This window comes from Blattabacterium cuenoti (assembly GCF_014252295.1).
In the GTDB taxonomy this organism is placed as follows: Bacteria; Bacteroidota; Bacteroidia; order Flavobacteriales; family Blattabacteriaceae; genus Blattabacterium; species Blattabacterium cuenoti_V.
In genome coordinates, this window is the sequence record NZ_CP059215.1 from 560051 (window position 1) to 617721 (window position 57671).

Here is a 57671-nt window from a genome sequence, read left to right on the forward strand (position 1 = left end):
TCCTGCAAAAGCATATTCTGGAACATCATCAGTAAACATATTGATTTTTTTTGAACTCCCTTTAAATTTTGCAGAAAAAATCTTCATGATTAAAATTAAATTTAGAAAGCCATTTATCTAATATTTCTATAAACTTTTTAGGATGTTCCATCATTGGAACATGTCCACATTTATCAATCCAATATAATTCAGAGTCAGGCAATAATCTATGAAATTCCTCTGCTACCTCTGGTGGAGTTATATGATCTTGTTTCCCCCAAATTAAGCAAATCGGTTTTTGAATAAAAGATAAATCTTTAGACATATTATATTTCATAGCACTTTTTGCGATATATAAAGTTTTAATTCCTTTTTTTTTATCATTAACAATATGAAAAACTTCATCCACTAATTCTTTAGTAGCTATTTTTGGATCATAAAAAACTTCTTGTGATTTTTTTTTAATAAATTCATAATTCTCTCTTTTAGGGAAAGCATATCCGAAAGCTTTTTCAAACAATCCTGAACTTCCCGTAAGAACGATAGAATGAACTAAATCCATTCTTTTTTTTGCTATAATCAAAGCAATATGTCCTCCAAGCGAATTTCCCACTAAAGTAGCTTTTTTAATTTCTATCTCCATCAAAAATTTAATAATATATCTAGATAAATTGAAAATATTTGTCATAAATAATGGCATATTATAAATAGGCAATGAAGGAACAATGACTTTATAACCTTTTTTTGGAAAAAAATTTAATAAAGCTTCGAAATTACTTAATCCTCCCATTAATCCATGAAGCAAAATTAAAGGATGTCCATCTCCTTTTTTTATATGAGGAAACTTTTTTTTTCTATTTAAAATATTTAAAATTTGCATTAATTATACCATTTAAGTATTTTTACTACATTTGTTCTTAACAAAAAAATAAGCTTCCTTTGCTGACATTTCTTCCGATTTTTTCTTAGAAGATCCTCTACCTTCGGTTTGAATTCCACATCCTAATATAGTTAACTCCGACAAATAAATAATTATGTTTTTATCTTTGTCTTCTTTCTCTCTAAAAGTTTTAAAATTTATTATAAATTTATTCTTTTGAGACCATTCTATTATCCATACTTTATAACTAAAAATTTCATTTTGTAATTTCACAATATTTATATGATTTTGCAAAATCTTCTGATGTACAAAATTTTTACAACCTTTATATCCTATTTCTAAATAAATAAATCCTATTAAAGCTTCAAGTATATTCCCTAATATATTATCAGATATGATGGGTTGATTTAAAAAAATACCTGTAATAGTTAATTTTCTAGAAATTTCATTTAAATTTCTTCTACATACTATTTTAGATCGTATTTGAGTTAACTCTCCCTCTTTCTTATCAGGAAATTTTTCGCATAAAAAATGTGATATTATAGTATTTAATACAGAATCTCCTAAAAATTCTAATCTTTGAAAATGCACAGAATAATTTTGATTCAAATTTTTTCTTTTTGTAGAAAAATTATAAATAAATACTTTCTTTAAAAATTCTGTATTTTTTGGACAAAATCCTAATATTTTTATTAATCTTTCGACTATAATAGAATCTTCATGTTTTTTAGTATTAGATGACATCTGTTTTTTTAAATAAAATACAAACATTATGCCCTCCAAAACCGAAAGTATTGCATAAACTAACTTTTACTTCTTTTTTTATAGCCTTATTTGGAGTAAAGTTCATTTTTGGATTTATTTCTTTATCTATTTGAAACAAATTTATAGTTGGAGGGATTATTCCTTTTGTTAAAGGAAGTATAGAAGCAATTGCTTCTATGGCACCTGCTGCTCCTAATAAATGTCCTGTCATAGATTTTGTAGAATTAATATCTATATTACATATATTTTTATGAAAAACTTCTTGAATTGCTCTTACTTCAGCCAAATCTCCTAATTTAGTAGAAGTTCCATGAGAATTAATATGATCAATTTCTTCATATTTAACACCTGCTTCTCGAATTGCCGTTTTCATAGCTAAAATTATTCCTTTCCCTTTTGGATGAGGAGCTGTAATATGATAAGCGTCTCCAGACATTCCTATCCCTCCTATTTCTGCATATATCTTAGCTCCTCTTTCTTGAGCATGTTTATATTCTTCCAGAATCAGACATCCTGCACCTTCCCCTAAAACAAAACCATCTCTATCTTCATCAAATGGTCGTGATGCAGTTTCATAATCATCGTTTCTAGTGGATAAAGCATGAAGAGCATTAAATCCTCCTACTCCACTTTGTGTAATAGCAGCTTCAGAACCACCTGTAATCATTATATCGGCTTTTCCTAAGCATATTAAATGATAAGCATCTACAATTGCGTTAGAAGAAGATGCACAAGCAGAAACAGTCGCATAATTTGGTCCATGAAGTCCATAATTCATAGAAATAAAACCAGCAGTGATATCTATTAACATTTTAGGAATAAAAAATGGACTAAATCTAGGATATCTCCCTCCATTTACATAATCAGAAATGGATTCTTCTAAATTTAGAAGACCTCCAATTCCTGAAGACCAAATTACTCCAACTCTTTCTCTTTTTTCTTTGAAAAAATTAATTCCGCTATTTTTTATCGCTTCTTCAGAAGCAATAATTCCATATTGTGCACAAGGATCTAATTTTCGTCTTTCCTTTTTGCTAAAAAAAATATTTGGATCATAATTTTTTAATTCACAAGCAAATTTAGTCTTGTATTTTTTAGTATCAAAATAAGTGATAGGAGCGCATCCACTTTTCCCGTTAACAAGAGAAAACCAATATTCTCCTACATTATTTCCTATCGGAGTAATAGAACCAATACCAGTTATTACTACTTTTTTTAATTCCTCCATATCCATACATAAAAACACTAATCAGATTTTTTGTTAAAATCATTATTTTTATTCTTATCGATCAAAAGATCTTCTATAGCCTGTATGGCTTCTCCTACTGTTGTTATCTTTTCCGCTTTTTCATCAGAAATACTAATATTAAATTCTTTTTCAAATTCCATAATAAGTTCTACTATATCTAAGGAATCTGCTCCTAAATCATTAGTAAAACTAGCAGTAGGAACAATTTCACTTTCATCTAAACTTAATTTATCTACAATAAGAGCATTGACTCTGGATGCAATATCAGACATAGGATCATAATTTTTTTTCTTGCACAAAATTAGCAAACTTTTGTAAATCATATATAAATTTGCTTTATAAGTACGCAAATACAGAAGAATTTTAAAAAATATATGATGCTTTTTTCCCTGGAAAATTACGGAATATTTAATTCTCAAAACAATTATCAATTGACTCCTTATGAATTGCAAAATATAATTGTTCGAAATAAAATGGGAATTGAAACTAAATCAGGAGTATTAGCAATACATACTGGTTCATTCACTGGAAGATCTCCTGAAGATAGATTTATTGTAAAGGATAACATTACAGAAAAAAAAATATTATGGGATGAAAAATTTAATCAATCTTTTGACCCAAATAAATTTAATTTTTTATATCAAAAAGTAGTTCGATATTTATCTGGAAAAACATTATATATCAGAGATGGATATCTTTGTTCTGATAAACGATGTCAGTTAAATGTTCGTTCTATTAGTGAATATCCATGGTCTGATTTATTTATTCATAATCTTTTCTTACGATTTTCAAAAATCGAAAATATTTTTCCAGATTGGTTATTATTTTGTGCTCCAGGATTTCAGTCTGATCCGATTCATGATGGAACACGTAATAAAAATTTTTCTATATTAAATTTCTCTAAAAGAATAGTCTTAATTGGAGGATCAGGATACACAGGAGAAATAAAAAAATCTATTTTTTCTGTTCTAAATTTTATACTTCCCGTATATAAAAATGTTTTTCCTATGCATTGTGCAGCAAATGTTGGTAAATACAAAAAAGATACTGCTCTTTTTTTTGGATTATCTGGAACAGGAAAAACGACTATTTCCAATGATATCAATAGAAATTTAGTAGGGGATGATGAACATGGATGGACCTTTGATAACATCGTTTTTAATTTTGAAGGAGGATGTTATGCAAAAATATTTGGAATTTCTAGGGAAAAAGAACCTATGATTTATCATGCTATCAAAAAAGGAGCAATGTTGGAAAATGTTATTATGAAAAACAAAAATAAAGAAGTAAATTTTTTAGATGATTCTATTACTCAAAATATGAGAATTAGCTATCCTATTTATTTCGTAAATAATATAGAAAAAAAATTATTTTCTTCTAATATCAAAAACATTTTTTTTCTTACATACGATGCTTTTGGAGTTTTACCTCCCATAGCAAAGTTAAATAAAGCTCAATCTTCCTATTATTTTTTATTAGGTTACACATCAAAAGTTGCTGGAACTGAGTTGAATATAAAAAAACCTGAAACTACATTTTCATATTGTTTTGGGGCTCCATTTATGCCTTTACATCCTGTCCAATACACGAATATGTTAAGAAACAAATTAGATAACACTGAAATAAATGTTTGGATGCTTAACACGGGATTAACATCAGGAGGAAATCGTATTAAATTAAACGATACTAGAAAAATTGTAAAAAGCGCTCTAGATGGTTTCTTATCAAAAGTACCTTACGAAATATATCCAGTATTTAACTTTCAAATACCAAAACATTGTCCAGGAATATCTTCTCATTTGTTAAATCCAAAAAATTCATGGGAAAATGAAAAAAATTATCAAAATCAAGTAAAAATACTTGCAAAAAAATTTATTAATCATTTTAATTTGTATAGAAAATACACGGACAAAAATATCTCATCTGGAGAACCTATTTTAAAATAGTCCTCTTTATAAAGGAATCATAATATTTAAGATATTTACTGATATATTTTCCAAATATGTCGAATTCTACATTGACAATATCACCTACCTTTAGTAGGTGTAAATTTGTTTTGTTATAAGTATAAGGAATAATAGAAACACTAAATATGTATTTAGTATGGGTTATAATAGTAAGACTTATACCATTGATAGCAATAGATCCTTTTTCTATAATTGTGTAATCTAATTTTTTTCTATTCTTAAAATAAAATAACCAACTTCCATTTCTATTTTCTATTTTAATAATTTGAGCAGTTGTATCTACATGTCCTTGTACTAGATGCCCATTTAATCTTCCAAAAATCATTAATGCTCTTTCCAGATTCACTTCATCTTTAATTTTTAAAAAATTTAAATTAGTACGAAACAAAGTTTCTTCAGAAGCTATAACTGAATAAGTTTTTTCATAAATATTAATATTAATAACGGTAAAACATATTCCATTGTGACAAATACTTTGATTTATTTTAATTTCATCTAAAAATGGATTAATGAAAGTGATAAAAAGATTTTTTTTATCATGATTGAGTTTACATACTTTTGTTGTACATTCTATAATACCAGTAAACATATATATAAATAATTTTCATAAAATTAAATATTTATTAAATGAGTTATAGAGAAAAAAAAATCATAGTTGGGTTTACGACAGGTGATATTAACGGAATAGGCATAGAAGTTTTTTTAAAAGTATGTCGTAAAAAAAGACTTTTAGATTTTTTTACACCAATATTATTTGGCTCTACTAAATTATGTTTTTATTATAAAAAAATTTTAGAGATGGAAATGAATAATGTTCAAGAAATAAAAAATTTTAAAGAAGTAATGGATCATAAAATAAATGTATTCAATGTATGGAAAGAAGATATTAAATTCGAATCTATAAAAATAAATCATACAGATTCAGGAAGGTATTCTATTGCTTCCTTAAAAAAAGCTGTTCAAGCTTTAAAAGAAGGAAAAATAGATGTACTTGTGACTTCTCCAGTAAATAAAAAGTATATGAATTTTAAAGGATTTTCATTTTTTGGACATACTGAATATTTACAAAATATTTTGGAAGGAGAATCTTTAATGGTTATGATTCATGATACTTTAAAAGTAGCTTTAGTAACTAATCATATTCCTTTAAAACAAGTGACTTTGGAATTGAGTGTAAAAAAAATAATAGAATCAATAAAAATTTTACATCGATCTCTTATTATTGATTTCTCTATAGAAAAGCCAAAAATAGCTGTTTTAGGATGCAATCCACATTCAAGTGATAATGGATTAATAGGATATGAGGAAAAAATAAAAATAAAACCTGCTATTGATCATTTTTTTCAAGAACGAGGATGGCTAGTTTTTGGACCCTACTCTTCAGATAGTTTTTTTGGAAATCAAAAATACCGTAATTTTGACGCTGTTTTAGCTATGTATCATGATCAAGGATTAATTCCTTTTAAAACATTAACTTTTCATCATGGAGTAAATTTTACAGCAGGTCTTTCTCACATACGAACTTCCCCAGATCATGGAGTTGCCTATGATATAGCAAGAAAAGGAATTGCTAATGAAAATTCTTTTGAAGAAGCTATTTTTAGCGCCATAAAAATATTTAATAATAGAAAAGAAAATAGAAAATTTATTTCTTCTAAATTTTTACAAAAAAACAACAATTGAATTTTTTTTTACTTGAAAAATACCACCTTCTATTTTTATTTTTTTTCTTTTTTCTGTTTTCAAATATAATTTTATAAATCCGTTTTTTAATATAGATATAAAATAATCATGGTTTTCTAAAATTTGAAAACATCCACATACTCCAGGAGCTATAACGGACATTATATTTCCTTGGTATAATATTTCATTACAATTGATAATTTTTATTTTCATAATACAATCACATTTTTTTCCCAGTATTTATAACATCTTCAATAGTTCCTTTTAAATTAAAAGCTATTTCCGGAATATGATCCAATTCTCCATTTATTATCATATTGAATCCTTTGATAGTATCTTCAATTTTAACGAATTCTCCTTCAATCCCTGTAAACTGTTTAGCTACATGAAATGGTTGAGATAAAAAACGCTGAACACGTCTAGCTCTAGAAACTATTAATTGGTCCTCTTCACTCAATTCTTCTATTCCTAGAATAGCTATAATATCTTGTAAAGAATTATATTTTTGTAAAATTTCTTTAACTCTCTGTGCACAATTATAATGATTTTTATCTATTATATCTGGAGATAAAATACGAGAAGTAGAATCTAAAGGATCTACGGCTGGGTAAATTCCTAAAGATGCTATTTTTCTGGAAAGAACAGTTGTTGCATCTAAATGAGAAAATGTAATAGCAGGAGCAGGATCCGTTAAATCATCTGCAGGAACATAAACAGCTTGTACTGAAGTTATGGATCCTCTTTTTGTGGAAGTGATCCTTTCCTGCATAGATCCCATTTCTGATGATAAAGTAGGCTGATACCCCACAGATGAAGGGATTCTTCCTAATAATGCTGAAACTTCTGATCCAGCTTGAGTAAATCTAAATATGTTATCTATAAAAAATAGGACATCTTGTCCTTCTTTTCCCTCTACATATTGATCCCTATAATATTCAGCTAATGTTAATCCAGATAAAGCTACTCTAGCTCTAGCTCCTGGCGGTTCATTCATTTGACCAAATACAAAAGAAGCCTTAGACTCCTTGAGTGCTTCTTTATCAACTTTAGAAATATCCCAATATCCTTTTTTCATGGATTTCATAAAAGAATCCCCATATTTTATAATTCCAGATTCTAACATTTCTCTTAACAAGTCGTTTCCTTCTCTAGATCTTTCACCAACTCCTGCAAAAACAGATCGTCCTCCATGTCCTTTTGCTACATTGTTTATTAATTCTTGTATTAATACAGTTTTTCCTACTCCTGCTCCTCCAAATAATCCAATTTTACCTCCTTTTGGATAAGGTTCTATTAAATCTATAACTTTTATTCCTGTATATAATATTTCTGTTTCTGTTGATAAATCTTTAAATTCTGGAGGTTCATTGTGAATAGGTTTAGTTATAGATCTATTTAAATCCCCTAATCCATCTATACAATTTCCCAAAACATTAAAAACTCTTCCATTTATGTATTCTCCTATAGGAATACTAATTGGTCCCCCCAAAGATTCCACTTTTTGACCTCTTTGTAATCCATCCGTTACTTCCATAGAAATGCAACGAACATTTTTATCTCCAATATGTTGTTGCACTTCTAAGACTATTTTACTTTTTTTGGATAAATTAACTTCCAACGCATCATAAATTTTAGGGAGGGAATCTCCTTCTTTAAAAGAAACGTCAATTACAGGACCTATAATTTGAGTAATTATTCCTTTTAATTTCTTTTTATGCATTATGCAATCTCTTTTTAAATCATCTAGAAAAATAGATAAATTAAGTATCTTTATCTTTGTAAATGTAAGAGAAAAAATATAAAATTTTGAAAATTTATTCATTGATTGATGAATTTTCTTCTCTTTCTCCATGTATATTAACTCTTGGAATTTTTGACGGAGTACATATGGGTCATCAGAAAATTATTCAAAACCTAATTTTTAGATCTGAAAAAAAATATTGTTCCGTTTTGCTTACTTTTTATCCACATCCGAAAGAAATATTGGATCCTGATAGAAAATTTTTCTATTTAAATACTCTTTCTGAAAGAATATATAATTTGAAAAAAACAGGAATAAAAAATTTAATTGTTCATCCTTTTACTAAAAATTTCTCTAAATTAAATACAAAAAACTTTTTTCAAAAAATTTTACATTCTAAGTTTAGAATGAAACGAATTATTACCGGATACGATTTTCGTATTGGAAAAAATAGGAAAGGTTCTCATGAAGAATTAAAGAAATTTTCCCGTATTTATGGATTCCAAATTGATAGGGTTAGTCCTTATAAGGTAAAGAATAGAATAGTTAGTTCTACTAAAATCCGTGAATATCTTTTATTAGGAAAAATAAAATGGGCTAATCAAGCTTTAGGATACTTTTATACATTATCAGGAAATGTTATTAAAGGAAAAGGAATAGGAAAAACTATCAGTTTTCCAACTGCAAATATACAGGTAGATTCAAAAAAATTAATCCCAAAAAATGGAGTCTATGCTGTTAAGATTAATTATTTGGATAAAATTTATAGAGGAATGTTAAATATAGGAATTAATCCTACTATTGATCAAAAAAATCAAAAAATTAATATAGAAGTGCATATTTTTAATTTTTTTGAAAACATTTATGGAAAAAGAATAGATGTTTTAATAATTGATATGATTCGAGAAGAAAAAAAGTTTAGTACACTTCAAGAGTTAAAAACACAAATTGGAGAAGACGAAATAAACATTAAAAAATTTTTTTCTTGTGAAAAAAAAAATTGATCAAATAATTCAACACTTATCATTGTCACAGAATTTTAATCAAAAAAACATACTTATATCAAAAGAATATTCGATTATAGAATATATAAAAAATAAACACAGGTTAAAATTTAACCAAGGAATTGAATTTTTCACAGTGGAAAAATTCTTAGAAAGAATTTCTGGATTGAAAATTTTAGATAATCATTTCATTCTCCTATATTTTTTTCAATTCTTGAAAAAAGATGATTCTTTTTTCAAGAATTTTTTTGATTGGGGACCTAAAGTGCTAAACGATTTTCAAAATATCGATATTAATATAATTGATGTAGAACATTTTTTTTATTCTATTATTTCTGTAGAAAGGATAAAAAGTTGGAATTTCAATATTTCAGAAAATAAAGAAAATTTCTTTTGGGAAAAAATTCGTGAATATTACTATATTCTGCAATCTCAATTTTTAAAAAAAGGAATAACTTATCAAGGAATGCTTTTCAAAATAGCTCTTTCTCGTTTGGACTTTTTTTTATCTGAAAATTCAAATACCAATATTATATTAGTCATAAATTTTGTATTAAATAAATGTGAGAAAGTTTTTGTCCAAAAAATTATTAAGTGTGGTCATGGATTAGTTTATAATTTGCATGACAAAAACATTTTTACATCTACAGTTCAAAATAGATACATAATTTCGAAAGAACATAAAAAAAAGTTGAGAAATCTAAAAATAATTGAAGTCCCTAAAGAACTAGAACAAGTTAAAACTGTAGAAAATATATTAAAAAAATTAATTAAAAAAGGGACACCACCTTGCAAAATACTAATAGTACCTGGAGATAATCGTTTATTAATTCCATTGTTACACCCTATAAAAAAATTAGGAATAAAATTGTCGATAAACATAGATTATTCCTGTAAAGATATTCCAATTTATTATACATTTTATTATATATTTCAATTTTTATTAAGGAAAAATAAATTTAGAAAATTACGTAAAAAAGATATCATAAAAGTATTATCTAATGGATATATTAGAAAATTTTTTCTAAAAAAAAATTCTTTGTTAAAAGAATTAATAATTGAAAATGATTCTGATTTTATTTCCGAAGATATCATAAAAAAATATTTATTAAAAAATGACTTATGGATCATTTTTCAAATTCCAATTAATAACATAAAAATTATACTTCTAAGTTTTATTAGTTTTATTAGAAAATTGAAAAAACTTCTTTCTGAAAATGTAAATAAACATTTTCTAGAATTAGAATTTCTTTTTAAGCTAGAATCTTATATGCAAAAATTAAGAATGATAGTTAGAAAAAAAAAAACTTATTTTTCGTAATTCATGACATATTTAACATATATGAACAATTTGTTAGTACAGAAAGAATAAGATTTGTACACAAAAATAGAGAAGGATTATACATAACAGGTATTACAGATCTTTTTTTTAAAAATTTCGATACGGCTATAATAACTTCTTTTAATGAAGGAATAATCCCTCCTATAAATAACGAAGAAAATTATTCTTTTATTCCTTCTGATCTTCGTCAAATATTAAAAATGAAAGATTTTAAAAATGATATTTATTTTTCTCATTTTATGAGAATTTTTGAATCTTCTAAAAGAACATATTTAGTATATAAAAATCAACAAGATGAAATTAATTCCGGAGAAAAAAGTCGTTTTATTCATCAAATAGAAATGAATTATAAAATATCAATAGAAAAAATAAACAATCCATTTATTCCTAGAAATTTTATAAAAACTCCAATTATAATTGAAAAAACAAAATCTATTATTCATCGCTTAAACGAACTAATTACTCATGGATTATCTCCTTCTTCTATTCATTTATACAATTATAATCCTCTTTTATTTTATTATAAAAAAATACTTGGTATAGATAATCCATATGATCCAGACAAAATTTCTTTTAATAAGAAAAAAGTAGGAAAAGTTATTCATAAAATATTAAAGATTTTATATTATCCTATAAAAAAAGAGTTTATAACTCCTAACTATATTCATAAAATGAAAAGAATTTCTGATTCTATTGTAAAAAAAGTTCTTTTAGAAAAAGAAAAAATTATTGAGGGAGAAAATATGTTATTTTATTACATAATAAAAACTTATATAGAAAATTTTATTTCATGGGATGAAAAATGCATTCAAAATGGACACAATATTTTCATCAAAGAAATAGAATGCAAAGTTTCTACAAACTTAAATATTGGACCAAAAAAAATAAATTTACATGGTATCATAGATCGTATAGATGAATATGACGGAATAACTCGTATTCTAGATTACAAAATAGGATTTTCAAAAATTAAAGAAATAAATATTTCGTTAAAAAATATTGAAACTATTTTTCAAGATCCAAATTATTCGAATACTATGCAATTACTTATTTATGTTTATTTATGGTTTAAATCTTCTATGTTTTTTGGAAAAGAAAAAACACCTCCTATAATAGGAATTATATCTCCTGAAAAAAATGGAAAAATATTGCAAATACCTATAAATTTTTTTCATCAAAAAAAAAAAAATATTACATACGAAGATTATAGAAAAAATTTTCTACCATTTCTTCTTAAAAGAATTTCAGAAATATTAGATCCAAAAATTCCAATTATAGAAAAAATTTATTGATTTTGAATATATTTCTCTATAAAACTACCTACTTCTTCTGTTGTTGAAGAAAACTTGGAGTCGATAATATCTGATGTACACACTTGATCTTCTATAGATTTTTTAACAGCTTTTTCTAAAATACTTTTTTCTTCATGCATTTCAAAATGTTCTAACATCATAGATGCTGAAAGAATACATCCTAAAGGATTTGCTATATTTTTTCCTTTTGCTTGAGGGTAAGATCCATGTACAGGCTCAAACATAGATTTTTTGTTTCCTATAGAAGCTGAAGGCAATAAACCTAGAGAACTTGTAATCACACTCGCCTCATCTGAAAGAATATCTCCAAACATATTATCTGTTAATATAATATCAAATATTTTAGGATTCATAATAATTTGCATAGCTGCATTATCTATATATAAAAAGTCCAGATTGACATCTGGATAATCCAATGCTATTTTTTGAATAACTTCTCTCCATAATCTAGAAGTCTCCAACACATTTGCTTTATCCACTAGCGTTACTTTATTTTTTCGTAATAGAGCCGATTGAAAAGCCATTCTTCCAATTTTTTCAATTTCTTTTTTTGAATAAACACAATAGTCATAAGCTTTTTCTCCATTTTTAGAACGACCTTTTTCTCCAAAATAAATTCCTCCTGTTAATTCACGATATATTATAAAATTAACTCCGTTTAATAATTCTTTTTTTATAGGTGATTTATCAATTTGTGAATAAACTATTATAGGACGAATATTACAATACAAATTCATTTTTTTTCTTAATTTCAATAATCCATCTTCAGGTCTCATTCCTATTGAATTGTGATCATATTTAGGATCTCCCACGCAACCAAATAAAACAGCATCTGATTTTAAACAAATATCTATAGTTTCTTCTGGCATAGGATCACCAACCTTTTCTATAGCTAAAGATCCAGCTAAAACATTTTGATAATGAAAATCATGATTATATTTTCTAGTTATAGAATTTAAAACTTTTATTGTTTGTTTCATGATTTCAGGACCTATTCCATCTCCTTCTATAACAGCAATATTTTTCTTCATAACTTTTAATTCATTCAAAAAATAGAAAATTTTTTCTTGTTTTTTCAAAAATTTCTACATCTTTTTTCATAGAAACTAAAAAATCTATATCGTCATATCCATTCAAAAAGCATTTTTTTTTATATGGATGTATATAAAATTTTTCAAATTCTCCTGTATCTACTATCATAACTTTTTGATTTATTAAATCTACTTTTATTTTCATCAAAGGATTTTTATTAACTATATCAAATAATTTATCCAAAAAATATTCGGAAACTTCTACAGTTAGCAATCCATTATTTAAAGCATTTTCTTTAAAGATATCGGCAAAAAAACTAGATATTACAACTTTAAATCCATAATCATAAATAGACCATGCAGCATGTTCTCTACTAGAACCACATCCAAAGTTTCTTCCTGATAAAAGAATTTTTCCACTAAAATTAGGATTATTTAATATAAAATCTTCATTTAAAGATCCGTCTTTTTTATATCTCCAGTCCATAAAAAGATTTTTTCCACATCCTTTACGTTTAATTTCTTTTAAAAAACGAGCTGGAATAATTTGATCTGTATCTACATTTTCTATAGGCAATGAAATTACTTTGCTAATCAATATTGTAAATTTTTTCATGAATATATTTATTTATATCTACAATTTTTCCTTCAATAGCTATAATAGCAGCAGTCAAAGGACTTGCTAGTAAAGTCCTAGATCCAGGACCTTGTCTACCTTCAAAATTTCTATTAGATGTAGAAACACAATATTCTCCTAAAGGGATTTTATCTTCATTCATTCCCAAACAAGCAGAACATCCAGGTTGACGAAATTCAAATCCACAATTTCGAAAAATCGTATCTAATCCTTCTTTCCGAGCTTCTCGGACTACTTTATTAGATCCAGGAACTACCATTACACGCGTATGTCTCGCTTTATTTTTCCCTTTAACTAAAGTAGCTACTAATCTCAAGTCTTCTATTCTAGAGTTAGTACAACTTCCTATAAAAACATAATTAATTTTTTTTCCTATTAGAGATTCTCCTGGAGAAAATCCCATATAATTTAAAGATTTTTGATCAAAATCAAATTTTGGAATTGATTCAGAAATTTTTATTGCCATTCCAGGATTTGTTCCATAAGTTATCATGGGCTCAATTTTTTTAGCATCAAAAATATATTCTTTATCAAAAAAAGTATTTTTGTCTGTTGTTAAAGACTTCCAATATTCTATTTTATTTTTTAAATCGTTAAATTTTATATTCTTACATTTCTTGATATAATCGAAAGTAATTTGATCTGGGGAAATTAATCCACCTTTTGCCCCCATTTCAATACTCATATTGCAAATCGTCATTCTTCCTTCCATGCTCATTTGTTTAATAACAGAACCTGTATATTCTATAAAATATCCAATTCCTGCATATACACCTAATTTTGAAATAATATATAAAATAACATCTTTTGGTGTCACTCCTCTTTTTAAATTTCCATTTAATTGAATCCTCATTTGTTTTGGTTTGGAGAACAACAAACATTGACTAGCCATAACCATTGTTACTTGACTAGTTCCAATTCCAAAAGCTATACAACCAAAAGCACCATGAGTTGAAGTATGACTATCTCCACATACTATTGTCATACCAGGTAAAGTGTAGCCTAACTCAGGCCCTATTACATGAACTATTCCATTATTTTTATGACCTAATTCGTATAGTTTTATTCCAAATTTATGACAATTATCTGATAATAAATTTATTTGTTTTCTAGATAAAGGATCTGGAACAGGTAAATGTTGATTTTCCGTAGGAACATTATGATCCGCAGTTGCTATAATTTTTTTTGGTCTGAAAATAGAAAAATTTCTTTTTTTTAATTCTAGGAAAGCTTGAGGACTTGTTACTTCATGTATATAATGTCTATCAATATAAATAACATACATCTCATTCTCTAGTTCTTTAACTATATGGGATTCCCAAATTTTATCAAATAATGATTTTGACATCTTTACACAACATTTATTCTTCTGTTAGTATTCGTGCTATTGTTAGCATGCAATATCTTTGTATTCAAATTAGCTATTTTTAAGATTTTTTTTAATTCTGTATCGGTAATTTCTTTTTTTTCATCTGCATATTTTAAAAAAATAGAATAAACCAAATCTAAAGAACTTTTTCTCAAAACAAATCCCAGTTTTTTATAACGATAAGATAAAGCTGCTCTTCCACTTCTAGCCGTTAGTATAATGGATGAATGATTTATTCCAACATCTTCTGGATTAATACTTTCATAAGTTTCTCTTCTTTTTATCACTCCATCTTGATGAATTCCTGATGAATGAGAGAATGCGTTTACCCCCACAATAGCTTTATTAGCTTGTACTTTCATTCCAGTACATTCAGATACTAAATGACTTGTAGAAGAAATAAGTTTTGTATTAATATTAGTAAAAAGGTTTAAATGAGAATTTTGTTTAATAATCATAACTATTTCTTCTAAAGAAGTATTTCCAGCCCTTTCTCCAATTCCATTAATAGTGCATTCCACTTGTTGTGCTCCATTCATAATTCCAGATAAAGAATTAGCTGTTGCTAATCCCAAATCGTTATGACAATGAGTAGATAACGTAATTTTATGAATTCCTTTAACATTTTCTTTTAAAAATCGTATTTTTTCTCCATATTCTTCCGGAAGACAATATCCTGTAGTATCTGGTATATTAATAACAGTAGCTCCATATTTAATTACATTTTCACAAACTTTCGCTAGAAAATCATTTTCTGTCCGTCCAGCATCTTCTGCATAAAATTCGACATCTTCTACGAATTTTTTAGCATATTTTACTGCATTAATAGATCTTTCTATAATTTTATCCGGGGTACTTTTAAATTTATAAACTATATGAAAATAGGAAGTTCCTATTCCTGTATGTATTCTCGGTTTTTTTGCATACTTTAATGCTTCCCCTGCTATTTCTATATCTTTTTCTACTGCTCTAGATAACGCACAAACTACAGTTTTTGAAACTGATTTGCATATTTTCTGAACAGATTGATAATCTCCTGGACTAGAAGTAGGAAATCCTGCTTCAATGACATCTACGCCTAAATCTTCTAATTTTTTAGCTATTCTTATTTTTTCTTTAGTATTTAATTTACACCCAGGAACTTGTTCTCCATCCCGTAATGTTGTATCAAAAATTTGTATTCTTTTATTTTCCATACTATTGGATTATTTTAATAATTTCAAAACTATTTTTTCTCGGAAAAAATAGAAATAAATTATTTTAATACTTACAATATCTAATTATATAGATTATTTTATATTTCTCTATTTATCATAATAAATATTATTATATAATTACAATGTCTAACTACAATAATAAATTAGATAATCTTCTCTTGCTAATTAAAACTTTATCAAAATCAGAAAAGAGAAATTTTAAACTTTATGCCAATCGTATCAAACGAAACAAGTATGCTAAGTTTATGAAACTATTTGAAATAATGAGTCAAATAAATTATTACGATGAAAAAAGGATATTAAAATATACAGATATAAAAAAAGTGCAATTGTCTAATATGAAAGCTCATTTGTATCAACAAATTTTGATTAGTCTTAAATTGCAACATACTGAAGAAAATCATGATATACAAATACGTGAATATTTAGATTTTTCTAAAATTTTATATAATAAAGGATTATATATACAAAGCTTAAAATTTTTAAAAAAGGCAAAGATTATTGCTAGATATTATGAATATAATACTATTCTTTTAGAATTAGTTGAGTTTGAAAAAATGATAGAATCCCAACACATAACTAGAAGTCTTTATTCTAGATCTGGAGAATTATCAACAGAATCTAAAGAATTAATTGAAAGAATACAATGTAGAAATGCTCTATCCAGTCTTTCTCTAGAATTATATGGTTTATATTTAAAAGTAGGATATGTAAGAAATAAAAAAGATAAAGTATTTATAGAAACATATTTTCGTACAAATTTACCTAAATTTGATATTGATAAACTTAGTTTTTACGAAAAATTGCTCTTATATCAGGCTCAAGTATGGTATCATTATATAAGACAAGATTTTATCATGTGTTATAGATCATCTTATAAATGGGTTGAATTGTTTCAAAATAATAAAAAAGAAAAAAAAATAGCTCCTGTTAGCTACTTAAAAGGATATCATTATTTATTAGATACTCTGTTTTATTTGAATCATTATTCAAAATTTACTGATGTATTAAAAAAATTGGAAAAAGAAGTTAAAAATGGAGAAATACTTATTAATGGAAATACAAAGATATTAATTTTCATGTATACATACACTAATCGTATTAACAAGCATTATATGGAAGGAAGTTTTTCAGAAGGTGTAAAAAAAATAATTCCATCATTATTTATAGATTTTCAAAAAATTTCTAATCATATGGACTATCATTACATTATGGTTCTTTACTATAAAATTGCTTGTTTATATTTTGGAAGTGGAGATAATGAAAATGCCATTTTTTATTTATCAAAAATAATGGTAAATAAGAAAAAAAATCTCCGACAAGATTTACAATGCTTTGCAAGACTTCTTCATTTAATTGCTTGTTATGAAAGTGGGTTAGATGAAAATATGGACCAAAAAATTCAATCTGCATACAGATTTTTTATTCAAATGAATGATTGGTTTTTTGTGCAAAAAGAAATAATACATTTTTTTAAAAATCTTGGAAATGTATATCCACATCAGATGAAAGGTCAATTTAAAAAATTAAGAGACAAATTAATTAAATATTATGATCATCCTTATGAAAAAAGAACTTTTCTATATTTAGATATTATTTCTTGGCTAAATTCTAAAATCAAAAATAAGTCTGTAGAAATTATTATAAAAGAAAAGTTTATAAAAACTCATCATCAAATAATGAAATAAGAACGTAATTATTTCAAAAGAAAAAAAATTCTAAAAAAGAGAATCATAAAATATGAAAAAATAAAATTAACAAAATATCTTAATAAAAAAAAATTAGAAATTTTATCATAGTCTATTATTAAGTAAACAAAAAAAAAATACTAAGAAATAACTTAATTATACCAGATAATACATAAATACATATATTTATTTTCGATTTTTTACACTTTATACTATAGTTTACCACCAAACAAAGAAAAAATAAAAAATTACCTAAGGGTAATAAAAAAATATATATTCTTGATAGAAACATCAAATCTTTCTTGAAAAAAATGGCATTGAAAATAATGTGAATTAAACTAAAAGAGAAAGTGAAAAAATTGTATACTATCATTTTTTTTTTCATACCTAAAATTTGATCATTCTTACTTATTAATTAAGACATAATATTAGATGCAAAGAAACATTATTGATGAACTCTCATGGAGAGGGTTAATAAAAAATAAAGTTACTGGAATAGAAAATATAGAAAAACCTATCACGATGTATATAGGATTTGATCCAACATCTGATTCTCTTCACTTAGGAAGTTTAGTTCCTATTATTATTCTCATTCATTTTCAAAAAATGGGACATAAATCTTTAATATTAATTGGTGGAGCAACTGGTTTTATAGGAGATCCTTCTGGAAAAGAAAATAGTAGAATTTTTCTTAGTCAAGAAATATTAAAAAAAAATACAGAGTCTATAAAAAATCAAATTTTAAAACTTTTAAAGTTTTTTTCAGAAAAAACAGAATTTTTAAATAACTTCGATTGGATTCAAAATATTTCTTTTTTAGAATTTATTCGTGATATTGGTAAATATTTTACTGTAAATTATATGATTTCTAAGGAAAACGTAAAAAAAAGAATAAAAAATAAAGATAAAAAAAACGGAATTTCTTTTACTGAATTTTCTTATTCACTTATACAAGGATATGATTTTTTATATTTAAAAAAAATGAAAAATTGCCTATTGCAAATAGGAGGATCTGATCAATGGGGAAATATCACAACAGGTATAGAATTAATAAGAAAAAAAACAGGAGAAAAAGCATATGGATTAACTTTTCCTTTAATAACAAAACCTAATGGAATAAAATTTGGAAAAAGTGAAAAAGAAGAAAACATATGGTTAGATAAAAGGAAAACTTCTCCATACAAATTTTATCAATTTTTGATAAACATTTCAGATTCCGAAATTGAAAAATATATAAAAATATATACCTTTTATTCTAAGAAAAAAACTATTCAATTAATTATTCAACACAGAAAAAATCCAGATAGAAGATTTTTGCAAAAAAAATTAGCTTATGAAATAATTCAATGGATTCATGGAAATAAAATTTCCGAAGAAATCATGAAAATAACAGATATTTTATTTTATAAAAAATATGAATATTTACGATTCTTAAACGAAGAGACTTTTTTTTCTATATATAATCATATTCCACATATGATTCTTCCTTTTGAAAAATTTAAGAAAGGTATTTTTTTAATAGATCTATTAAAAATAAGTGGTTTTTTTTATTCTAAAAGTGAAGCTAATCGTGCTATACAAGCAAACTCAATTTTTTTAAATAAAATTCAGGTAAAAGAAAATATATTACTAAAAAAAAATAACGTTATAGGAAATAAATATATTTTACTGCAATTTGGGAAAAAAGAATTTTTTATTATAAAAATTGAATAGAATTCAGTATCCAAAAAATTTCAATTTTTTGTAGTCGTATCGCCAATTTTTACAAACTTTTACATAAATCTTTAGTTTAACCTTCTTTTTTAAAAAAGACTCTATGCTTTTTATCGAAAAAAATTTTAACTTCTTAAGAGAACTTCCCCCTTTACCAACTAAAATTCCTTTTTGAGAATTTCTTTCTACGTATATGTAAGAAAATATATAGATGAAAGTTTTTTCTTTTTTAAAAAGGATTGTATCTATTTCTACGGAATAAGGAATTTCTTTTTCATATAAAAAAAATATTTTTTCTCTAATTATTTCATTTACAAAAAAACGTTTAGGTCGATTACTTAAAAATTCTTTAGGATAATAAGGAGGATGTTCAGACAATAAAGATATTATTTTCTTCATTAAAAGATCTTGATTTGTTTTTTTCAATGCAGATATTGGCAATATTTCTGAATTAGGAAATAACTTAATCCAGTATTTCATTGAATTATGAAATGATATATTATCTTTATATTCTATTCCTATTTTATCTATTTTATTTATCAATATAATAATAGGAATATTCATTTTTTTAATTTTATTAAATATTGAAAAGTTCTCTAATTTTCCAAACTCTGTTATTAATAAAATAATATCTGCATCAGATAATGATTTTTCCACATACTGCATCATAATTTTTTGCATAGGATAAACAGGATAGATTATACCTGGAGTGTCAGAAAATATAATCTGAAAGTCAGGCTCATTAATAATTCCCAATATTCTGTGACGAGTAGTTTGTGGTTTCCATGTTATTATGGATATCTTTTCTCCTATTAAAGAATTCATTAAAGTAGATTTTCCTGCATTAGGAGATCCTATTATATTCACAAAACCAGATTTATGGATCACTGTTTCAAATTATTTAATTTATTGAATATTAACATTTTCTAATTTTTCTGATCGACGAAATACAATTCCTTGCTCTTTAAAATAATCTATCAAAATATTATGATTTTTCTCTATTTTTCCTCCAAGTATTTCTTTGGAAAGATTATTTAAAATATCATGTTGGATGACTCTTTTTAAAGGCCTAGCTCCAAAATGAGGATCATATCCTTTTTCCGATAAATATTCTATAGCCTCATTCGTTGATTCTATACGAATATTATTTATTTTTAATAATAAATCACACAATTTTTTCATTTGTAATTTCACAATATCTCTAATTTCATTTCTAGAAAGAGGTTTAAATAAAATAATTTCATCTATACGATTAATAAACTCAGGTCTTACAATATTTTTTAACAAATCTATTAAAGTTTTTTTTGTAGCTATCATCCTATTAGAATTAGAATATATTTCTTGATCAAAATTATCCTGTATAATATCCGATCCTATATTGGAAGTCATAATAATAATAGTATTTGTAAAATTAACTATCCTTCCTTTATTATCTGTTAATCTTCCATCATCTAAAACTTGTAATAAAATATTAAAAATATCTGAATGAGCCTTTTCTATTTCATCTAATAAAATAACACTGTAAGGACGTCTTCGTATAGATTCTGTTAGTTGACCACTTTCATCGTATCCTATGTATCCAGGAGGTGCTCCTATAAGTTTACTTAAAGAATGACGTTCTTGATATTCACTCATATCTATACGAACCATATTATTTTCATCGTCAAATAGATATTCTGCTAAAGTTTTAGATAATTCTGTTTTTCCTACTCCTGTACTACCCATAAAAAGAAAAGACCCTATGGGTTTTTTTTCATCTTGTAATCCAGCTCTAGAACGTCGTATTGCATCTGCTACAGCTTGTATTGCATCATTTTGACCAATTACTCTTCTATGTAATTCTTTTTCCAAAAATAATAATTTATCTCTCTCACTTTGCAACATTTTAGTAACCGGAATTCCGGTCCATTTAGATACGACTTGAGCTATATCTTCTCTAGATACTTCTTCTTGTATCATTTTTTTTCCATTATATTCCTGTTTTTTTAATTCATTTTCAAATTCTTTTACTTTTTTTTCCTCTTCTTTTATTTTTCCATATCTTAATTCTGCAACTTTACCATAATCTCCTGATCTTTCTGCTTGTTCAGATTCAAATTTGTAGTTTTCTATTTTATCCTTAGATTTTTGTATTCCTTCAACTAAATCCTTTTCGCATTGCCATTGATCTTCTAATTGCATTCTTTTTTCATTTAATTTCAATAATTCCTTTTTTAAAGGAATCAATTGTTTTTCATCATTTTCTCTTTTCAAAGCTTCTATCTGAATTTCCATATGCATAATTTTTCTGTGTAATACATCTAATTCTTCTGGCTTCGAATTAATTTCCATTCTTAATTTCGATGCGGCTTCGTCTATAAGGTCTATAGCTTTATCAGGTAAAAATCGTTCATTAATATAACGTTTTGATAACTCAACTGCTGCTATAATAGATTCATCTTTAATTCTTACTTTATGATGACTTTCATATTTTTCCTTAATTCCACGTAATATAGATATAGAATCAGATATAGATGGTTCATCTACATACACTTGTTGAAATCTTCTTTCCAAAGCCTTGTCTCTTCTAAAATATTTTTGATATTCATTCAAAGTTGTAGCTCCTATAGCTCTAAGCTCTCCTCTTGCTAATGCTGGTTTTAGAATATTTGCTGCATCCATAGAACCTTCTCCTCCTCCTGCTCCAACTAAAATATGAATTTCATCAATAAACAAAATAATTTCACCATCTGAATATGTAACTTCTTTTACTACAGATTTAAGACGTTCTTCAAATTCTCCTTTATATTTTGCTCCTGCAATCAAAGAAGCCATATCTAAAGAATAAACTTGTTTGTTTTTTAAATTATCTGGAATATCTCCACTAATGATTCTATGAGCTAATCCTTCAGCAATAGCTGTCTTACCAACTCCAGGTTCACCAATTAAAACTGGATTATTTTTTGTTCTTCTAGATAAAATTTGTAAAACTCTACGTATTTCTTCATCCCGTCCAATAACTGGATCAAGTTTTCCTTTCTCAGCCCATTTATTAAGGTTTTTTGCGTATTTTTCCAGAGCATTGTAGGTATCTTCAACTGTAGGAGACATTACATTTCCGTTTCTTTTTCTGATATTTTCAATTATTTTTTGAATGTTTTTTTCTGTAATTCCTTGATCAATTAATAATTGAGATGTTTTATCAAAACTCATAAAAATTCCGTAAAAAATATGTTCTACGGAAATAAATTCATCTTTTAATGTTTTAGCATAGCTTTCAGCTATATTTAACATTTTTGTAAAATGATTGCCAAAATGTTGAGAAAAGGATCCACTTAATTTTTTTGGAAAAGAAGAAATAATACGATCCAATCCTTCTTTTATTAATTGATAATTTACTTTTAATTCTTTCAAAATAAAAGGGATTATATTTACTTCTTTCTCTAAAAGAGATTTTAAAATATGTGCATTTTCAATAATTTGTTGATTATTTTTTAGTGCAATATGTTGCGCTTCCTGTATTACTTCTCGAGATTTTGTGGTCAACTTATTATAATTCATCATATGAAAATGAAATTTCTGAAGTTTTAAATCGTAATATAAAAAAAATAAAATTTATGATCATTATAGTTTTTCAAAAATATTTATTTTCGTATTTATGATAAAAAAAGAAGAAGTTCAATCTCTTTCAGAAAAAATTCATAAAATTCGTGATTTTCTAAAAATTGATAAAATAGAGAATTCTTTAAACAAAGAAAAACAAAAGATATCGGATCCTAGTTTTTGGAATAATTATCAAAAATATAAATATTCTATTAAACATATACATGACATGGAAACATGCATAAAAGATTTCACAAAATTGAAAAATGCATTGGAAGAATTAGAAATAATATTCTCTCTTTCTAGAGAAGAAAATTTAGAACAAGAATTCCAAACTCAATTGGATAAAACTAAAAAATTACTTCTAAATATAGAATTCAAAAATCTTTTCTCAGAAAAAGAAGATTCTTACAACGCTATTTTACAAATTTCTTCCGGAGCTGGAGGAACTGAAAGTTGTGATTGGACTTCTATGTTAATGAGAATGTATTTTATGTGGGCTGAAAAACACAATTTTTTCGTGAAAAAAATAAATTCTATATCCGGGGACATAACTGGAATAAAGTCTGTTACTCTAGAAATATATGGAATTTATTCTTTTGGATATCTAAAAGGAGAAAATGGAGTCCATAGATTAATACGTATATCTCCATTTGATAGCAATTCTAAACGTCATACTTCTTTTTCTTCTGTTTATGTTTATCCTATAGTAAATGAAAATATGGAAATAAATATTAAATCATCTGATATTCAATGGGAAACATTTCGTTCTAGTGGAGCAGGAGGACAAAATGTCAATAAAGTAGAAACAGGAGTTAGATTACGTCATCATCCTACAGGAATCACAATAGAAAATACAGAATCACGTTCTCAAATACAAAATAGACAAAAAGCTTTACAACTTTTAAAGTCTAAATTATTTGATATAGAAATGATTAAAAAAAATGAAAAAAAGGAGAAAATAAAATCCGAAAAAAAAAAGATAGAATGGGGTTCTCAAATACGGAATTATATTATGCATCCTTATAAATTAGTAAAAGATTTAAGAACAGGTTATGAAACTACACAAGTTCAATCCGTAATGGATGGTGAAATAGATACTTTCTTAAAAAAATATTTGATTCATCAAAAAAAAAATAAAGAAAATCAAATTTAATTGACATTTTACAATGAAAATTCGTTATGAAGATCTAATTGATCAAACTTTTGATTTTCCTACTGAGGAGTTTTCTATAAAAAATAATCTATTAGAATTCCATGGGATTCCATTAATGGATCTAATAAAAAAATACGGAACTCCACTAAAATTTACATATTTACCAAAAATATCTCAAAACATAAAGAAAGCTAAAAAATGGTTTGAAAAAGCGATCCATTCTAATAAATATAATAATAAATATACTTATTGTTACTGTACAAAAAGTTCTCATTTTTCTTTTATATTAGAAGAAGCATTAAAAAATAATGTTAGCATTGAAACTTCATATGCTTATGATATAGAAATTGTAAAAAATCTTTATCAGAAAGGAAAAACTAGTAAAAAAATTGAAGTAATATGTAATGGATTCAAAACAAAAAATTATATTGAAAATATATCAGAATTAATAAATAATGGTTTTTACAATACAATACCAATATTAGATAATTCAGATGAATTAGATAAACTAAATTTAGTTATCAATTTTCCTTTCAAATTAGGAATACGTATAGCCTCTGAAGAGGAACCAAAATTTGAATTTTATACTTCTAGGTTAGGAATAGGATATCAAGACATTGTTCTTTTTTATTTGAACAAAATAAAAAATAATCCAAAAGTAGAATTAAAAATGTTGCATTTTTTTATTAATACAGGAATAAAAGATACTGCTTATTATTGGAATGAACTTTTTAAATGTTTACATATTTATGCTAAATTGAAAAAAATAGCGAAAAAATTAGATATTTTGAATATAGGAGGTGGATTCCCAATTAAAACATCTATGTCTTTCAATTATGATTATGAATATATGGCTAATGAAATTGTTTATCAAATTAAAAAATTTTGTCAAGAAGAAAATATTCCTGAACCACATATATACACAGAATTTGGTGCATACACTGTAGGTGAAAGTGGAGGAATTTTATATAAAATACTTAATCAAAAACGTCAAAATGATAGAGAAAAATGGAATATGATAGATAGTTCTTTTATGACTACTCTTCCTGACACTTGGGCAATTAGTAGGAGATTCATTATGATGGCTATTAATCGTTGGAATGATTGTTACGAAAGGGTATTTTTAGGAGGATTAACATGTGATAGCGATGATTATTACAATTCGGAACAACATATGAATGCCATATATCTTCCTTTTTTTCATGAAAAAACTCCACTCTATATCGGATTTTTCAATACTGGAGCTTATCAAGATACAATTAGTGGATATGGAGGAGTTCATCATTGTTTGATTCCACAGCCTATTCATATATTAATAAACCATGACGAAAAAAATAATTTTGTATATAGAATATTTCGTCATTCACAAAGACCTGAAGAAATATTAAAAATATTAGGTTATTGAAAATTTTTGATAAAAAAAAAACTTTTGCTGGAATATCTAAAAAATATTCTACACTTGAAAAATCTAATACAGTACTGATTCCTGTACCATATGATTCTACTCAAACATGGAAAAAAGGTTCTAAAAAGGGACCTAAATATTTTTTATCTGCAGCAGAACACATAGAATTATATGATATTGAAACTAATTCAGAAGTATATAAGAGAGGGATTTTTATTGTTCCTATGCCCGTAATTGATTCAATTTCCTCTATCAAAATGGTTGAAAAAGTATACGGAACTACAAAAAAATATCTTCTCAAAGAAAAATTTGTTACTCTCATAGGAGGAGATCATTCTATATCTATAGGAAGTATTCGAGCCTTTGGAGAAAAATATCAAAATTTAAGTATTCTTCATATGGACGCACATGTAGATTTACGTCCTGTATATAAAGGAAACCCATACAATCATGCTTGTTCTATGCATGAAGCTTCCAAAAAATATCCACTAATACAAATAGGGATACGAAGCATGGATTCACTTGAAAATAAATTTCTTCAAAAAGGAAATGTTTTTTACATGCATGAAATTTATCAAAACGATTTCTGGATGAAAAAAGCCATTCAAAAACTTTCAAAAAATGTATTCATTAGCATAGATATAGATGTTTTTGATCCAAGTATTGCTCCTTCGACTGGCACTCCAGAACCAGGAGGATTAGATTGGTATACAACTTTAAAATTTTTAAAAAAAGTTTTTGAAAAAAAAAAAATAATAGGATTTGATATAGTTGAACTTTTGCCAAATGAAAAAGAATCCTCTACAGATTTTTTAGCTGTTAAACTTTACTACAAATTACTATCATATAAATATGAACTAAAATTAAATAGATAATATTATTAATATGAATGATAAAATTATCATATCTATAGATGGATATTCTTCATCTGGGAAAAGCTCTTTGGCAAAAGAAATCTCTAAGAAGTTAAAATATAAGTACATAGATACAGGAGCTATGTATAGAGGAGTGACTTTGTTAGCGATTAGAAAAGGAATTTTTAATAGTGATTTGTGGAATGTACAAAATTTTATACCTTTTCTAAAGAATATAAATTTTAAATTTATATGTAACAATAAAATTGATCAAACAGATATATTTTTAAATGGAGAAAATATTCAATCTGAGATTAGATCATTAGATGTAACGAAAAAAGTTAGTTTCATATCTCAAATTCCTGAAATTCGTGAAAAATTAACTCTTATACAGAAAAATTTTGGGGAAAAAAAAGGAATTGTTATGGATGGAAGAGACATTGGTTCTTCTGTTTTCCCTAAATCAGAATTGAAAATTTTTATGAAAGGATCTATAGAGGTTCGTTCTTATAGGAGATATCGAGATTTACAAAAAATAGGAGAACAAATTTCTTATGAAGAAGTAAGAACAAACATTATTCATAGAGATATTATGGATACTTCCAGGACAATTTCTCCTCTGAAAAAACACATAGATTATATAGAAATAGATAACACGTTTTTAAGCATGGAAAAACAATTAAATTTAATTTTTCAATTAATAAATAAAATCAAAAAAAATAAACATTCTATTGTATGAAATTATTAAATGAAAAAATAGCTTTAGTTACAGGAGGTTCAGGAGATATAGGAAAATCTATTGTAAGAACTTTTGTGCAACATGGAGCTAATGTTATTTTTACATTTTTTTCCTCAATAAAGGAGGCAAATAAATTAGTTTCAGAACTAAAAAATTCAGTAGAAGCATATCAAACTGATCTTTCAAACTTTGATTCATCAAAAAATTTAGTTGAAAAAATCGTAAAAAAATATGGAACCATAGATATATTAGTAAATAACGCTGGTGTTATAAAAGATAATTTTTTGCTTAAAATTTCTAAAGATGATTGGGATTACGTGATAAAAACTAATCTTTATTCTGTATTCAATTTAACTAAATATGTTATCTTTCCTATGATTAGACAAAAAAAAGGAAGTATTATTAATATGAGTTCCGTTATAGGATTAACAGGAAATATTGGACAATCTAATTATGCAGCATCCAAATCTGGAATTATTGGATTTACTAAATCTATAGCTAGAGAACTAGGAAAAAAAAATATCCGTTGTAATGCTATAGCTCCTGGATATATTACTACAAAAATGAATTCTCGTCTTCCATCTAAGATAAAAAATAATTGGATAAAGAATATTCCATTAAAAAGAGCAGGAACTCCTCAAAATATTGCTAATTGCACTTTATTTCTTGCTTCAGATTTATCTGACTACATCACTGGTTCTGTATTAAATGTAAATGGAGGATTAATTTAATTAATATGTATTCCAACAAAAAAGTTGTGCAAAGTTTAGGTGAGATACTAAAAAAGAAATCTATATTTAATATAATTATATCTCCAGGATCTAGAAATGCTCCCATTATTATTCATTTTACACAAAATAAATATTTTAAATCTTATAGTATCGTAGATGAACGTTGTGCTGGTTTTTTTGCTTTAGGAATAGCACAACAAATCAGAACACCTGTAGTTCTTAGCTGTACTTCTGGATCTGCTGTTGTTAACTATTATCCTGCAGTAACAGAAGCTTTTTATCAAAATATTCCACTTATTTTAGTAACTGCAGATCGTCCAAAAGAAATTATAGATATTTTTGACGGACAATCAATCCATCAAGAAAATATTTTTCAAAAACATGTAGAAACATCTGTTCAACTAACAGAAGAGGAAACTCAATCAGGTTTGTGGTATAATGAAAAATTGATAAATGAATCGATTAATAAATGTATTTTAAAAAATAAACCTATACATATTAACATCCCTTTTTCAGAACCTCTTTACAAAACAACAAATCGATTAAAAGTAAATCCTAAAATTATAAGAACTATAACAGAAAAAAATTCCTGTATTAAAATATCTAAATCTTATAAAAAAGAACAATTGATATGGAAAAAATATGCAAAAAAAATGATTTTATTAGGATTAAATTATCCAGAAAAAAATATGAAAGAAATATTAAGAAAATTAAGCTTAGATTCGTCTATTGTTATCTTAACAGAAACAACATCTCATGTACGGAGTAAATTATTTTTTTCAAATATAGATCAACTTGTTTTTAATATGTCTGTTAAAGAATGGTTGAACTTTAAACCTCATATTCTATTAACTGTTGGAGTAAATATTATATCCAAGAAAATAAAATTCTTTTTAAGAAAATATCCTCCAATATATCATTGGCATATAGGAGAAAATTATGAAAATTATCCAGATACTTATTATAAATTAACTACTTATTGGTCTATGACTCTAGAGTCATTTTTTCAAATTTTTCAAAATTATAATTTATCGATTTCAGATTACAGATACAAATGGGAAAAATTAAGAAAAACAAGAATAAAAAAACACAATTTTTTTTTCAAAAAAGAAAAAAGTTTTTCTGATTTAAAAGTTCTTTTCTTTGTATTCAAATCTATTCCAAACAATTCAATTTTACAATTAGGAAATAGTATGATCATAAGATATTATGAACTTTTTTATCAAAAAAAATCTTCTGTTCAATCTTATTGTAACCGTGGAACATCAGGAATCGACGGATGTGTTTCAACAGCTATAGGTTCTGCAATAAGTAGTAAAAAAATTGTAACATTAATCATTGGAGACATAAGTTTTTTTTACGATAGTAATGCTTTATGGAATAATTATACTCCAAAAAATTTTAGAATTATACTTATTAATAATGGAGGTGGAAACATTTTCAGATTTATTTCAAAAACTAAACTTCCTGAAGAAATTTTCAATTTTTTCGAAACGAAACATATTTTTTCTGCGAAAAAAATATGTGAAATGCATAATTGGAACTATGAAAAAGTTTCTAATCAATACACTTTAAAGAAAAGTTTATCTTTTTTTTGGAAAAAATCAGATAATCCTTTTCTACTTGAAATAGATACTCGTCAATATAAGAATGCAAAAATTTTAAAAAAATATTTATCATAATGATTGAAAAATCAAAAAAATATCCCAGAAAACTTTAATCCTAGCGAATACTTCTCTAAGTTGTATTTTACTGTCAAAAGACAGGTTTTTAGCATTAAATCCAATAATATCTAATCCTAAACAATTTCCAATAAAAATAGCTCTCTCATTATGAAATTTTTGAGATATAATTGTAAATCTTTTTTGATTAAAAATTTTATAAACTCTTAAAACAGATTGTAAAGTATTGATCCCATAAAAATCTTCATATATAAAATGAGAAGGAATTCCTTTTCTTATTAATTCTTTTTTCATCATTTTGGGTTCATTGTAATTTTTTTCTCTATTGTCTCCACTTACAATAATGTATCGTATCTTTTTATGATAAAAAAGAGAACAAGCAGCATCAATTCTATATTGAAAATAAGCATTCACTCCTCCTCCATGTAAATATTTAGAAGTTCCTAAAACTACTCCAAATGTATTATATGGTACATAATTTACACGATCAAAATTTTTTTGCACAGCTAAAAAGCTAACCGCAATATAGCAAAAAGAAATCAATGAAATTATGATAAAAAATATTCGTTTTTTTTTTAAAGAGAATCATTCTCTATAATCCATTCTCCTTTTTCTAAAAAGAATTCCGCCTGTTTAAATTTAATGTTTTTGGTCTCTCCTGTAATTAAATGACGAATGTTAATTCTATTATTTCTTCCAAATTTTCTTCCATTTTTTCCTTTCATTAAAAGATCTATTTTTATATTATTTTTTGGAATACACAAAATATCACATTTCATTATGGTAGACTTAAGTAAAAAAGAAACAATTTTCTTGTTAATATCATAGATTCTTTCTTGAAATAAATTAAAAGCATTTTGTTTATAAACAATCAAAGGATCTTTTTGTTCAAAAACCGCATTTTGCACAGAAAATCGTAAATTATCCATTTCACGCAAATGCTCCTTCCATTTTTCATCCATGAAACATAATATAGTCTTTTTTTCAAATGTCGATAACAAAGATCGACCTTTTGTATTGTACAATTCATTCAAATCTGATGTAGAAACTAAATTTTGTAATCCATCAGTAAAAATAACTTGTATTCGATAAGATTCTATATTTTTAATATTAGATATAATAGGCATTATATCTTTGTTAATCATTTCTTCCTTTTTTTTATGATAGAAATTAATAATGATATCATGAAGTTTATTCACACAATCACGTTTTTTATATGATAGAAATTCTATTTCCTGAAATGGAAATTTCCAATTAAAAATTTGAATAAACTCATATTCTAAATTTTTAAAATTATTTAAAGATTCATTAGCTGAAATCATCACATCTAACAAAACATAAATCATATTAGAAATATCTAAACTCAATTCTCTACCAAATAATGCATTTTTACGTTTTTTATAAATAAATTCTCTTTGCCTATTAATTACATCATCATAATCTAATAAACGTTTTCGTGTACTAAAATTATTATCTTCTATTTTTTTTTGTGCTTTTTCAATAGATTTTGTTAATAAAGAATGTTGTATTATATCACCTTCTCTATGACCAAATCTATCCATTAATCTTGAAAGTTTTTCTGAATCAATAAATAAACGAATTAAATTATCCTCTAATGAAACATAAAATTGAGAACTTCCTGGATCTCCTTGACGTCCAGATCTACCTCTTAACTGATTATCTACTCTTCGAGAATCATGTCTTTCTGTTCCAAGAACTGACAATCCTCCATTTTTAACAACCTCTTTTGATAATTTAATATCTGTTCCACGACCTGCCATATTTGTTGCAATAGTAACCGATCCAGGGAATCCTGCTTTTGCTATAATATATGCCTCTTTATCATGCAATTTTGCATTCAAAACATTATGCAAAATTTTTCTAAATTTTAAAGCTCTACTTAAAAATTCTGACACTTCAACAGATGTTGTTCCAACAAGAACTGGACGTTTTTCATGTTCAGATAAATAAATAATTTTTTCTATAATTGCGTTATATTTTTCTCGTTTTGTTTTGAAAACAAGATCTTGTAAATCTTTTCTTTGTACTTTTTTGTGTGTAGGAATTACTACTACATCTAGTTTATAGATATGCAAAAATTCTCCTGATTCTGTTTCTGCTGTTCCAGTCATCCCTGATATTTTTCTATACATTCTAAAATAGTTTTGTAAAGTAATTGTAGCAAATGTTTGACTAGAAGATTCTATTTGTACATTTTCCTTCGCCTCTATAGCTTGATGTAATCCATCAGAATAACGTCTTCCTTCCATAATACGACCAGTTTGTTCATCTACTATTTTTACTTTTCCTCCTAAAACAACATAATCTATATCTCTTTCAAATAAAGTGAAAGCTTTAAGAAGCTGATTGATAGTATGTATCCTTTGTGATTTAATAGAAAAATTTTTTAAAATTTTTTCCTTTTCTTTTATTTCATTATCCTTAGATAATTTAGATTTTTCTAAATCAGAAATTTCTACATTTACATCTGGTAATATAAAAAATCCTACATCTTTTACATTTTTAGATAAAAATTCAATTCCTTTATCTGTTAATTCAACTGTGTTATTCTTTTCGTCAATTACAAAGTAAAGATCTTTGTCTACTTTATATATTTCTCTTCCATGGTCTTGTAAATACTGATTTTCAGTTTTTTGCAAAATAAAACGGATGTTATCTTCACTCAAAAATTTAATTAAGGATCTTTTTTTTGGTAATCCTCGATATGCCTGAAATAACTTAAATCCACCTAATTTCTTATCGTTATTTTTTATCAAATTTTTTGCTTCTTGTAAAAAATTATTTACTACTACATTTTGCTTTTTTACAAGATTTTCTACATATTCTTTCAATAATTCAAACTCCTCTTTATTATCTTTTTTAGGATCTACAGAACCGGATATAATTAAAGGAGTACGAGCTTCATCTATTAAAACAGAATCAATTTCATCTATAATAGCATAATTTAATTCTCTTTGAACCAATTCTTCTTGAGAGCAAGCCATATTATCCCTTAAATAATCAAACCCGAATTCATTATTGGTTCCATAAGTAATATCTGCCTGATATGCTTTTTTACGATTTTGTATATCAGAAGGTAAATAATTATCGATACAATCAACCTTTAAGCCATGAAATTCCATCAAAGGAGACATCCATCCAGAATCTCTTCTAGATAAATAATTATTAACAGTGACAATATGAACTCCTCTTTCTGATAAAGCATTGAGATAAGCAGATAAAGTCGCTACAAAAGTTTTTCCTTCACCTGTTGCCATTTCAGCTATCTTTCCTTGATGTAGCACAACACCTCCCATTAATTGAACATCATAATGAACCATATCCCAAACTATGGATTTTCCATATGCATTCCACTTATTTTTCCAAATAGATTGATTTTCATTATTTAAATATACATAAGACTTTATTTTCGATAATTCTTTGTCAAAAGAAGTTGATTCCACTATAAGTTGTTTTTTCTCTTTAAAACGTTTTGCTGTTTCTTTAATTAAAGCAAAAGCTTGAGGTAAAATTTTCATCAATTCTTTTTGTTCTGTTTCATAACATTTTTCTCTAATTTCTTCTATTCTATGGTGAATAGTTTGTAATCTACTAATAGAAAAAAATTTTTCTTGTATTTCTTGAAGCAATTTTTCCTTTTCTTCATCAAATTTTTTTGTAGAATCTTTTATAATTTTTTTAAAAAAATGAGTTTTATTTCTCAATTCATCATCAGATAATACAGACATATTACTCTCCTCTTCTTTGATTAAAACCAAAAATGTTCTAATCTCTTTGAGGTCTCTTTCATTTTTATTAACTAATAATTTATTTAAAATTTTTCTGATAAAACTCATTAAAAATATATATCAAAAATAAAAAACTTAAAGTTCATATTCATCTCTGTTCCAATAAAAATCTTCATCATCACGTGGATAATCAGCCCATATATCTTCTATAGAGTCAAATACTTCCCCTTCTCCATTTTCCAATTGTTGTAAGTTTTCAACAACTTCTAAAGGAGCTCCAGTACGTACAGCGAAATCAATCAATTCTTCCTTTGTTGCAGGCCAAGGTGCATCTTCTAAATGAGAAGCTAATTCTAAAGTCCAATACATATATTGATGTTTTCTATATTTACTTAAAAATCAAAAAAAATGATATTTTTATATATTTGATTTTCAAAAATCAATGAACTTTTTCATAAATCACAAGATAAAATTAGTGAATTTAAATTACAAATAAATTATATGAAAAAGTTTCCAAAAATTGTATTTATAGGATCAACACATTTTTCACTTTTTTCCTTAAAAGAACTGTATATAAAACAATATAATATTGTAGGAATAATTACCAATCCTGATAACCCATTTTCTAGAAGAAAAAAAAAATATTTTTCTCCTGTGAAAAAATATGCATTAGATAACAATATTCCTTTTTTACAACCAATGAATCTTCTTGATGATTTATTTTTAAAAAATTTAAAAATATGGAATGCAGATATACAAATTGTTGTTTCTTTTAAAATATTGCCTAAAAAAGTATGGAATTTTCCTAAAATGGGATCTTTAAATTTACATCCATCTCTTCTTCCACAATATAGAGGAGCTTCTCCTATTAATTGGGTTATTATTAATGGAGAAAATAAAACTGGACTAACAACTTTTTTCATTGAAGAGAAAATAGATCACGGAAAAATTATTCTCCAAAAAGAGATAAAAATAGGAAAAAAGGAAACCGCAGGAGAATTAGAAAATAAACTAAAAAAAATGAGTGGATCTATGATTAGAGAAACTTTGGAAGTTATCATAAAAAACAAAGTAAAACCTATTAATCAAAAAAAAGATGTTAATATTTTAAAATATGCACCAAAAATATTCAATAAAGATTGTAGAATTCAATGGAATGATCCTTCTATTGAATCTATTTACAATAAAATAAGAGGGTTAAGTCCTTTTCCTACTGCATGGACCCTATTATTTTTTAATCAAAAAAAATTCGTTAGATTTAAAATTTTTCTAGTTAAAAAAATGAAAAAAAAACATTCTTTTCCTATTGGATTGATATTTATAACATCATCATGTCAAATGCAAATATCCGTTAAAGAAGGATTTATATCGATTATCGAAGGACAAATAGAAGGAAAAAACAGAATGAATATAAGAAATCTAATTAATGGAATAAAAATGAGGGAAAATATTTTTGTTCAATAAGACAATATTTTTTCTTATAGTTTAGTCTGTTGATCCCTTATAAATATAAATATTTTATATTTGCTATTGTTAATTATAAGATTGTTTTATAGTTGATTAAATATATATAAATTCATGAACAAAACAGAATTGGTTAATTCAATAGCTGAAAAAACTGGAATAACAAAAATAAAAGCTAAAAATGTAACAGATGCATTTATTGAAACAATAATTGAATCTTTAAAAAAAGGAGACAAGGTTACCTTAGTAGGATTTGGAACCTTTTCTGTTGTGGAAAGAAATCCTAGAAATGGAGTTAATCCTAGAACAGGTAAAAAAATACATATTCCAGGGAAAAAAGTTGCTAAATTCAAAATAGGTGCGGAATTAACAAAATTGTAAATTTAAAAGATAAAGTTTGTGGTGGAGTACAAACTTTATCTTATTTATCTATTTTTATGGTGATAATCTATATAAAATCCACTTTTTTTCTCTATCTAAATTATAAACAAGTCTATCATGAAGTCTATTTGGCTGTCCTTGCCAAAATTCTATTTTGTAAGGTTTTATAATATAACCACCCCAATAAAAAGGACGTTTTATTGTTTTTTTATTTTTTTTGAAAAACAAATCCCATTTTTCATACTGTTTTAATAAAAATTCTTTAGATGGAATTTTGGTACTTTGATTAGAAGCCCAACATCCTATTTTATTTTCTTTAGGTCTTTTATGAAAATATTCGTCCGATTTTTCTTTTTTTATTTTATATGTTATTCCTTTAATAATAATTTGTCTTTCTGTTTCTTTCCAATAAAAAGAAACACAAACTTTTGGTCTATTTTGAATAGATATTCCTTTAAAACTATAATAATTTGTATAGAAAATGAATCCTTCTTTAGAATACTCTTTAAGTAAGACAACTCTTGTTTCTGGAGATCCGTCCATTCCTATAGTAGAAATAGACATGGCGTTAATTTCATTATTATTTTTTTTTTGAACAAGTTTTTCTTGTTGAAACCAATCGTGAAATAATTGAAAAGGTTCTTTTGGTACTTCATATTCTAATAAAGAATTTTTATGATAATTTTTTCTATAATGACTTAAATCAAAAACCATAATTTTTATTTATTGATAATAAAATGAAAATACAAAAATATACTATCTTTATTCCTGTTTAAATATGATGCGTGATAGCTCAGTTGGTTAGAGCGTTGGATTCATAACCCAGAGGTCGGGGGTTCAATTCCCCCTCACGCTATTTAAAATAAAAAAATATGTATTTCTTTGTTTCTAGTTACTCTCTATTACAAAAATTACATACTTTATATCGGATTATAAATCACAATAACTCAAATGCAGAATTTTTTATTTTTAGAATTATAAAAAATAAACTAGAAATCAAAGTATTGTATGATTACGAAAATGTAGTAAACACATTTATAAAAATAAATGTAAAAAAAAATACAAAAGAAGAAGCGGTTATATCCACAAATCTTATAATAAATGTTTTATCTACATTTCATGATGAAATGCTTCTCTTTAAAAAAAAAAAAAATTCACTTAGTATTTGTTCTAAACAAGGAACTTGCGAAGTTCCAATATCATCCATTCATAAACATTCTATTGATTTTCTTCGAAAAAAAAGATCTATCTTGGTCAAATCCACTTCCAGTATAAAAATTACTTTATATTCAAATGTTCTTTTAAAAATATTAAATAAAACGTTATTTGCAGTTGGGAATAAAGAGTTTAAACCAATATTAAATGGAGTTCTTTTTCAATTTTCTCCTTATGAAGCTAATTTTGTATCTACGGATACTTTTCGTATGGTTAAATATACTATCAAAAATCTAAAATTTGATAGAAACATTGAATTTACCGTACCAAAAAAATCCCTTAACATAATTCGAGAAATTTTAAAAAATGAAAATAATAGTAATATTGTCATTGAATATAAAAATAATATCAATATAGTATTTCACTTTGAAAATCATATTTTTTCATGCAAATTAATTAATGAAAAATATCCAGATTATAATTCTGTTATTCCCAATAGAAATTGGGACGTTTTACTTATTATAAATAGGCTTTTGTTGTTAAATACTATTAGGAGAATTTCTATTTTTTCCAAAAAAAATAGAAATAATTTCATTTATTTACATTTAAATCGTAATAATTTGAAAATATGTGAATTTGAACAGGAAAATATTAATAACTTTGAATCAAATATCAAATGCAAACCTATTTTTGATGGTTTATCAAAACTAGAAAAGATCAAGATGGGGTTTAATTCTAAGTTTTTAATTGAAATTTTATCTTGTTTAAATGAAAATTTTATTCTTTTTGAGCTACACCATTCAAAAAAAATAGGTATTTTGAGACCTTGTTCCGACAAATATGATAAGAAAGAAGAATCCATTTTTATATTGATAATGTCTACAATATGAAAATATCATATAATTGGCTGAAAAAATATATATCTATTGATAATATCAATGCAGAACAAATATCAAGTATTCTTACTTACAGTGGATTGCCTGTAAAAAATATCAAAAAAATACTATATGAGGAAGAAGATTATATTTTAGATGTTGAAATAACACCTAATCGTGCAGATGCTATGAGCCATTATGGAATAGCACGTGAGTTATATACTGTATTAAAATTTCGTGGATATACAGTAAATTTATTCAAACCACCAGTTATAGTTCATAAAAATGAAAATATAGATAATCATATACAAATATTTATACGAGAAAATATAAAATGTATTAGATATTCTGGAATGTCTATTTATAAAATAAGAATAGAACCTTCTCCTCGTTGGTTAGTTTACAGACTGAAATCTGTAGGAATTCAACCGATAAACAATATAATAGATGTTATAAATTTTGTGATGTATGAATTAGGACAACCAATACATGTTTTTGATATGGATAAAATAGAAGAAAGAAAAATTATAATAAAAAATGCTAAAGAAAATATAGATTTTCAATCTTCAGATGGCTTAACACGAAAACTTGATGAAGAAGATTTAGTTATTTTTGATGCTAAAAAACCATTATCTATATCCGGAATAATTAATAGTGTTCAATCTGATATACATGAAAATACTGAAAATATTTTTTTAGGTAGCGCTTATTTTAATCCTGTTTTTATCCGATTAATTAGAAAAAAACACTTAATCCAAACAGAATCACAATTTCTTTTTGAAAGAGGAACAGATCCTAATCAAACTGTATACGCTTTAAAGAGAGCTTATTTTCTTATAAAAGAGATAATAACAAAAAGAAAAATAGATCACCAAATCTATGATATTTATACTAGCCCTATATATCCATCAACAATTAAAATTAGATATAATAAAGTTGGAAATATTCTAGGAAAAAAAATATCTAAAAAAAAAATTAAAAAAATTTTTTCATTGCTAGAAATCGTAATCCACTCGGAAAATGAAAAATCTCTTTTTGTAGAGATTCCTCTTTATAGAATAGATGTGAAAAGAGAAATAGATTTGATCGAAGAAATATTGCGTATCGATGGAATTCATAAAATTAAAATATCTGATAACATAAAAATATCTCCCATACCTAACTGTTTTTATAAAACAGAACATAAAATACAAAAAATACTTTTTGAACAATTAGTTTGTTATGGATTTCAAGAAATTATTTCTTCTCCTATGATAGATGAGTACAAAAATTCTGATTTACTCAATTCCTTTTTCAAGAGAGAGGAAATTAAAATTATTAATCCAATTAATCAAAATTATAAAACTTTACGTACCAGTTTATTATTTGGTATGATAAATTGTATGAGATATAATTGTAACAAAATAAATTATTACAATTCGAATATAAAATTATTTGAAATAGGAAAAATATATTATAAAAAGAACAATAAATTTCTAGAAAAAACATATCTAGGAATTGCTTTTTTACAGAAAGAAGAAAAAAAATGTGAAGGATATAAACCTTTTTTCTATTTGAAAGGAATTATTGAACAAATTTTTCAAAAAAGCGGAATATATAATTATACTCAAATATTTTCCAAACATCCTTTATTAGAAAACAGCGTTTCTATATTATATAATAAAAAAAATCTAGTCGAACTAGGAAAATTAAGAAGTAATATTTTTAGAAAAAATGAAATATTTTATGCAGAAATAGATTGGGAATATTTGATTTCTATTCTTCAAAAAAAAAGAATAACTTATGTTCCATTTTCTAAATATCCCACTTCAAGAAGAGATTTATCTTTTTTAGTTGACAAAAATATTCATTTTGAAAAAATGAATCAGTTAATAAAGAAAAAAGAAAATCATGTGATTAAAAAAATTCAAATATTTGATTTTTATGAAGGAAAGAATTTGCCACATTCGAAAAAATCTTACACTATTAGTTTCTTTTTCGAAAGTCAAAAAAAAACATTAACTGAAAAAACTATCAATAATTCTATGAAAAAAATTGAATTTTTCTTAAAAAAAGAATTAAAAGCTGAAATAAGAGATAAAAAATAGAATTATATAATAGAATTATATAAAAGAAGATAATTTTTTTAAAATTTGTTCTAATCCAGTCTCTTCCTTAATTATTTTAGATATATCTTTTATAGGAACTCTTTTTTGTTTCATACTGTCTCTATACCTCACAGTAACTGTATTTGTTTCTATTGTTTCATAGTCAACAGTAAAACATATAGGTGTTCCTATTGCATCTTGTCTTCTATATAATTTTCCAATAGATTCTTTTTGATCATAAATTAGTTTATGATTAATTTTAAAATTATCGAATATTTTTCTTGCAATTTCTGGTAATCCATCCTTTCTAACTAGTGGAAAAATAGCAGATTTAATGGGAGATAAATAAGAAGGAAGCTTTAGTACTATACGTATTTTTCCATCTTTTAATTTCTCTTTTTTGAGAGAAGAGGAAAATATAGCTAAAAAAATACGATCTAATCCTAAAGATGTTTCTATTACATAAGGAATGTAATTTTTTTGAAATTTTGATTCAGAAACTCTTAATTTTTTTTTTGAAAAAAATTCATGTTTTTTCATATCAAAATCTCTTCTAGAATGAATTCCTTCTATTTCTCTAAAACCGAAAGGAAAATGATATTCAATATCGACACCTGCACTAGCATAGTGTGCTAAATGATTATGATTACGTAATCTATAATTTTTTTGATCTCCCAAATTTAAATGCCATTTAAAACGAATATTTTTCCAATATTCATACCATTTTTTTTCTTCTTCAGGATGAAGAAAAAATTGCATTTCCATTTGCTCAAACTCTCGCGTTCTAAATATAAATTTTCTTGCGAAAATTTCATTTCTAAATGATTTTCCTATTTGAGCTATTCCAAATGGAATTTTCATCCTATTAGAGTTTTTTACATTATGAAAATTACAAAATATCCCTTGAGCTGTTTCTGGACGAAGAAATAAATCTTTGATAGATTCATCTTTTATTTTAAACATCATATTAAAATGATGAAAATTTGTCCAATTTCTTGTTTTAGAAACAGGATCACAAATGTTTAATTCGTCAAACAAAGTTCTCAATTTCAAAAAGTCTTTTTTTTCTAAATATTCAGATAAACGAAATAATATATCTTCTTTTTTTTTAGTATTATTTGAGAATTTTTTTTCTACATGTTCTTTAATTAACATATCAGGACGATATCTTTTTTTGGAATCTTTATTATCAATTAATAACTCATTAAATTTTCTAACATGTCCAGAAGCATTCCAAACATCAGAAGACATCAATATTGATGTATCAATTCCTACTATATTTTCATGAAGAAAAGTCATTGACTTCCACCAAAATTCCTTAATGTTATTTTTTAATTCTATTCCATATGGACCATAGTCATAAACAGCATTTAATCCTCCATAAATTTCACTAGAAGGAAAAATAAAACCATAACTTTTTGCATGAGAAACTAAAAAATCAAAAAATTTACCATTACATTTTTTCATGATGATAAAGATAAGTACCTTTCCAAATCTAATGCTGCCATGCATCCAGTACCAGCAGAAGTTATAGCTTGCCTATAATTCGAATCCTGTACATCTCCAGCAGAAAATACTCCTGGTTTATTGGTCATTGTACTTCCTTTTTTTACTATTATATATCCTTTATTATCCAAATCTAATTGATCTTTAAAAATTTCTGTGTTAGGAATATGACCAATGGCAATGAATAATCCGCTAATTAAAAGAGTACTACTATTTTTTTTTTCATGATTAAATATCTGAATTCCTTCCAAAAAATCATTTCCAATAATTTTTATAATTTTCGTACAGAAAAATATTTCTACGTTTTTTTTTTTCAAAACATTAGATTGTAATATTTTGGATGCTTTCAAATAATTCTTTCTAACTATCAAATATACTTTTCTACAAATTTTCGATAGATAATTAACTTCTTCTAAAGCAGTATCTCCACCTCCTATCACTGCTATATCTTTTCCTTTGTGAAAAAATCCATCACAAGTAGCACAAAAAGAAACTCCCAATCCAGTAAACTTTTTTTCTTTTTCTATTCCTAACAATCTAGGACTAGATCCCGTAGCAACAATAACACCTCTGCTCTTAATACACTCCTTTTCAAAAAAAATATGATGTATTCCTCTATTTTTGTTGGATAAACATACACTTTTTACAGATTGATTCATTATCTTAGTATTAAAACGTATTGCTTGTTTTTGGCACTTTTTCATAAAATCTATTCCATCAATTCCTAAAGGGAAACCTAGATAATTATCAATACTAGTTGTAGTTGTCAACTGTCCACCGGGATTAGGTCCTACAAAAAGAATAGGATGAAGATCTGCTCTTGATGCATAAATAGCAGCAGAATAACCAGCAGGTCCAGATCCGATAATAACACAATTTTGTATTTTTTGTTTCATAACATTTCTTATAAATTACGAATGATTTACTTTATTCATATTATTGTTATTTTGTAACAATACAAAAATTACATGTATTCCTTAGATTATTTTGTTAAAAATAAATATTTGCACTTAAATCAAATAAAAAACAAAATTTATATATTTTGCGTAATTAGAAAAAAATTTTATTCTTTTACTCAAGAAGAAGTAATACGTCAATATATAATTTTTTTGTTGAAAAAAGTAAAAAATTACAAAAACCAAAATATATGGGTAGAGTATCCTTTACAAATAAACGAACTAAAAAAAAGAATAGATGTTTTAGTTCAATTGAATGGTTCTCCTCATATACTTATCGAATGTAAATCTCCAAAAATTTTGATAAAACAAAAAACTTTTGACCAAATTTCAATTTATAACAGTGTAATACAAGCTCCATTTTTAATGATAAGCAATGGAATAAAAAATTTTATTTTTCAAGTCGATAATCGTAAAAAAAAGTATTTATTTTTAAAATACATTCCATAAAACTAGAAAATAGAATTTTTGAGTTTCATTTTATCAATTTATCAACGAATAGAAGACATATAAATAATAAGATCTACTAATTTTGTAGAGTACCCCATCTCATTATCATACCAAGAAATAATTTTTAAAAAATTGGAATTCAACATTATACTAGAATTAACATCAAAAATAGAGATTCTTTCATCTCCTGTAAAATCCGATGAAACAACAGGTTCTTCCGTATATCCTAATATTCCTTTTAGTGTAGTTTCAGAAGCTTTTTTCATACAGTATTTAATTTGATCATAATTAGTACTGTTTTTCAAACGAACTGTAAAATCTAATACAGATACATCTGAAACAGGAACCCTAAAAGCCATTCCTGTCAATTTACCATCTAAACTTGGTATAATTTTCCCGACTGCATTGGCCGCACCAGTAGACGAAGGTATAATATTAACTAATGAAGATCTTCCTGCTCTCCAATCTTTAGTAGAAATAGAGTCAACTACTTTTTGAGTAGCAGTAGAAGCATGAATTGTTGTCATTAATCCTTCCAATATCCCAAAATTGTCATTTAAAATTTTTACAATCGGGGATAAACAATTTGTAGTACAAGAAGCATTTGAAACGATATTTTGACTTGATTTTATTTTTTGATGATTAACCCCCATCACAAACATAGGAATATTATCTTTAGGAGGAGCTGATAAAATAACTTTTTTAGCTCCTGACTTTAAATGTGCAGTAGCTAAATTTTTCGTTAAAAAAAGTCCGGTCGATTCAACAACATATTCTATATTTAAATCTCCCCAATTAAGAAGACTAGGATCTCTTTGATTCGTTACTTTTATCCGTTTTTCATTTAATACTAAATAATTTTCGTCTTCTATTCTAAGATCTCCTTTAAAAGGACCATGAACAGAATCATTTTTTAATATATAAGCTAAATATTCTATAGGAACTAAATCATTTACGGATATGACTTCAATATTTTTTCTCTTTATAGAGGATAACAAAACTAGTTTTCCTATTCTTCCAATACCATTTATTCCTATTTTAATAGACATATTAAATAATTTTTGATTTTTAATTTTGTAAAATTAATTTTTAACTTTCAAAAAATTCATAAAAGCAGATGATGGAATTTCCACTTTTCCTATTTTTCGCATTTTTTTCTTTCCTTTTTTTTGTTTTTCTATAAGTTTTTTCTTACGAGAAACATCTCCTCCATAACATTTATCAATTACATTTTTTCGAAAAGCTTGAATTGTTTCTCTTGCTATAATTTTTCCAGATACTGAAACTTGAATGGGAATACTAAATTGATGTTTTGGGATTAAAATAGATAGTTCTTGACATATTTTTTTTGCTATAAAAAAAGTTTTAGTTTTATGAACTAAAAGAGATAAAGGTTCTATTTTTTCATGATTAATTAACACAGTAATTTTTCTTAAATCTGAATCCCTATAACCAATGAAACGATAATCAAAAGAAGCATATCCTTTTGATACTGTTTTCAGTTTATCATAAAAATCAAACACAATTTCAGATAAAGGCATTTCAAATAGGATTTTTATTTTTTCAGGAGTAAAATAATTTTGATTTTCAATCATTATTCCACGTTTCCCAACACATAAAGATATTACATTTCCTATATAAATATTTTTAGTAATAATAGAAACTGAAACATAAGGTTCTTCTACTTTTTTAAATTTTTCTATTTCCGGAAAATTTGAAGGATTATTCACTAAAATAACTTTATCATTTTTCAAATAAACTTTATAAGAAACATTAGGGATAGTCAAAATAACAGAAATACCGTACTCCCGTTCTAGACGATCTTTAATTACTTCCATATGAAGTAATCCTAAAAAACCACAATGAAATCCAAATCCTAAAGCAGGAGATGATTCGCTACTAAAAGAAAGAGATGCGTCATTTAAATGTAATTTTTCCATAGAAGAACGTAATTCTTCATATTTATCAGAGTTAACTGGATAAATACTTGCAAAAACCATTGGTTTAACCTCTTCAAACTTTTCTATTGCTTTTTCCGCTGGATTATTATCATCCGTTATAGTATCACCTACTTTTACCTCATAAGTATTTTTTATACCAGAAATAACATACCCAACATCTCCTGTATTAATTTTATGTTTAGAAACATGTCTTAATTTTAGTGTTCCTATTTCACAAGCATAATATACTTTTCCTGTAGACATAAACCGTAATTTTTGACCTTTTCGAATAGAACCATTTTTCACTCTAAAAAAAGCTTCAATCCCTGTAAATGGATTATATAAAGAATCAAAAATAATAGCTTGTAAAGGAGCTTTTGTATCTCCTGTTGGAGAAGGAATAGATGTAACAATTCTTTCTAAGATATTATTAACTCCTATACCGTTTTTAGCGCTAACAGGAATAATATCTTCTGTTTTACATTCTACCAATTCCATAATCTCTTCCATTACTTTTTCGTATTCATAGATTGAATTTGATAAATCAATTTTATTCAAAATTGGAATAATGACAAGATTTTTTTTTAAAGCTAAAGAAAGATTAGATATAGTTTGGGCTTGTACACTTTTAGTACAATCTACAACAAGTAAAGCTCCTTCACATGCTGCAATAGAACGTGATACCTCGTAAGAAAAATCTACATGACCAGGTGTATCTATTAAATTTAGAATGTATACTTGATCATTATATTTATATTCCATTTGAACAGCATGACTTTTTATAGTTATTCCACGTTCTCTCTCCAACTCCATATCATCTAATAATTGATTCCGTTTTCTGTCCGAAACAGTTTTTGTAAACTCTAACAAACGATCTGCTAAAGTACTTTTTCCGTGATCTATATGTGCAATAATACAGAAATTACGAATATTATGAATCATAAAAAATTGGTTAGTTGACAAATAACCTTGAAGGGATTCGAACCCATACCATAGAAATCGGAATCCTATATTCTATCCTATTAAACTACAAGGTTAACTGAGAATTGTTATTAAATAAATTCATTGTTTTTTGCAATCCATTCTTGATAAATGAAAATACTATTTTAATTCCTATATCTAATTTAGAAAATAAACAATTTATTTCTTCATTTTTCCAATTCTCCAATACATAACAGTCTATTTTTTTTTTCAAATTGTTTTTAATACCAAAACGAAGACGTGCATAATTTGACGTTCCTATTTCTTTTTCTATACTTTTTAATCCATTATGTCCCCCACTTCCACCTTTCCCTTTTAAACGAAAATCACCAAAATTAAGATAAATATCATCAGATATAACAAGAATATTTTTTAATAAAATTTTTTCTTTTATCATCCAATATTTAACAGATAAACCACTGTTATTAACGTAAGTAGAAGGCTTTAAAAAAAAAAGTAACTTTTTTTCAAGAAAAAATTCAGAAATAAATCCGAATTTTTTCTTTGAGAAAGAAAGAAAATATTTTTTAGAAATTTGATCTAAAATAAAAAAACCAAGATTATGTCTTGTTTTTTTATATAAATATCCAGGATTACCTAATCCAGTTATCAAATACTTTTCCATTTTCTAATTTTATTTATTACTGAAATATACTAAGGAAAAAATAAAAATTCAATGAAAAACTTCATGTACAGCCATTCCTATATTTTCCGGAGATTTAACTATACGTATTCCACTTTTTTCCATTATATCCATTTTTACTTTTGCTGTTTCTATTTTTTTTTCTATAATAGCACCAGCATGTCCCATCGTTTTTCCTTTAGGAGCAGTTTGTCCTGCTATAAAACTTATTATTGGTTTTTTTCTCTTCAATTTTTTTATCCATTCCGCAGCTTCAATCTCTAATATTCCTCCTATTTCTCCAATCATCACAATACATTCAGTTTCTTCATCTTCTAAAAATAATTCTATAATTTCTTTTATACTTATTCCAACAACAGAGTCTCCTCCTATTCCAATAGCTGTTGATATTCCATATCCATGTTTAACTATTTGATCTGCAGCTTCATACGTAAGAGTTCCTGATCTAGAAATTATTCCTATTTTACCTTTTTTTCTAAAAATAGAATTTGGCATAATTCCTACCTTAGATTCTTCTGGAGAAATGATTCCAGGACAATTTGGTCCAATTAAACAAGTTTTCCCCCTTAATGTTTTTAAAAAATGTTTTACTTTAATCATATCTGAAACAGGGATACCCTCAGTAATACAAACAATTAATTTAATATTAGAAAAAATAGATTCTAAAATAGCATCCGCAGCAAAAGGAGAAGGAACAAAGATAACACTTACATCTCCACCTGTATTTTGTACAGCTTCTTCAACAGTATCAAAAACAGGAATTCCTAAATAAACTTTTCCACCTTTTCCTGGAGTAATACCACCTACAACGGATGTTCCATAATTCATCATTTGTTCAGTATGAAATAATCCTTCTTTTCCAGTTAATCCTTGCACAAGAACTTTAATCTTTTTATCTATTAAAATGCTCATAATTTTTCTCTAATTTTATGTAAAACTTTTACTTTGTAATTCTTTCTATATAAGATCTATGTTCTGTATTAATTTTAACAAATTCTCCTATCTTTATAAAAGAAGGGACTAATAATTTAGTTCCTGTTTCTAAAACAGCAATTTTATTTGTATTATTAATAGTATCACCTTTCTTTACAATTTCTGTATGTTTTACTTTTAAAATAACCGTTGAAGGCATTTTTAAAAATAAAAAAATCTTTTCTTTCTCATTTTTAATGTGAAAAAAAATTGAAACTCTCATTCCTTCTTTCAAAAGATCTACATTTTTTATTAATTTTTCTTTTATTTGTATTTGATTACAATTTATTTCATCCATGAAATAAATACAATTTTTTTTTTTGTATAAATACTGATAAAAATTATATTCTATTCTTACTTCTTGAAGTTTACTTCTCGATGAAAAATTATTTTCTATAATGCTACCTGTAACCATATTCTTTAATTTAGTTCTTATAAAAGCATATCCTTTTCCTGGTTTTACATGAAGAAAATCAATTATTTTATATATTTCTTTATTAAATTGTATATATAAACCTTTTCTAATATTCATTGTTTTTTAATTTTTTCAAGATTCATCATGATTTTTAACTATTTTCGCCATGACTTCTGCTTCTACTACAAGTTTATTATTTACGTAACCTATTCCTTGCATATGGACTATTCCTCTTTTCATAGACTCTAACAAATAAACTTGAAAAATAATTATATCTCCAGGTACTATTTTACGTTTAAATTTAACTTTATCTATTTTTAAAAAATAAGTAGAATATAACTCAGGATTTTTAAATTTACTCAATATAAGGATTCCTCCTACTTGTGCTATGGCTTCTATTTGTAATACTCCAGGCATGATTGGTTCATTTGGGAAATGTCCGATAAAAAATGATTCATTCATAGTTACATTTTTAACTCCTGTTATAGTATTTTCTGTCAAATCTATAATCTTATCAACCATAAGAAATGGTGGTTTATGAGGTAAAATCTTCATAATTTTTTTTATATCTAAGATAGGTTGACTTGATAAATTAAATTTAGCAATATCATTTTTTCTAAATATTTTAACTTTCTTAAATAGCTTTTTTAAAAATTGCATAATAATATAATTATCTGTATTATAAAAAATTAACTTTCCTTTTAATTGAGCTCCTGTTAGAGTTAGAAAACCTATAATATCTAAAAGAAAATGTTTAGCTATTTCATTAGATTCTTGATGTTCAATATTTTTTGAAGAAACATTATTTTTAGGTTGTCTGTCACGAAGGACGCAAAAAGTTTTTGATCCAGAAATTTTTTCTTTAAATTGACTTATATTTTTTAATACTGCATTTTGTGTATCTATAAGTTTTGAGTCAAAATCTATTATTGTCATTATTTCAAATTTTTTAGAAGGAAAAGCTATAATTATTGACCCTGTTTTCTTATTTCCATAAGAAATAACTTCTTTTATTGAATTGTACTTTTTTTTTGCATTTTGTTCTATAACTCCTATTTTTTCAATTGCTTCTACAAATAATTTGGAAGAACCATCCATAATAGGAATTTCTGTATTATCTAATTCTATAATAATATTATCTAAATCCATTCCAGTAAGAGCTGCAAGAATATGTTCAACTTTATAAATTTTAACCCCATTTTTTTCCAAAACAATCCCTTGACCTATTCTTTTTTTTGACAAAAAAGAAAAATGTGCACTTATGCAAAGTTTTTCTTTGATATCTGTTCTAATAAAAATAAATCCTGTATGTTCTGGAGCAGGTTTAAAAGTTATAGTTATCTTATTTTCTGTATATAACCCAAATCCTTGTAAAGAAATTTTTCCTGCAATGGTTTTTTGTTTTTCAAACATATTGTAATATCATAATATCATAAGTCAAACTAGATTTTTTTTATAAACCGTTTTTTATATTTAGAATTTGAATTTTTCTTCAATTAAGAATATTAAAAAATCAAAAACTTTATGTAATTTACTAATTGTTGATTATCTATAGTATAGCATGTATGAATTTTTCAAGACGTCTTATTTTTTTTTTTACAGGTTTTATTATTGGTCTTTTAATTCTATTCTTTTTCTTTAAATGAAGAAGAATAGAATTAAAAATTTTTCTAAATTTAATAATATATGAAGAGAACTTATCAGCCTTCTAATAGAAAAAAAGTTCATGTTCATGGATTTATGAGACGCATGAATACGAAATCAGGTCGTATGATTATATCTAGAAGGAGAAAAAAAGGAAGGAAAAAATTAGCAGTTTCCAATTTTAAAAAATAATATTATTATGTTCAATATCTCCGTCTCCAATTTCTGGATGATTTTTTCCATGAAAAATTTTTTCAGGTAAAATAAATTCTTCATAAGCAAAAAAATTAGATAAATCTCCTATATCAACTATTTTAGAAAAAATGGAAATATTTTTTTTTTCAAAATTAAATTTTTCAAAATTCATTAATCCTATATCTAGGATAAACTTATTATTAAATTTCTGTATTTGAACTTTTCGATATATTTTGTCTAACAAAATATTTTTGTTTTCTGGAATAGAAAAATAAAAATTATAATCTTTTTCCAGATTCTCTTTTTGAGAAGAAATAAAATAAAATCCTGCAAGAATAGACAAAGTATTATATTTTCTAATGATTTTTTTTTGATAGTCTTTAGGATAGTTTCCTGCTTCAAATAAAACACAAGGGTACCCTAATTTTTGCAGATTATCTCCAGTAGCTGTTGGATAAAATGTATCAGAAAATCTTCCTATTGATCCAATACTAGGAAGTATTTTTTGAATTTCTTTTGTTATAAAATTTATAATTCCCATGGATTTTTTTCTTGAAAAAAAAGAAATATCTTTTTCTACAGAAACGGAAGGAGATAAAAAAGATAAAATAGCGGGATTAAAATATGTATCACCAACGTTATAAATACTTCTTTGATCATGCAAATTGAATAGGATATGAGGTTTATGTTTATAAATTTCCTGAAAAAGAACTTTTATTTCTGGAGATTGTAAACTAATTGCATCTCTGTTTAAATCAATATTTATAGCATTTCTTCTTTGAAATTTTTCAGATCCATCAGGATTTAACATTGGAATATACAAAATAGTTAAGTTTTCTTTTAAAAATTTAACTAAATCGCTATTACTCTCTTCCGATAAAAAATGAATTATATCAAACATAGATTTTGTTCCTGTAGTTTCATCCCCGTGCATTTGAGACCAAATAAATACTTTTATTTTTCCGGTTCCCCATTTCATTCTGAAAATTTTTCTTTTTTCTATAGAAAATCCTATCGGAGTAATAGAGAATTTATTATTATATTTTTTCATGATTTTCAATAAGTTATAATATCTAAATATTTTAGTACGATGAATACTATGATCTTGAAAAGATTCATAATCATGAAACATAGATTTAATATCAAATAATGACATAATAATTTTTTATTACTATATTTAGTGTTTTCAATTTTTATGATTTTCAATTTTTTAGCATAAAAATCAAAGAATCAATGAAAATGAAAAATAATAAAAGAAAAACAATAAACTACAAAACAAAATACAATAAATAATAATGCTAAATATTAGCGATTTTATAAATTGTTGAAATAAATTGCTATTTTCAAGTCTCAAATAAGTTGAGATCAAATTTCATCATATTTAAGTAAAATGTACAAGATGAATTTTTTGGTGTTATGAATAATTATTTTAAAATCAATTACATAGAGGCTACTTTTTTGATAGTTGCATTTACCGCTTTAAATTTTTTCAATGCAATCTTTAGAAAACTGTTGATTTCTATCAATCTTCCTGATAATATGATATTTGCAATATCATATACATTACCATTTTTATTTTTATTTATTTTCATTTCTCATCAAGCTCAAAAAAAAAATAGGCATATAGATTTGTCTATGAAATTATCACCATGGTATATTTATATGATTATTTTTTGCATGATGTTTTGTATCATTATAATCAATGAATATATATCTTCATTGGTTCCAAGAGACGGTTCTGTATTAGGAAATATGTATAAAGAAATTGAAGCTTTTATGAAAGAAGAAGCGAAAAATCCAATTCCCTTTTTTTCAACAACAGTATTATTAGCTCCTATATGTGAAGAGGTGCTTTTTAGAGGAATTATTTTAAATGGAATGTTAAAAAATAAAATACATCCAATAAAAGCCATTTTATTTTCGTCATTTTTGTTTGGAGTAACTCATATGAATCCATGGCAATTCGTAGGAGGACTTTTTATTGGAAGTTTTATAGGATTTATTTATTTTGTAACATCTTCTATCATAGATTGTATCATTTTGCATATATTCAATAATACTTTTGCGATATTTGGAATGTTTTTTTTCATAAAAAATGAAGAAATTTTTTCACGAAAAATAGACTTCAATTTATTATTAATTTTAGTAATTTCTTTTACTATAGTAATAACAGGTTCTATTTTTTTATTAAAAAGAAGAAAAAAAGAAAAAGAAAAGTATAAAGTATAAAGAAAATTTATCTTAATCAATAATAATAAATACAATCAATACAAAAAATTCTTATCAAATGAAAAAAACTTATTGTTTCTTTAAAAGAAACAATTATCCGAAAAAACTTTGAAAAAGTTATTGTTAAACAAGTTTTTAAGATATGATATTATATTTATCATTATATATCATAAATATACATACTTATACATACTAGTTAAAAATATAACTAAATATTAATCAGAAAAATTAAATAATTTTCCGAATACTATAATACTATAGAAATTATTAATAATGAGAAAGCCTTCATTAACCATTTTGGGTTGTCATTCTTCTATTCCTACAAAACAATTTCATCCTACGGCTCAATTATTGGAAATGAAAGGATTTTCCTTCCTTATTGATTGTGGAGAAGGAACGCAAGTTCAATTAAGAAAAGCAAAAATAAAATTTAATAGAATAGTACATATATTTATATCTCATTTGCACGGAGATCACTTTTTTGGATTGATCGGATTATTATCTACATTTCATCTCTTAGGAAGAGAAAAACCTGTTATTCTTTATGCTCCAAAAGGATTAAAAGAGATTATAGATATCCATTTTAAATGGACTTATACTAGACTAAAATACTTCATAGATTATGTAGAATTATCATCTAAAAAATTGGAAAAAATCATGGAAAATGAAAAAATAGAAATCTTTTCTATACCGTTAAAACATAGAATCTATACTAACGGATTTCTATTTAAAGAAAAATATAGCACTAGAAAATTAAATATGGAAGAAATCAGAAAAATTTCTGATATAAAAATTATAGATTATAAAAATTTAAAATTGGGACAAGATTTCCAAACCAATGATGGAAAAATAATACAAAATGAAAAATTAACATTAGATCCTCCAAAAAGATTATCTTACGCATTTTGTTCAGACACTTCTTTTTATCTTCCTATAGTTGAACATATAAAATATGTAGACTTATTATATCACGAATCTACTTTTCTAAAAATAGAAGAAACAAGAGCTATCAATACAGGACATTCTACAGCAAATCAAGCGGCCTACATCGCTAAAAAAGCTAAAGTTAAAAAATTGTTATTAGGACATTATTCAAATAGATTTCCTAACATTAAAGAATTTGAAAAAGAAGCTAAAGAAACATTTTTTAATGTAGAAGCATCGGAACCTTTAAGAAAATATTATTTATAATATGTAATCATACCATTTATCCTTTTTGAAGAAAAAACAGATATAATTATTCCTATTATTAAAATAATGCTTGTAACTATACAAAAATCTGTCATAGTAATTTTTACAGGTAAAGGTATGTTTCCTATTACTTTAATAAGTTGATATTTTTCTTGTATAAAATATATTATGTACGACAAAAGCAATCCACTAATATATCCTAAAATAGTAATTAAAAAACCTATTTGTAAAAAGATAATTTGTATTCTACGTATAGAAAAGCCAATACTCCACAATGTAAAAATTTCTCTTTTTTTATCTAATTGTAAGATGCAAATAGATCCAAACAAGTTGAATACAGTAATAAATGTTATTAAACTAAACAAAAAATAAACAAATATTTTTTCTGTATTCAAAACTTTGTAAAAATTCTTTTCTTGTTCTACTCGTGTTTTTATATTAAATTTGTGTCCAAATTTTTTTATCAAAATATTTTTTATTCTTTTTATATTAGCTTTTTTTTGGATTTTAATTTCTATTTTTTGAATTACATTTTTTTTTATTATATTCTGAATTTCAGATAAATTGCAAAATAAATATCCTGCATCTATTTTTTGATTGAATTGAAAAAAACCTTTTATCAAAAATTTTTTTTTCATAAAATATGGAACAAAAGTGTTATGATCTTTCTTATAAGAGAAAAATAATATTTGATAAGGAATGTTCATTTTTTGAAATATCATTGGAAAATAAAATCCCATAGAATACAATCCTACATATACATTTAAATAGTCAGGAGATGAAATTTTTGTTAAATCTATTTTTTTAAAATTTTCCATAACTTTTTCGTATTCTTTATCTACTCCTTTTAAAGACAAAAAATATTCTTGATTATTATAATGTAAAAAAACTTTTTTTTCTATACTTTTAGAAAATGCTACGATCCCTTTTATAGATTTTATTTTATTTTTTAGATCTTCATTATCAAGAAATAGATCATCTTTATTAGACGAACAAATAACAATATCTGGATAATTAGTTTTATAAAATTTTTTACTGAAATTCTCTAATCCAGAAAAAATAAATAAAATAACAGATAAAGAAAATGTAGAAATATTAAGAGATAAAATAGATAAAAAAACAATAATATTTACAATATTAGTTTTCTTTTTCGAAAGAAAATAACGTACGGCTATATGAAATTCCGTTATCAAAAAAATTGTTTATAAGTTTATATTGAAATTTGATTCAAGGAAATCTAATTTTGGAATTTTTTTCACACGATATCTAAGTTTTTTAGAAAGTAATTTTCTATACAATTTAGATTTAGAACGTAAAATATTCAAAATTTTCTTATTGAAAAAAGGATAAATACTAATGTACACTTTCATTAAATTCATATCACAATTTATACATACTTTAATCAAAGTAACCAAAAAATTTTTTTTATTTTTGTTTCTGTTATTTCTAATTTCTTTATTCAGAATTTCTGCTACTTCTATGGAAAAGATTGAAGATAATTTTTCATTTTTAATGATTTTTATTTTTTTCATAATTTCATACAACTTTATGGAAAGTACAGATAATATAAAAAAAATTACAAAAAATTTGTAATAGGAAAAATAATGTTGTAAAATTGCAAAAATTCCATCCTTAATAAGGTCCCATAGCTCAGTTGGTTAGAGCACCTGACTCATAATCAGGGTGTCGCTGGTTCAAATCCAGCTGGGACCACTTTTTTACATAACTTTTTGTGACCGGAGAGGGATTCGAACCCACAACTTACAGTTTAGGAAACTGTTGTTCTATCCTTTTTGAACTACCCAGTCTTATTTTTTTTTCTTGTATTTTTTTTACTTGATATAACAAAAACTACAGATCTATTTTTTTTTATTTTTTTAAAATGAACATATCCACTTTTTATAGCATATAAAGTGTGATCCCTTCCTATTCCTACATTTTTTCCAGGATGATGTTTAGTTCCACGTTGACGAACTATTATATTTCCGGAACTTACATACTGATTCCCATATATTTTAACTCCTAATCTTCTTCCTATTGAATCTCTACCATTCTTAGAACTTCCTGAACCTTTTTTATGAGCCATTTTTAATTACTATTTTTTTTCTAAAAAAGAAATTACTTTAATTTTTGAAAAGATAGGTCTAAATCCATTTTTTACTTTATATCCTTTTCTTCTCTTTTTTTTAAATATAATGATCTTCTTTCCTTTTATTATATGTTGCAATACTTCTATTTGAACACTTATGTTTTCTAAAAAGGGATTACCTAAAAAAGGAATTCCCTTTTTAGAAAACATAACAACTTGGTTCAACATTATTTTATTACCTGATTTAACAGAAATATGAGGAACATAAACATACTTATTTTCAATAAGTTTAAACTGATTTCCTTTTATATTTACAATAGCATAATTCATAATTTTTTAATTTTTTAATAAAATTCTTTTTGCTTTTAACAATCCTTCAAATAAACAATCTATTTCTTGAATCGTATTGTACATAGAAAAACTAGCGCGAATCATACCTGGAACTTGAAAAAAATTCATTAATGGTTGTGCACATAAATGTCCAGTACGAACAGAAACTCCTAAACGATCCAAAATACTTCCTACATCAAAACAATGTAATTTATTTAAATTAAAAGAAATAATACTAGATTTTTTGGAAAGATCTTTCAATTCTCCATACAATTGAATACCATCTATAGTTCTTAGACGTTGAATAGCGTACGATAAAAGTTCTTTCTTATGATATTGTATATTTGATAATCCTATTTTTTTTACAAAATCTATAGCAGATTTCCATACAACAATTCCTTCTATATTTGGAGTTCCTGCCTCAAATTTAAAAGGTAAATCCGAATAAGTTGTTTTTTCAAAACTAACATTCTTAATCATTTCTCCTCCAAACTGATAGGGAGAAATAATTTCTAATATTTCTTTTTTTCCATATAAAACTCCAATTCCAGTTGGTCCATACATTTTATGTGCAGAAAAAACATAAAAATCTGTATTTAAATCTTGCATATTCAAATGCAAATTTGAAATAGCTTGAGCCCCGTCGATCAGAACCAATGCCCCATATTCATGAGATTTATCAATAATATATTTTATAGGATTAATTATTCCTAAAACATTAGATATATGACTAACAGATACTATTTTCGTTTTTTTTGATATTAAAAATTCAAAATCTCTTAATTTTAAGAAACCATTATCATAAATAGGAATTATTTTTAAAATAGCACCTTTTTTTTTACAAAGGATTTGCCACGGAACAATGTTGGAATGATGTTCAGAAAAAGAAATTATAATTTCGTCTCCTTCTTTAATCAGAGAACTAATACTAGAAGCTACTAAATTTATAGATTCAGTTGTTCCTTTTGTAAATACAATTTCTGAAGAATATTTTGCATGAATGAATCGTTGAATTTTTTTTCTTGTATTTTCTACTTGAATTGTAGCTTTTTGACTAAGATAATGTAATCCACGATGAACATTAGCATTCATCATAGAATAATAGTCTTGAGATGCTCGAATTACCTGTAAAGGTTTTTGAGTTGTAGCAGCGTTATCTATATAAACTAAAGTATTGGAATAAATTTTTTCTTTTAGAATTGGAAATTGATTTCTTATTTTTTGTATTTTCTCTTCTGAGAACATATTTATAATTATAAGTTTTTATTTAATTTTTTCTTCATTTTTCTATAAATAATTTTTTTTAATTCAAAAATTTGAATAGGATTTAATATTTCTTCCAAAAAAGAGAATAACAATAAAATTTTTGCATTTTTTTCAGAAATTCCTCTTGATTGAAGATAAAATAACTCTTCTTTATGAAGATCTCCTATCGTACAACCATGTGAACATTTTACATCTTCAGAATGAATTTCTAATTGAGGATTAGTATGCATACACGCTTCATCAGAAAGAATAATATTACTATTTCTTTGAAAGGCATTTATCCCCTTAATTCGTTTATTAACAATTATTTTTCCGTTAAAAATTCCACTAGATTTATCAAACAAAATGTTTTTGTATAATTGATGACTATAAGAGTAAGAATACAAATGATCTATCAATGTATTATGATCTAAAAATTCTTTTTCTGATAAAAGAGAAATTCCATACAAATAAGAACAAGTGTTTTCTCCACAAAAAGAAAATTTTAAATTATTTTGAATAAAATTTCCTTGAAAAGAAAAAGTAAAAACTGAACATTTGCTATACTTGTTTTGTTTTAAAAATGTATTATCTATAATAGAAGTTTTTTCATTCAAATAATCACCTTGTATTTTGTAATAATCAATTTTGCTATGATCTAAAGCATAAATTTCACTAACTGAATTTATAAAAGATAAATGTTTTTTTAAACACTTGTAGTGTTCAATTACTTTCACATAAGAATTTTCTCCTACCACGATTAAATTTCTAGTGTTAAGCATAATTTTTTTATATTCCAATCCAGTAGAAATATGAAATATTTCTACTGGATTTTCTAAAATAACATTATCTGGTATATAAATATAGACCCCATCTATTGAGAATAAAGTATTTAAAGTATAAAAAACGTTATACTGATATGATAATTTTCCATAATAATTTTTAACTTTATTTTCTTCCTGTGAATCTATATTTGATAATATAATATGATTTTTATTGGAAACTCCACTGAGTTTAGAAAGGTAAGAATCATATTTTCCATCTATAAAAATAACAAAAAAGGATTTTTCTTTTTTTAGAAAAAAAAATTTTTTGATCTGTTCATATCCTATATTTTTCTTCTTTCCATTTCTTTTTTCATTAATAATATGATAATCCTGATCAAGGATTGAATTAACATACATCTCTTTACAATTTTTTCCTCCCTTTTTAAAAGGAAAGGAAAATCCTTTTTTCTTAAAAAAATTAATATGTTTTTTTTGCAAAAAAGATAGATAAGATTTTTTTTCTTCTTTCAAAAAAGAAGATTCATCGATCAATGAAATTATTTTTTCTTTTAATCGCATTAAATTAAATTATAAATGAAAAAACAATCAACAATATTTTTTTTTAGAAACCCAATCATATCCTTCTTTTTCTAATTTTTCCGCTAATTTCTTATCCCCTG

55 protein-coding genes and 4 tRNA genes (2 of these 59 running past the window's edge) are annotated in these 57671 nt (G+C 25.1%); 23 read left to right on the forward strand and 36 right to left on the reverse strand.

Annotated features, from left to right (window positions below):
- The 5 genes in view from yihA to H0H40_RS02775 are tightly spaced (at most 17 nt apart) and all read right to left on the reverse strand, a layout consistent with a single transcriptional unit that may run on beyond the window.
- Positions 1 to 87: the start of a ribosome biogenesis GTP-binding protein YihA/YsxC gene (yihA, locus tag H0H40_RS02755; protein WP_185868979.1), read on the reverse strand. The gene continues 549 nt to the left of window position 1, outside the view; the window shows 87 of its 636 coding nt (coding positions 1–87); the start codon lies at positions 85 to 87; its stop codon lies beyond the left edge, outside the window.
- Positions 62 to 859, reverse strand: coding sequence for an alpha/beta fold hydrolase (locus H0H40_RS02760; RefSeq protein ID WP_185868980.1), 798 nt, complete (start codon positions 857 to 859; stop codon positions 62 to 64). The genes yihA and H0H40_RS02760 overlap by 26 nt, the downstream gene beginning before the upstream one ends.
- A gap of 12 nt (positions 860 to 871) precedes the next feature.
- Complete coding sequence (locus tag H0H40_RS02765; protein WP_185868981.1) at positions 872 to 1603, reverse strand: ribonuclease III family protein; 732 nt, start codon at positions 1601 to 1603, stop codon at positions 872 to 874.
- Positions 1593 to 2852 (reverse strand): beta-ketoacyl-ACP synthase II, encoded by a 1260-nt coding sequence (fabF, locus tag H0H40_RS02770; RefSeq protein WP_185868982.1) that lies wholly within the window; start codon positions 2850 to 2852, stop codon positions 1593 to 1595. The genes H0H40_RS02765 and fabF overlap by 11 nt, the downstream gene beginning before the upstream one ends.
- Before the next feature lie 17 nt (positions 2853 to 2869).
- A complete protein-coding gene (locus H0H40_RS02775; protein WP_185869350.1) occupies positions 2870 to 3145 on the reverse strand; it encodes an acyl carrier protein in 276 nt (91 codons plus the stop codon).
- Between the two features lie 105 nt (positions 3146 to 3250).
- On the opposite strand from H0H40_RS02775, the gene H0H40_RS02780 reads away from it, so the two are divergent.
- The gene (locus H0H40_RS02780; RefSeq protein ID WP_394366753.1) at positions 3251 to 4819 is read left to right on the forward strand and encodes a phosphoenolpyruvate carboxykinase (ATP); all 1569 of its coding nucleotides are present in this window, start codon (positions 3251 to 3253) and stop codon (positions 4817 to 4819) included.
- Here the strand turns inward: H0H40_RS02780 and H0H40_RS02785 are convergent.
- The gene (locus H0H40_RS02785; protein WP_185868984.1) at positions 4806 to 5429 is read right to left on the reverse strand and encodes a riboflavin synthase; all 624 of its coding nucleotides are present in this window, start codon (positions 5427 to 5429) and stop codon (positions 4806 to 4808) included. The genes H0H40_RS02780 and H0H40_RS02785 overlap by 14 nt on opposite strands.
- Before the next feature lie 38 nt (positions 5430 to 5467).
- On the opposite strand from H0H40_RS02785, the gene pdxA reads away from it, so the two are divergent.
- Positions 5468 to 6523, forward strand: a complete 1056-nt coding sequence (pdxA, locus tag H0H40_RS02790) for a 4-hydroxythreonine-4-phosphate dehydrogenase PdxA (protein WP_185868985.1) — start codon at positions 5468 to 5470, stop codon at positions 6521 to 6523.
- Here the strand turns inward: pdxA and H0H40_RS02795 are convergent.
- Together H0H40_RS02795 and atpD are read right to left on the reverse strand one after the other, a co-directional pair.
- The gene (locus tag H0H40_RS02795) at positions 6503 to 6736 is read right to left on the reverse strand and encodes a F0F1 ATP synthase subunit epsilon (protein WP_185868986.1); all 234 of its coding nucleotides are present in this window, start codon (positions 6734 to 6736) and stop codon (positions 6503 to 6505) included. The two genes, pdxA and H0H40_RS02795, sit on opposite strands and share 21 nt — an antisense overlap.
- A 7-nt stretch (positions 6737 to 6743) precedes the next feature.
- Positions 6744 to 8243, reverse strand: a complete 1500-nt coding sequence (atpD, locus tag H0H40_RS02800) for a F0F1 ATP synthase subunit beta (protein WP_185869351.1) — start codon at positions 8241 to 8243, stop codon at positions 6744 to 6746.
- Positions 8244 to 8329: 86 nt separating this feature from the next.
- On the opposite strand from atpD, the gene H0H40_RS02805 reads away from it, so the two are divergent.
- From H0H40_RS02805 to H0H40_RS03105, 3 genes are all read left to right on the forward strand, one after another.
- Positions 8330 to 9268: a bifunctional riboflavin kinase/FAD synthetase gene (locus H0H40_RS02805; protein ID WP_185868987.1), complete on the forward strand. Its 939-nt coding sequence runs from the start codon at positions 8330 to 8332 to the stop codon at positions 9266 to 9268.
- Entirely contained in the window at positions 9252 to 10589 is a 1338-nt protein-coding gene (locus H0H40_RS03100) for a hypothetical protein (protein WP_238785680.1), read from the forward strand. Before H0H40_RS02805 ends, H0H40_RS03100 begins: the two co-directional genes overlap by 17 nt.
- 221 nt (positions 10590 to 10810) lie before the next feature.
- Entirely contained in the window at positions 10811 to 11902 is a 1092-nt protein-coding gene (locus H0H40_RS03105; protein WP_238785681.1) for a PD-(D/E)XK nuclease family protein, read from the forward strand.
- Here H0H40_RS03105 and leuB read toward each other — a convergent pair.
- From leuB to H0H40_RS02830, 4 genes are read right to left on the reverse strand one after another with little or no spacing between them, the layout of a single operon-like run.
- Positions 11896 to 12954 carry a 3-isopropylmalate dehydrogenase gene (gene leuB, locus H0H40_RS02815; RefSeq protein WP_185868988.1) on the reverse strand — a complete coding sequence of 353 codons (1059 nt, stop codon included), beginning with the start codon at positions 12952 to 12954 and terminating at the stop codon, positions 11896 to 11898. The genes H0H40_RS03105 and leuB overlap by 7 nt on opposite strands.
- Before the next feature lie 10 nt (positions 12955 to 12964).
- Complete coding sequence (gene leuD, locus H0H40_RS02820; RefSeq protein WP_185868989.1) at positions 12965 to 13570, reverse strand: 3-isopropylmalate dehydratase small subunit; 606 nt, start codon at positions 13568 to 13570, stop codon at positions 12965 to 12967.
- Positions 13545 to 14939, reverse strand: a complete 1395-nt coding sequence (gene leuC, locus H0H40_RS02825) for a 3-isopropylmalate dehydratase large subunit (RefSeq protein WP_185868990.1) — start codon at positions 14937 to 14939, stop codon at positions 13545 to 13547. The genes leuD and leuC overlap by 26 nt, the downstream gene beginning before the upstream one ends.
- 2 nt (positions 14940 to 14941) lie before the next feature.
- Positions 14942 to 16156 (reverse strand): 2-isopropylmalate synthase, encoded by a 1215-nt coding sequence (locus tag H0H40_RS02830; RefSeq protein WP_185868991.1) that lies wholly within the window; start codon positions 16154 to 16156, stop codon positions 14942 to 14944.
- Between the two features lie 143 nt (positions 16157 to 16299).
- Between H0H40_RS02830 and H0H40_RS02835 the strand changes: the two genes are divergently transcribed.
- Both H0H40_RS02835 and tyrS read left to right on the forward strand, forming a co-directional pair.
- Positions 16300 to 17865: a hypothetical protein gene (locus H0H40_RS02835; RefSeq protein ID WP_185868992.1), complete on the forward strand. Its 1566-nt coding sequence runs from the start codon at positions 16300 to 16302 to the stop codon at positions 17863 to 17865.
- 432 nt (positions 17866 to 18297) lie between these two features.
- Complete coding sequence (gene tyrS, locus H0H40_RS02840) at positions 18298 to 19578, forward strand: tyrosine--tRNA ligase (RefSeq protein WP_185868993.1); 1281 nt, start codon at positions 18298 to 18300, stop codon at positions 19576 to 19578.
- 3 nt (positions 19579 to 19581) lie between these two features.
- Here tyrS and era read toward each other — a convergent pair whose 3' ends face one another.
- Positions 19582 to 20466, reverse strand: coding sequence for a GTPase Era (gene era / locus H0H40_RS02845; RefSeq protein WP_185868994.1), 885 nt, complete (start codon positions 20464 to 20466; stop codon positions 19582 to 19584).
- Between the two features lie 18 nt (positions 20467 to 20484).
- The gene (clpB, locus tag H0H40_RS02850) at positions 20485 to 23118 is read right to left on the reverse strand and encodes an ATP-dependent chaperone ClpB (RefSeq protein WP_185869352.1); all 2634 of its coding nucleotides are present in this window, start codon (positions 23116 to 23118) and stop codon (positions 20485 to 20487) included.
- 97 nt (positions 23119 to 23215) lie between these two features.
- Between clpB and prfB the strand changes: the two genes are divergently transcribed.
- Genes prfB through menD form a run of 6 tightly spaced genes read left to right on the forward strand, consistent with a single transcriptional unit; the run spans position 23216 to position 29727 of the window.
- Positions 23216 to 24316 (forward strand): peptide chain release factor 2, encoded by a 1101-nt coding sequence (gene prfB, locus H0H40_RS02855; protein WP_185868995.1) that lies wholly within the window; start codon positions 23216 to 23218, stop codon positions 24314 to 24316.
- Between the two features lie 13 nt (positions 24317 to 24329).
- On the forward strand, positions 24330 to 25721 hold the full coding sequence (locus tag H0H40_RS02860) for a type III PLP-dependent enzyme domain-containing protein (RefSeq protein ID WP_185868996.1): 1392 nt from the start codon (positions 24330 to 24332) through the stop codon (positions 25719 to 25721).
- The gene (speB, locus tag H0H40_RS02865; RefSeq protein WP_185868997.1) at positions 25718 to 26596 is read left to right on the forward strand and encodes an agmatinase; all 879 of its coding nucleotides are present in this window, start codon (positions 25718 to 25720) and stop codon (positions 26594 to 26596) included. Before H0H40_RS02860 ends, speB begins: the two co-directional genes overlap by 4 nt.
- Positions 26597 to 26606: 10 nt before the next feature.
- Positions 26607 to 27314, forward strand: a complete 708-nt coding sequence (cmk, locus tag H0H40_RS02870) for a (d)CMP kinase (protein ID WP_185868998.1) — start codon at positions 26607 to 26609, stop codon at positions 27312 to 27314.
- Positions 27311 to 28045, forward strand: coding sequence for a 3-oxoacyl-[acyl-carrier-protein] reductase (fabG, locus tag H0H40_RS02875; protein ID WP_185868999.1), 735 nt, complete (start codon positions 27311 to 27313; stop codon positions 28043 to 28045). The genes cmk and fabG overlap by 4 nt, the downstream gene beginning before the upstream one ends.
- A gap of 5 nt (positions 28046 to 28050) precedes the next feature.
- Positions 28051 to 29727, forward strand: coding sequence for a 2-succinyl-5-enolpyruvyl-6-hydroxy-3-cyclohexene-1-carboxylic-acid synthase (gene menD, locus H0H40_RS02880; protein ID WP_185869000.1), 1677 nt, complete (start codon positions 28051 to 28053; stop codon positions 29725 to 29727).
- Here menD and H0H40_RS02885 read toward each other — a convergent pair.
- From H0H40_RS02885 to H0H40_RS02895, 3 genes are read right to left on the reverse strand one after another with little or no spacing between them, the layout of a single operon-like run.
- Entirely contained in the window at positions 29722 to 30270 is a 549-nt protein-coding gene (locus tag H0H40_RS02885) for a SanA/YdcF family protein (RefSeq protein WP_238785682.1), read from the reverse strand. The genes menD and H0H40_RS02885 overlap by 6 nt on opposite strands.
- Positions 30271 to 30302: 32 nt before the next feature.
- Complete coding sequence (secA, locus tag H0H40_RS02890) at positions 30303 to 33584, reverse strand: preprotein translocase subunit SecA (protein WP_185869001.1); 3282 nt, start codon at positions 33582 to 33584, stop codon at positions 30303 to 30305.
- A 27-nt stretch (positions 33585 to 33611) separates the two neighbouring features.
- Positions 33612 to 33845, reverse strand: a complete 234-nt coding sequence (locus tag H0H40_RS02895; RefSeq protein WP_185869002.1) for a DUF2795 domain-containing protein — start codon at positions 33843 to 33845, stop codon at positions 33612 to 33614.
- A 132-nt stretch (positions 33846 to 33977) separates the two neighbouring features.
- Here H0H40_RS02895 and fmt point away from each other — a divergent pair, with 132 nt between their 5' ends.
- Positions 33978 to 34940 carry a methionyl-tRNA formyltransferase gene (fmt, locus tag H0H40_RS02900; RefSeq protein WP_185869003.1) on the forward strand — a complete coding sequence of 321 codons (963 nt, stop codon included), beginning with the start codon at positions 33978 to 33980 and terminating at the stop codon, positions 34938 to 34940.
- 114 nt (positions 34941 to 35054) lie between these two features.
- Positions 35055 to 35321 carry an HU family DNA-binding protein gene (locus H0H40_RS02905; protein ID WP_185869004.1) on the forward strand — a complete coding sequence of 89 codons (267 nt, stop codon included), beginning with the start codon at positions 35055 to 35057 and terminating at the stop codon, positions 35319 to 35321.
- Positions 35322 to 35375: 54 nt separating this feature from the next.
- Here H0H40_RS02905 and pdxH read toward each other — a convergent pair whose 3' ends face one another.
- The gene (gene pdxH, locus H0H40_RS02910) at positions 35376 to 36035 is read right to left on the reverse strand and encodes a pyridoxamine 5'-phosphate oxidase (protein WP_185869005.1); all 660 of its coding nucleotides are present in this window, start codon (positions 36033 to 36035) and stop codon (positions 35376 to 35378) included.
- Positions 36036 to 36103: 68 nt separating this feature from the next.
- On the opposite strand from pdxH, the gene H0H40_RS02915 reads away from it, so the two are divergent.
- From H0H40_RS02915 to pheT, 3 genes are all read left to right on the forward strand, one after another.
- Positions 36104 to 36177, forward strand: a tRNA-Met gene (locus H0H40_RS02915).
- A gap of 16 nt (positions 36178 to 36193) precedes the next feature.
- Positions 36194 to 37366, forward strand: a complete 1173-nt coding sequence (gene dnaN / locus H0H40_RS02920; protein ID WP_185869006.1) for a DNA polymerase III subunit beta — start codon at positions 36194 to 36196, stop codon at positions 37364 to 37366.
- Positions 37363 to 39438 (forward strand): phenylalanine--tRNA ligase subunit beta, encoded by a 2076-nt coding sequence (gene pheT / locus H0H40_RS02925; RefSeq protein ID WP_185869007.1) that lies wholly within the window; start codon positions 37363 to 37365, stop codon positions 39436 to 39438. Before dnaN ends, pheT begins: the two co-directional genes overlap by 4 nt.
- Positions 39439 to 39453: 15 nt before the next feature.
- On the opposite strand, the gene H0H40_RS02930 is transcribed toward pheT, so the two are convergent.
- Positions 39454 to 40905 carry a glycine--tRNA ligase gene (locus tag H0H40_RS02930; RefSeq protein ID WP_185869008.1) on the reverse strand — a complete coding sequence of 484 codons (1452 nt, stop codon included), beginning with the start codon at positions 40903 to 40905 and terminating at the stop codon, positions 39454 to 39456.
- Positions 40902 to 41840: a thioredoxin-disulfide reductase gene (trxB, locus tag H0H40_RS02935; protein WP_185869009.1), complete on the reverse strand. Its 939-nt coding sequence runs from the start codon at positions 41838 to 41840 to the stop codon at positions 40902 to 40904. Before trxB ends, H0H40_RS02930 begins: the two co-directional genes overlap by 4 nt.
- Before the next feature lie 72 nt (positions 41841 to 41912).
- Here trxB and H0H40_RS02940 point away from each other — a divergent pair, with 72 nt between their 5' ends.
- Entirely contained in the window at positions 41913 to 42350 is a 438-nt protein-coding gene (locus H0H40_RS02940) for a type I restriction enzyme HsdR N-terminal domain-containing protein (RefSeq protein WP_185869010.1), read from the forward strand.
- A 41-nt stretch (positions 42351 to 42391) separates the two neighbouring features.
- Here H0H40_RS02940 and gap read toward each other — a convergent pair whose 3' ends face one another.
- From gap to fabZ, 7 genes are all read right to left on the reverse strand, one after another.
- Complete coding sequence (gene gap / locus H0H40_RS02945; RefSeq protein WP_185869011.1) at positions 42392 to 43399, reverse strand: type I glyceraldehyde-3-phosphate dehydrogenase; 1008 nt, start codon at positions 43397 to 43399, stop codon at positions 42392 to 42394.
- A 33-nt stretch (positions 43400 to 43432) separates the two neighbouring features.
- The gene (gene lepA, locus H0H40_RS02950; protein ID WP_317167216.1) at positions 43433 to 45229 is read right to left on the reverse strand and encodes a translation elongation factor 4; all 1797 of its coding nucleotides are present in this window, start codon (positions 45227 to 45229) and stop codon (positions 43433 to 43435) included.
- A gap of 25 nt (positions 45230 to 45254) precedes the next feature.
- Positions 45255 to 45327: transfer RNA gene (locus H0H40_RS02955), tRNA-Arg, on the reverse strand.
- Complete coding sequence (gene pth, locus H0H40_RS02960) at positions 45318 to 45896, reverse strand: aminoacyl-tRNA hydrolase (protein WP_185869013.1); 579 nt, start codon at positions 45894 to 45896, stop codon at positions 45318 to 45320. The genes H0H40_RS02955 and pth overlap by 10 nt, the downstream gene beginning before the upstream one ends.
- Before the next feature lie 48 nt (positions 45897 to 45944).
- Entirely contained in the window at positions 45945 to 46826 is an 882-nt protein-coding gene (gene sucD / locus H0H40_RS02965) for a succinate--CoA ligase subunit alpha (RefSeq protein WP_185869014.1), read from the reverse strand.
- A gap of 28 nt (positions 46827 to 46854) precedes the next feature.
- The gene (locus tag H0H40_RS02970) at positions 46855 to 47418 is read right to left on the reverse strand and encodes an elongation factor P (protein WP_185869015.1); all 564 of its coding nucleotides are present in this window, start codon (positions 47416 to 47418) and stop codon (positions 46855 to 46857) included.
- A 15-nt stretch (positions 47419 to 47433) separates the two neighbouring features.
- A complete protein-coding gene (gene fabZ, locus H0H40_RS02975; RefSeq protein ID WP_185869016.1) occupies positions 47434 to 48714 on the reverse strand; it encodes a 3-hydroxyacyl-ACP dehydratase FabZ in 1281 nt (426 codons plus the stop codon).
- Between the two features lie 273 nt (positions 48715 to 48987).
- Here fabZ and rpmH point away from each other — a divergent pair, with 273 nt between their 5' ends.
- On the forward strand, positions 48988 to 49137 hold the full coding sequence (gene rpmH / locus H0H40_RS02980) for a 50S ribosomal protein L34 (protein WP_185869017.1): 150 nt from the start codon (positions 48988 to 48990) through the stop codon (positions 49135 to 49137).
- On the opposite strand, the gene H0H40_RS02985 is transcribed toward rpmH, so the two are convergent.
- Positions 49127 to 50296 (reverse strand): M14 family zinc carboxypeptidase, encoded by a 1170-nt coding sequence (locus H0H40_RS02985; protein ID WP_185869018.1) that lies wholly within the window; start codon positions 50294 to 50296, stop codon positions 49127 to 49129. The two genes, rpmH and H0H40_RS02985, sit on opposite strands and share 11 nt — an antisense overlap.
- Before the next feature lie 260 nt (positions 50297 to 50556).
- Between H0H40_RS02985 and H0H40_RS02990 the strand changes: the two genes are divergently transcribed.
- The gene (locus H0H40_RS02990; RefSeq protein WP_185869019.1) at positions 50557 to 51369 is read left to right on the forward strand and encodes a CPBP family intramembrane glutamic endopeptidase; all 813 of its coding nucleotides are present in this window, start codon (positions 50557 to 50559) and stop codon (positions 51367 to 51369) included.
- A 273-nt stretch (positions 51370 to 51642) separates the two neighbouring features.
- Positions 51643 to 52560 carry a ribonuclease Z gene (locus H0H40_RS02995; protein ID WP_185869020.1) on the forward strand — a complete coding sequence of 306 codons (918 nt, stop codon included), beginning with the start codon at positions 51643 to 51645 and terminating at the stop codon, positions 52558 to 52560.
- Here the strand turns inward: H0H40_RS02995 and H0H40_RS03000 are convergent.
- Together H0H40_RS03000 and H0H40_RS03005 are read right to left on the reverse strand one after the other, a co-directional pair.
- The gene (locus H0H40_RS03000; protein WP_185869021.1) at positions 52551 to 53753 is read right to left on the reverse strand and encodes an ABC transporter permease; all 1203 of its coding nucleotides are present in this window, start codon (positions 53751 to 53753) and stop codon (positions 52551 to 52553) included. The two genes, H0H40_RS02995 and H0H40_RS03000, sit on opposite strands and share 10 nt — an antisense overlap.
- A gap of 9 nt (positions 53754 to 53762) precedes the next feature.
- Positions 53763 to 54092 carry a ribosome-binding factor A gene (locus tag H0H40_RS03005; protein WP_185869022.1) on the reverse strand — a complete coding sequence of 110 codons (330 nt, stop codon included), beginning with the start codon at positions 54090 to 54092 and terminating at the stop codon, positions 53763 to 53765.
- Between the two features lie 107 nt (positions 54093 to 54199).
- Here H0H40_RS03005 and H0H40_RS03010 point away from each other — a divergent pair.
- Positions 54200 to 54273: transfer RNA gene (locus H0H40_RS03010), tRNA-Ile, on the forward strand.
- Between the two features lie 20 nt (positions 54274 to 54293).
- Here the strand turns inward: H0H40_RS03010 and H0H40_RS03015 are convergent.
- The 6 genes from H0H40_RS03015 to sufC all read right to left on the reverse strand — a co-directional run.
- A tRNA-Arg gene (locus H0H40_RS03015) sits at positions 54294 to 54368 on the reverse strand.
- On the reverse strand, positions 54359 to 54646 hold the full coding sequence (gene rpmA, locus H0H40_RS03020) for a 50S ribosomal protein L27 (RefSeq protein ID WP_185869023.1): 288 nt from the start codon (positions 54644 to 54646) through the stop codon (positions 54359 to 54361). Before rpmA ends, H0H40_RS03015 begins: the two co-directional genes overlap by 10 nt.
- 9 nt (positions 54647 to 54655) lie before the next feature.
- A complete protein-coding gene (gene rplU / locus H0H40_RS03025) occupies positions 54656 to 54979 on the reverse strand; it encodes a 50S ribosomal protein L21 (RefSeq protein WP_185869024.1) in 324 nt (107 codons plus the stop codon).
- Between the two features lie 6 nt (positions 54980 to 54985).
- On the reverse strand, positions 54986 to 56224 hold the full coding sequence (locus H0H40_RS03030) for a SufS family cysteine desulfurase (protein WP_185869025.1): 1239 nt from the start codon (positions 56222 to 56224) through the stop codon (positions 54986 to 54988).
- 8 nt (positions 56225 to 56232) lie between these two features.
- Positions 56233 to 57570, reverse strand: coding sequence for a Fe-S cluster assembly protein SufD (gene sufD, locus H0H40_RS03035; RefSeq protein WP_185869026.1), 1338 nt, complete (start codon positions 57568 to 57570; stop codon positions 56233 to 56235).
- 27 nt (positions 57571 to 57597) lie between these two features.
- A protein-coding gene (gene sufC, locus H0H40_RS03040; protein WP_185869027.1) for a Fe-S cluster assembly ATPase SufC crosses the window boundary here: on the reverse strand, positions 57598 to 57671 show its 3' end. Its footprint extends 685 nt past the window's final position; 74 of the gene's 759 nt are visible here — the last part of the coding sequence; its start codon lies beyond the right edge, outside the window; the stop codon is at positions 57598 to 57600.

What these genes read in the sequence shown, in the direction of transcription:
- H0H40_RS02760 (WP_185868980.1), bottom strand. Translation starts at nt 859, where the DNA reads ATGCAAATTTTAAATATTTTAAATAGAAAAAAAAAGTTTCCTCATATA.
- H0H40_RS02765 (WP_185868981.1), bottom strand. Translation starts at nt 1,603, where the DNA reads ATGTCATCTAATACTAAAAAACATGAAGATTCTATTATAGTCGAAAGA.
- fabF (WP_185868982.1), bottom strand. Translation starts at nt 2,852, where the DNA reads ATGGAGGAATTAAAAAAAGTAGTAATAACTGGTATTGGTTCTATTACT.
- H0H40_RS02775 (WP_185869350.1), bottom strand. Translation starts at nt 3,145, where the DNA reads ATGTCTGATATTGCATCCAGAGTCAATGCTCTTATTGTAGATAAATTA.
- H0H40_RS02780 (WP_394366753.1), top strand. Translation starts at nt 3,251, where the DNA reads ATGCTTTTTTCCCTGGAAAATTACGGAATATTTAATTCTCAAAACAAT.
- H0H40_RS02785 (WP_185868984.1), bottom strand. Translation starts at nt 5,429, where the DNA reads ATGTTTACTGGTATTATAGAATGTACAACAAAAGTATGTAAACTCAAT.
- pdxA (WP_185868985.1), top strand. Translation starts at nt 5,468, where the DNA reads ATGAGTTATAGAGAAAAAAAAATCATAGTTGGGTTTACGACAGGTGAT.
- H0H40_RS02795 (WP_185868986.1), bottom strand. Translation starts at nt 6,736, where the DNA reads ATGAAAATAAAAATTATCAATTGTAATGAAATATTATACCAAGGAAAT.
- atpD (WP_185869351.1), bottom strand. Translation starts at nt 8,243, where the DNA reads ATGCATAAAAAGAAATTAAAAGGAATAATTACTCAAATTATAGGTCCT.
- H0H40_RS03105 (WP_238785681.1), top strand. Translation starts at nt 10,811, where the DNA reads ATGAAAGATTTTAAAAATGATATTTATTTTTCTCATTTTATGAGAATT.
- leuB (WP_185868988.1), bottom strand. Translation starts at nt 12,954, where the DNA reads ATGAAGAAAAATATTGCTGTTATAGAAGGAGATGGAATAGGTCCTGAA.
- leuD (WP_185868989.1), bottom strand. Translation starts at nt 13,570, where the DNA reads ATGAAAAAATTTACAATATTGATTAGCAAAGTAATTTCATTGCCTATA.
- leuC (WP_185868990.1), bottom strand. Translation starts at nt 14,939, where the DNA reads ATGTCAAAATCATTATTTGATAAAATTTGGGAATCCCATATAGTTAAA.
- H0H40_RS02830 (WP_185868991.1), bottom strand. Translation starts at nt 16,156, where the DNA reads ATGGAAAATAAAAGAATACAAATTTTTGATACAACATTACGGGATGGA.
- H0H40_RS02835 (WP_185868992.1), top strand. Translation starts at nt 16,300, where the DNA reads ATGTCTAACTACAATAATAAATTAGATAATCTTCTCTTGCTAATTAAA.
- tyrS (WP_185868993.1), top strand. Translation starts at nt 18,298, where the DNA reads ATGCAAAGAAACATTATTGATGAACTCTCATGGAGAGGGTTAATAAAA.
- clpB (WP_185869352.1), bottom strand. Translation starts at nt 23,118, where the DNA reads ATGAATTATAATAAGTTGACCACAAAATCTCGAGAAGTAATACAGGAA.
- prfB (WP_185868995.1), top strand. Translation starts at nt 23,216, where the DNA reads ATGATAAAAAAAGAAGAAGTTCAATCTCTTTCAGAAAAAATTCATAAA.
- H0H40_RS02860 (WP_185868996.1), top strand. Translation starts at nt 24,330, where the DNA reads ATGAAAATTCGTTATGAAGATCTAATTGATCAAACTTTTGATTTTCCT.
- cmk (WP_185868998.1), top strand. Translation starts at nt 26,607, where the DNA reads ATGAATGATAAAATTATCATATCTATAGATGGATATTCTTCATCTGGG.
- fabG (WP_185868999.1), top strand. Translation starts at nt 27,311, where the DNA reads ATGAAATTATTAAATGAAAAAATAGCTTTAGTTACAGGAGGTTCAGGA.
- menD (WP_185869000.1), top strand. Translation starts at nt 28,051, where the DNA reads ATGTATTCCAACAAAAAAGTTGTGCAAAGTTTAGGTGAGATACTAAAA.
- secA (WP_185869001.1), bottom strand. Translation starts at nt 33,584, where the DNA reads ATGAGTTTTATCAGAAAAATTTTAAATAAATTATTAGTTAATAAAAAT.
- H0H40_RS02895 (WP_185869002.1), bottom strand. Translation starts at nt 33,845, where the DNA reads ATGTATTGGACTTTAGAATTAGCTTCTCATTTAGAAGATGCACCTTGG.
- fmt (WP_185869003.1), top strand. Translation starts at nt 33,978, where the DNA reads ATGAAAAAGTTTCCAAAAATTGTATTTATAGGATCAACACATTTTTCA.
- H0H40_RS02905 (WP_185869004.1), top strand. Translation starts at nt 35,055, where the DNA reads ATGAACAAAACAGAATTGGTTAATTCAATAGCTGAAAAAACTGGAATA.
- pdxH (WP_185869005.1), bottom strand. Translation starts at nt 36,035, where the DNA reads ATGGTTTTTGATTTAAGTCATTATAGAAAAAATTATCATAAAAATTCT.
- dnaN (WP_185869006.1), top strand. Translation starts at nt 36,194, where the DNA reads ATGTATTTCTTTGTTTCTAGTTACTCTCTATTACAAAAATTACATACT.
- pheT (WP_185869007.1), top strand. Translation starts at nt 37,363, where the DNA reads ATGAAAATATCATATAATTGGCTGAAAAAATATATATCTATTGATAAT.
- H0H40_RS02930 (WP_185869008.1), bottom strand. Translation starts at nt 40,905, where the DNA reads ATGAAAAAATGTAATGGTAAATTTTTTGATTTTTTAGTTTCTCATGCA.
- trxB (WP_185869009.1), bottom strand. Translation starts at nt 41,840, where the DNA reads ATGAAACAAAAAATACAAAATTGTGTTATTATCGGATCTGGACCTGCT.
- H0H40_RS02940 (WP_185869010.1), top strand. Translation starts at nt 41,913, where the DNA reads ATGTATTCCTTAGATTATTTTGTTAAAAATAAATATTTGCACTTAAAT.
- gap (WP_185869011.1), bottom strand. Translation starts at nt 43,399, where the DNA reads ATGTCTATTAAAATAGGAATAAATGGTATTGGAAGAATAGGAAAACTA.
- pth (WP_185869013.1), bottom strand. Translation starts at nt 45,896, where the DNA reads ATGGAAAAGTATTTGATAACTGGATTAGGTAATCCTGGATATTTATAT.
- sucD (WP_185869014.1), bottom strand. Translation starts at nt 46,826, where the DNA reads ATGAGCATTTTAATAGATAAAAAGATTAAAGTTCTTGTGCAAGGATTA.
- H0H40_RS02970 (WP_185869015.1), bottom strand. Translation starts at nt 47,418, where the DNA reads ATGAATATTAGAAAAGGTTTATATATACAATTTAATAAAGAAATATAT.
- fabZ (WP_185869016.1), bottom strand. Translation starts at nt 48,714, where the DNA reads ATGTTTGAAAAACAAAAAACCATTGCAGGAAAAATTTCTTTACAAGGA.
- rpmH (WP_185869017.1), top strand. Translation starts at nt 48,988, where the DNA reads ATGAAGAGAACTTATCAGCCTTCTAATAGAAAAAAAGTTCATGTTCAT.
- H0H40_RS02985 (WP_185869018.1), bottom strand. Translation starts at nt 50,296, where the DNA reads ATGTCATTATTTGATATTAAATCTATGTTTCATGATTATGAATCTTTT.
- H0H40_RS02990 (WP_185869019.1), top strand. Translation starts at nt 50,557, where the DNA reads ATGAATAATTATTTTAAAATCAATTACATAGAGGCTACTTTTTTGATA.
- H0H40_RS02995 (WP_185869020.1), top strand. Translation starts at nt 51,643, where the DNA reads ATGAGAAAGCCTTCATTAACCATTTTGGGTTGTCATTCTTCTATTCCT.
- H0H40_RS03005 (WP_185869022.1), bottom strand. Translation starts at nt 54,092, where the DNA reads ATGAAAAAAATAAAAATCATTAAAAATGAAAAATTATCTTCAATCTTT.
- rpmA (WP_185869023.1), bottom strand. Translation starts at nt 54,646, where the DNA reads ATGGCTCATAAAAAAGGTTCAGGAAGTTCTAAGAATGGTAGAGATTCA.
- rplU (WP_185869024.1), bottom strand. Translation starts at nt 54,979, where the DNA reads ATGAATTATGCTATTGTAAATATAAAAGGAAATCAGTTTAAACTTATT.
- H0H40_RS03030 (WP_185869025.1), bottom strand. Translation starts at nt 56,224, where the DNA reads ATGTTCTCAGAAGAGAAAATACAAAAAATAAGAAATCAATTTCCAATT.
- sufD (WP_185869026.1), bottom strand. Translation starts at nt 57,570, where the DNA reads ATGCGATTAAAAGAAAAAATAATTTCATTGATCGATGAATCTTCTTTT.